This is a genomic window from Clostridium sartagoforme, assembly GCF_039521405.1.
In the GTDB taxonomy this organism is placed as follows: domain Bacteria; phylum Bacillota; class Clostridia; order Clostridiales; family Clostridiaceae; genus Clostridium; species Clostridium sartagoforme.
Map to the genome: position 1 here is coordinate 230,686 of NZ_BAAACH010000016.1, position 57,671 is coordinate 288,356.

Genomic DNA, 57,671 nt, shown 5'->3' on the forward strand with positions numbered 1-57,671 from the left:
CGTCACTTAATGGCTTTTTAGGTGCATTATAATCTATGCTTTCTTCAAACTCTTCAACTTTTACATTTCCTATCCATACAGATGGGTTAGAAGTTCCAACATTAAACTCTAGTCTTGCTTTTACATCTGAGTTTTGTGCCATTGTAAATACATGTTCAAAATGACTTACATCATTTGTTAATGAATCTGAATAAACATTAGAATATGTTGTCCACCCTCTTTCTTCTCCTCCCGATGCTTTAACAGAAATATTTCTGTTAGAAGAAGCTTTAGCATCATACGATAGTTTATAAGTCCTTCCTTTTGCTAAAGTTATATATTGAATTAACTGAATCGAATGAACTTCTGATCCTGGTTTACTAATATCTACTTTAGCAAAGGTAGTATTATCTAATTTATCTGTAGATATAGATGCTTCTCCACCAAATTGCTTTAGAGTTAATAAGTTCCATGTATTGGAAAAAGCTTCATCTCCATTTATTATTTTATTAAATCCATTCTCATAATTTGTATCGTATATATAATTACCATCTATAGCTTCCTTTGAGCCTTCCGGCAATTCACCTTTTTCTATGTTTGGTTCTTTAGGGTCTTTGTATTCATATCCATCAGCTTTATCATATACTCTTACATAATCAACTAGCATTTCAGCTGAACTAAAATCATTTTCTGGAAGTATGCCTCCATCATAATTCCCACCAATTGCTAAATTTAAAATAATATAAAAGTCTTGATCAAATGGCGCTGGAAAAGAATATTTAAGATCTTCATTTTTGCCGTAAGTATTCCAATTATCTTGTACTTGATATAATTCATTATCAACATACCATCTAATTTCTCCTGGCTCCCATTCAATTGCATAATCATGAAAATCTGTTATATCTGTACCTTCTTCAAATCTATAATGAGATCCACTATATCTATTATTTGGCCATATTCCTCCATAATGTATTGTTCCATTAACCTCATTAGGAATTCTTCCTTTTGCCTCCATTATATCTATTTCTCCAGAAGCTGCCCATACACCATACTTATCATCATTAGGCATCATCCAAAAGGCCGGCCATATTCCATTTCCTTTTGGCATTTTAATTCTAGCTTCTATCCTTCCATATTTAGCAGTTACTTTATCTTCTGTTTTAATTCTTGTTGATGTGTAATTACAATTATCGTACTTCTCTTTTTCTTTATCCACCTTTTTTGCAGTAATTACTAAATTTCCATCCTTTATAGAAAGATTTTCTCCTTGAGTATAATATTGAGCTTCATTATTTCCCCACCCTTGTGATACTTTATTCCCATTTTCATCTAATATCCAATTGCCTATCTCATAGGTCCAATTGTCCATATTTAAGCTATCTTCATTAAATTCATCTGACCATTTTAATTTCCACTTTTCACTTTGGTTATTTTCTTCTGAAATAGTTTCTGCAAAAACAATTTTGAAATTACTTAATAATACACTTAGAGCTAAGGCTCCAACTAAGTATCTTCTAATTTTCTTTTTTGATTTCTCCATTATTTTACTACTCCCATCCTCAATTCTCTTTTATTTTTAAAATACTATCATACATATGTTAATTTATTTCTTATAATTACCTCCTTCCAATTTTATCTTAATCTATCTTTTGTATATTAAATATCATCTTCGAAACCAGTTTCGAAAAAATTTAAAAAATATATTAAATCCAAATATATTAAATCCAAATATATTTTCGAAACCGATTTAGTTTTTATCTTTAATTAGGTAACTGTTTACATTTATATTATATATTCTATATTTTTTATTGTAAATGCTTTTTAAAAATTATTTACTTTTTTTGTAAATTAAAAATCCATAGCCAATTTAAATATATTCTATGGATTTTTATGCTATATTACAAAATTAATATTTTATAAACACTCTTATATTAATCTAAATGAACTCTCGATTCTAGTAAATTCATTATTTCTATATCATCTAACTTTTCAAGCTTTAACAATTCATTATATGGATTTCCTTTTAAGTTTAGAATTTTAGCAAATGCAGGTTCTGTCTTTAAACCATTTTCTTTCAAATCAATAATCTTTTTCTTTAATAAATCTCCCCCTAAATTTAATATTCTATCTTCAATTATCATATGTTTATATCCATTTTGTTCTGTAGATTTTATGTTTTGTGCATATAGCTCTATTTCAAAATCATCTATAAGAAAATTAACTGTTAAAACTTCATCATTTACTTTATTTATCTTAAATTTATTAAAACTTGAAAATTTCTTCAGAATTAATTGCTCAAATTCATTTATATTATATACTTCACAAATAATGTCTAAATCACTACCATAAATGTCAATTTCTATTGGTATAGTTCCTACTAAAATTGGATTATACTTTTTTAGTATATTAAATATTTTTATATTAGTTAATAATTTAAAAGCTTTTTGTTGTTTCTTATTTCCAAATTGTAAATAATCAAGGTTCATAAAATTCTTTTTCATATTCTTATGCTGCCTTTTCTATAAATTTAACTTTCAATTGTTTTATCTAAGTATTGTTCTATTTCATTAAGAGGAACACCTAACTCATATAGTGAGTAACTAACCATAGGTATATTACTATATACTCCCCCATTATAATCACTAGCATAATCTTTATACTTATTAAAAAAATCTTTAAACATAACCCATAGTATTGAAAAATATTATCAATTATATTTTGTCATACCAGTAATACTTGTCAATAAATCAGCGTTTATAATTACTCTTTAATGCCAAAAGCTATCCAATATTTGTTAATTTACTGTCAAAAAGAGCTAGCAACAAGCTAACTCTTAAAAATTTTTTATACTATTTTAGTTGTCCAATCCTCACAGTTCCATATTTCTGTAACTACATCTCTATAAAACTCTGGTTCGTGGGATACAAGTAAAATTGAGCCCTTATATTCTTTTAATGCTCTTTTTAATTCATCTTTTGCATCTACATCTAAGTGATTGGTAGGTTCGTCTAGGATTAGTATATTGGTTTCTGTATTTAATATTTTACATAATCTAACTTTTGCAGCTTCTCCACCTGATAATACCATTATCTTTGATTCTAATTGCTTTGTTGTTAATCCACATTTAGCAAGTGCTGCTCTTATTTCGTATTGTGTTTTACTTGGGAACTCTTGCCATACCTCTTCTATGCATGTATTTGTATTTCCACTTCTATCTTCTTGTTCAAAATAACCTATATGCTGATAGTCTCCTCTATGAACTTTTCCTGATAGTGGCTGTTGTATTCCTAGCAAGCTTTTAAGTAATGTTGATTTACCAAGTCCGTTTGCTCCAACTAAAGCTATTTTTTGTCCTCTTTCCATATAAAGGTTTAATGGTTTTGTAAGAGGTGAATCATATCCTATAACTAAATCTTCTGTTTCAAATATTGTTTTTCCAGCTGTTCTTGCTATTTTAAAGCTGAATTCTGGTTTTGGTTTTTCTTTTGAAAGCTCTATTACTTCCATTTTATCAAGCTTCTTTTGTCTTGATTTAGCCATATTAGCTGTTGCAACATTTGCTTTATTTCTTGCAACGAAATCTTCTAATCTTGCTATTTCTTTTTGTTGCTTTTCATATGCCGCTTCTAATCTTTTCTTACTTTCTTCATATAATCTTTTAAATTCATAATAATCTCCAACGTATCTTGTTAACTTCCTTTCCTCAACATGATATATTAAATTAACTACTGAATTTAAAAATGGTATATCATGAGATATTAATATAAATGCATTTTCATAATTATTTAAATATCTCTTAAGCCATTCTATATGTTCTTCGTCTAAGTAGTTGGTAGGCTCATCTAGAAGTAATATATCTGGATTTTGAAGCAATAACTTTCCAAGTAGTATTTTTGTTCTTTGTCCACCTGATAAATCATCAACATCTTTATCTAAGCCTAAATCTAATAATCCAAGTCCCTTTGCTACTTCTTCTACCTTTGCATCTATTATGTAAAATCCATTATGGTCTAATAAATCTTGAATTACTGCTGTTCTTTCAAGCATCTTCTCTAATTCTTCTGGAGTACAATCCCCCATTTTTTCATATAAAGAATTCATTTCTGTTTCTAAATCAAATAAGTATCTAAATGCATCTCTTAAAGCATCTCTTATGCTTTGGCCTTTTAGTAAAGCTGCATGTTGATCCATATATCCAACTCTAACATTGTTTGACCAAATAACTTTTCCTTCATCAGGCATAAGCTTATTTGTAACTATATTCATAAAAGTTGATTTTCCTTCACCATTAGCTCCAATTAAACCAACGTGTTCTCCCTTTAATAATCTAAATGATACATCTTCAAAAATAGCTCTATCTCCAAAGCCATGACTAATATTTTTAACTGTTAAAACGCTCATTTCATCCTCCTGAGTATTCTATATTAAAATTATAATAAATCTTAATTTCATTTTTACGCACTTAAATATTATAAACTATAATATTATAAAACTCCATAAGAAAAAGGACATATGTAAGTTTTATTAAAGAATAAAAAAAAATAGACAATTGAAAGTTTCAGTTAACAAAGTTTATTACTTAGCTTTGTTAACTGCCCATTCTCAATTGTCAACTAATCTTTAATAATCATATTCTTTTACATTTTCGCAAATAGATATTTTTAGTGTAGTATTATCAATAACTTTTTTATAAGAACATAAAAAATCATTTAATTCTAAATCATTTAAATCAACTTTACCAAAGCTTTTTAAAATAACATTTTCTTCTTCTGTTAATATTTTTACATCATTTTTATCATTTTTTATATAGTAATTATTAACAGTTGTTACTTTTATTCTATCTTTATATTTTTCTTGAAAGCTCATAGTCTTTCTTACTTTTTCAACATCTCCTGTACCAGGAATAATATTATTTAATCCTAATGATTTTATTTGTTCTTCAATAGATGAAGCATCAAATCCATATCTCTCCATTAACTTAGTTTGCATTTTTAAAAACTTATCTTGTGATATGTTGTTTTCACTCATGTATTCTGTCATCTTTTTCGTGAAGTCTGCCATATTTAACTTTCCAGAAGACATATCATAATATAATGAATATATATAGGATTCAAATTTGTCTACATCTTTATCATTCACTTTGTTTTTTAATTCATTGAAATCTATTATCTTATCCATAACATGATCAACTCCTATATTCTTAATGGATGTTACTAATATTATACTATTACTATAAATTTTATTCTATTGACTTAATACAATATTAATATTTTTTTAAGAACACTTTATTTTAAAATATATAGTTATCACTATATATTTCCTACCCATAAGCTAGTTTGCAGCCTTAACTGCATTCCAAACATCTTCGTATAATCTTAATTTTTCTTGTGGCAGATATTTATATACTTCACATCTTTCCATAACTTCCTTAGGCATATATGCACCAGTATTATTTTTAACTTCTTCTGATTGTTCTTCCTTAGCTAACTTATTTGGAGTTGTATAACCTATTTCTTCTGCTATTTTATATGCGTTATCTTTACTACTTACAAAGTTTATAAATTCTTCTGCCATTTCTTTATTTTTTGCATTAGTTGGAATTGCCCATGAGTCTAACCAATAGTTTGCTCCTTCCTTTGGAATCACATACTCTAGATTTTCATTTTCATCAGCTAAAGTTAAACCTTCTCCTGACCATATCATAGCAATTGCAGATTCCCCAGAAGTCATTAAATCCTTAACTTCATCAGCACCATATTTTAATACTAATGGCTTTTGTTTTATTAATAAATTTTTAGCTTCTTCAAGTTCTTTTTCATTTGTAGTATTTAATGAATATCCAAGTTTTTTAAGTGCCATTCCTATAGCATCCCTTTGAGCATCTAAAACAAAAATTTGTTTTTTATACTTTTCATTCCACATTATATCCCAACTATCTACCTTATCACTAACTAAATCTTTATTATATATTATTCCTATTGTTCCATTCATATATGGAACAGTATAATCATTACTAAGATCATATGGTTGTCCCATATCATCTTCATTCATTTCTTTTAAATTTAGTATTTTATCTTTATTTATTTTTTGAAGTAATTCTTCTTGTATCATTCTATCTGCCATATAATCTGCTACTAAAACAGCATCCCAATTAGTTTTCCCTGAAGATACTTCTATATACATTGTTTCCATATCATCAAAAGTTTTATAATTAACTTTTACATCATATTTATCTTCAAACTCTTCTATTATGCCTTCCGCTATGTTTTCCCCATAATTTAAGACATTAATACTTTTCTTATTACTTTTTTGACATCCTGCAAATAAAGTAAATGTAAAAATCATGCTACATATCATAGCAAATATTTTAATTGATCTTTTCATTTATTTATCGTCCTTTCACTATATAATAACTATTCTTCAATAAAAATAATTATAAAGATAAATTTAACAATTGCAAGTTAAAAATACCTAATTAGTAATATATATTCTATCAAATACATATTTATTTATATAAGTTACAATAAATAAAATAAATCTAATTATCTTTTAAATTAGATTTATTTTATTTAAATCAATGTTTTAGCTACTTATATAAAAAAGGTATCGACTACTAAATATAGTTAATACCTTAAAATTTGTTATACTTCTATTAACTTTGCTGTTACCCCTTCTAAGTCATTTAATTCTTTTTTAAGATTATTAATTTCATCTTTTTCATCATGTATTAAATTTAATATAACAAGTCCTGAATTAGAGCAAGAGGTTTTACTTGCTTCATGTAATCCGAGTCTTGTTTGAATAATACATCCATACTTTGTTAAAATAGCTTGAACTGTTGGGGCAATTTCTACCCTTGGTTCTATTTTTATAGCCATTATAGTAAACATATTTATACCTCCGTTAACTTTATCACCTTCTATACTACCCATTTTAAATTTACTTATTCAATAAAATTATTTATTTTTACAAAATTTATATGATCTATTGCAATGAGAACATTTGTTCTGTATAATGATTTTAAATACTTTTAAGAAGGGTGATAATTTTGAATATAGATGAAAAGCTTAATATTCTTTCAGCGGCTGCTAAATATGACGTATCTTGTTCTTCTTCTGGATCTAAAAGAAAAAATTCAAATAATGGTTTAGGAAATGCTTCAAGTAGCGGTATTTGTCATAGCTTTACTGCAGATGGTCGTTGTATTTCTCTTTTAAAAATACTTTTAACTAATCATTGTATATATAATTGCAAGTATTGTGTTAATGCTTGCAGTAAAGATGTCCCAAGAGCAATGTTTACACCTGATGAAATAGTATCTCTTACAATTAATTTTTATAAAAGAAACTACATTGAAGGTTTATTTTTAAGCTCTGCTATTTTTAAAACCCCCAATTATACAATGGAGCTACTACTTAATGTAGTAAAAAAGCTTAGAATTCAAGAAAAATTTAATGGATATATTCACTTAAAAGCTATTCCTGGAGCTGATGAAAAATTAATTAATGAGGCTGGAAAATATGTAGATAGAATGAGTGTAAATATAGAACTTCCTTCTTCTTCTAGCTTAAAGTTACTTGCTCCACAAAAAACCAAAGAAAATATATTAGCTCCAATGAGCATAATTAAAAATTCCATTATAGAACATAAAGATTTAAAGAAAAGTATAAAATCCACTCCATTATTTGTTCCTGGAGGACAAAGTACTCAGCTAATAGTTGGTGCAACTCCTGAAAGCGATTATAAAATCTTAAATTTATCCGAGAAGTTATATAATCATTTTGATTTAAAAAGAGTTTATTATTCTGCTTATGTTCCTGTAATAAGGAATGATAAATTACTTCCTGACATTACTCATCCACCATTAGTTCGTGAGCATAGATTATATCAAGCAGATTGGTTATTAAGATTTTATGGTTTTAAAGCTAATGAATTATTAAAAGATGAAAGTGATAACTTTGATTTAAACTTTGATCCTAAAACCTCTTGGGCTTTAAGTAATATCGATCTTTTTCCAATTGAAGTTAATAAAGCATCTTATGATACCCTTCTTAGAATTCCTGGAATTGGAGTAAAATCTGCTAGAAGAATATTAATTACAAGAAGAGTTCATTCATTAAATTTTGAAGATTTAAGAAAACTTGGAATAGTACTAAAAAGAGCTAAATATTTTATAACTTGTAAAGGAAAGTATTATGGAGATGTATCCTTTGATGAAGAAAAGATAAGAACTAGATTACTTTATATGGATAAACCAAAACTTGAAAATGAAAATTCAGAACAAATTTCTTTTTTTGATGACATTTATCCTAAAGTTTCTAATAGTATTTTATTACCAGAACCAAAGAAAATACTTCTTCCAAATGATACTATCACTTCGCTTACTGGAGAATTTTAAGGAAGGTGATTTATTTTGTTAAAATTAGTGTATGAAGATTCATTTGAAGGCTTTTTAACTGCAATTTATTATGCTTTTTATTCTAAAACCTCAATAGAATCAATTTCAACTGAAGAAGAATTAGAAATAAATCTTTTATCTGAAATTAAGTATATTGATACAGATTTAAATAAATATAATAAGGTTAAAGATTCTATTGTTATAAAAATTGATCCCTTAGCTCTAAATAAAATTTATAAATTATATTTATCTAATTATAAAAACAAAGGAACCTTATGTTATAAATATCTGAAAATTGCATTTAAATTAGGTAGTGATGTTCATAAATACTTACATTTAGATGAGGTAAAAGAAATTGATAATATTGAAAGGCGTGTTTCTTTAGAAGCTCATAGATTCAATGGTTTTGTAAGATTTATTTCTGTTAACAACAACTTTTTGTATTCTTCAATAGAGCCTGATAATAATATATTAGAAATTATTTCTCCACATTTTCAAAATCGTTTTAGTAACGAATATTGGATAATACATGATGTAAAAAGAGGTATTGCTTCAATATACGACAAAATTTCCTGGGAAATTAGAGAAATGGATTTAGAAGTATATAATAACTTAAAAGATTATAATGATGATTTTCAAAGTTTATGGAAAGGCTATTTTAAATCAACAACAATTGAAGAGAGAATTAATCCAAAACTTCAAAAAAGAATGATGCCAAAGAGATATTGGAACAATCTTACCGAAATAAATTATAATAAATAGTGAAAAGTAAAAGGAATGAAAAATTTAAAAATCCCTTAAAGATTTTTATTAATAATTTTCCACTCCTTAATTCTTTCACTTTTTCACTCTTAACTTGTTACTTATAAATTATTTTGCAATTTATACTATAGTAGCTATTGCTTCTATTTCTATAGGTGCATCTTTAGGTAATCTTGCAACTTCAACGCAACTTCTTGCTGGAGGGTTTTCTTTGAAATATTCTGCATAAACTTCATTCATTGGTCCAAAATCATTCATATCTTTTATGAAAACTACTACCTTAACCACTTTATCTAAGCCACTTCCAGCTTGTTCTAAAACAGCCTTTACATTTTCTAATGATTGTTTAGTAGCCTCTTTTATTTCAGTTACTAATTCTCCTGTTGATGAATTTACTGGAAGTTGTCCTGATGTAAACACCATATCTCCTACTTTTATTCCTTGTGAGTATGGGCCTATTGCTGCTGGTGCCTTACTTGTTGAAATAATTTCTTTTTGCATTTACTACACGTCCTCTCTTACATTTAAATATCTTACCTTTAATATTAAACCTAAATTTACTAACATTATTAAAAATATGTAAAGTATATTTAGTAATATTTAACTTTTACCATCCTAATAATTTAAATATACCCTTTTTTTTCTAATAATTCAATATGAAATCCTTTTTATGTATCTATTAAATAATTAAAAGTTTATTAATATATTCAATAGTGATACAATTAGAATAATATAAAACACAAGGAGGTAATGAAATATGAATAAAGATGTTAAGATCAATTGGGGTAATCTTGGTTTTAACTATATTAAAACTGATTATAGATATATTTCAGTTTGGAAAGATGGGCAATGGGATGAAGGTAGGCTAACAGAAGATAATATGTTAAACATAAGTGAAGCATCTACCGCTTTACACTATGGTCAACAATGTTTTGAAGGTTTAAAAGCATATCGAAGAAAAGATGGAAAAATTCAATTGTTCAGGGTTGATAGAAATGCACATAGAATGAATGAAAGTACTGCAAAGTTACTTATGCCTGAAGTGCCAGTAGATAAATTTATAGATGCTTGCATGCAAGTTGTTAAGGCTAATGAGCATTATGTACCACCTTATGGAACTGGTGCTACATTATATTTAAGACCTTTTATTATAGGGGTGGGAGATAATATAGGGGTAAAACCTGCACCAGAATATATTTTCTCAGTTTTTGCTGTACCTGTAGGGCCTTACTTTAAAGACGGTCTAACACCATGTAACTTTATGATAGCAGATTATGATAGAGCAGCTCCTTATGGTACTGGTGGACAAAAGGTTGGTGGAAATTATGCCGCTTCACTACATCCACACAGAATAGCTGTTGATAGAGGTTTTGCGGACTGTATATATTTAGATCCTTCAACTCATAAAAAAATTGAAGAAGTTGGTGCTGCTAATTTCTTTGGAATAACAAAGAATAATGAATTTATCACACCAAAATCTCCATCAATTTTGCCTAGTATAACTAAGTATTCTCTTATGGATATAGCTAGGGATTATTTAAAAATGCCTGTTTATGAAAGAGATGTTTATATAGATAATATAGATGAATTTAAAGAAGCCGGTGCCTGTGGTACTGCTGCTGTTATAACTCCAATAGGAGGAATAGAATATAAAGATAAACTTCATGTTTTTCATAGTGAAACTGAAGTTGGCCCTGTTACAAAAGAACTTTACAGAATCCTTTGTGGTATCCAATTTGGTGATATTGAAGGACCAGAAGGTTGGACTTATTTAGTTTAATATAATCTTGTCATTATCAAATTAGTGATTAAAAATGAATTAATAATTATTTATGTACATTACTTAACAGTACTATAAATAGTTTAAATAAAAAACTCCCACGGGAGTTTTTTTGTTGTCTTTTAAATTTACTATAATAAATTTATTATTTAATTAAATTGATACATTTACAATAAACTTTTTATCTCTTATTTCTATTTTAAACTCTCCATTTTGTGCTTCTGTCAAACTTTTTGCTATATCCAAGCCTAGTCCTGTACCCTCTGTATTTCTAGATTCATCTCCTCTTTTAAATCTTTCAATAAGCTCACTCTCGTTAAATATTATTTTTTCTTTTGTTTCGTTTATAAATGTCATGTTACTTATTTTGTTTATTTTTCTATTATCATATTCTAGTATTATAAATACTTCTGAATCCATTAAAGAATATTTAAGTATATTTGATATTATATTTTGATATATTCTAAGAGTTTTATTATAATCCGCATATATGAAAGCTTTAAAAGCCTCAGTATTTTCCACTTCTTTTCCTTCTGAAAATATTTTAAAAGTAAACTTTAGCTTTGATTCATTAATTTTATCATTTACTTCAATTAATGCTTGATTTAGTACTTCTTTTATATCAATTTCTTTAATATCCAAAATAATACCATTGGAATTAGCCATTATTGATTCTTTTAAATCATTTATTAAAATTTTTATTCTTTTTGCTTTTCTTTCTAATATATCTATATAATCATTTTTATTACTTTCAGTGAACTTTCCTTTACTTAAAAAGTCAACATAATTTATTATAGATGTTAAGGGTGTTCTTAGATCATGAGATACATTAGTTATTAGTTCAACCTTCTTTATATTTGATATAGCTTCATAATTTTCAACCACTTGGGAGGTTGAAATAAGCTCATTTATAGCTCTATTCATAATGTTGAATTCTATCCCATTAAGCAAAGCATAGCGATTTTTATTTTCGTTTAATATTTTATAGACATCATCAAAATTGCCACTTTCTAAACTTTCAATTGTTTTATCTAATGTTAAGTTTAATGTTTCCATTATCAAATAATTTTTAAACACGCTTATTCCAAGATAGATAAATACTAATATATTTAATATAACTATCCACCAAAGTATAGTTTCTTTTATATCAACTCCAAACATAGTAAATTGAAAAAAGCCTTGATATAAAGTTATATAAAATATTGCTATTATTAAAAGCTTCATGAATTTATCAAATAATTTTACTCTATAAAAATTTCTTTCATATGTTTTAATATCATCATCTTTATAAATTCTGCTTTTTAATACTATCTGAAATACTGATATTGCTACAATTATAGCAAATACTATCCACGTAAGTAATACAATATACTTTGGACCTTCGCTATTATAATTAGGCAAAAATTCTTCTCCAGTAGTGTTAACTAATTTTCTTATAACAAAATAATTCATAAGCACTAATATTTTTCCAATTATAGTTTCCATAAATACTTTTTCATTTATATCTTTTAACTTTCTTATTTCTTCATCTTTAATCCATCTAATTTTATAATTTTTATATAAAACTTTATCTAATATCATTGGATTACTCCTCTTCTAAACATGATTCTTGAACACAGTTAATATTAAAAGATATTTCTACTTTAAATAAGTCTCCATCTATACTTATATTAAAACTTCCTTTTTGAAGAAGAACTAAATTCTTAGCAATTTCCAAGCCTAGTCCTGATACATTTTCTTCTTTATTATTATTTATTATATATATCAAATCCTTAGGCTCTATATTTAACTCTTTTTTCGAAGTATTTTTTATACATATATGTATCTTATTATCACTGCATCTTACATCTATATAAACTCTACTATTTTCTAAAGAATGTTTTAGTGCATTTTCAAATAATATATCAAATACTCTCCATAGTTTTTCTCCACTACAATAAATTACTATATCTTTCTTTGGGAAACTTGGTCTGAAAGATATTGTGCTTTTATTTATTTTATCTTCAAATTCAATTATGGCTTGCTTTAAAAATTCAACTATTTCAATTTCATTTATTTCTAAAGTCATATCTCCTGTGGCTGTCTTTGATGCTTCAAATAATTCTTCAATTAACTTTTTTAAGTTATTAGATTTATTTTTCAACAACTCTATTATTTCTTTATCATTATTTTCACTTTTTAACTTTTCTATATTAATCAATATATCTTCTAAAGGCTTATTTAATTTTTTAGTTAAATTATCTATAAGTTGAAGATTTACGTTCTCATTTCTTTTTGTGTTAATTGCAGATTTCTTTAGACTTTTAGCTATTTTATTAACCTTTAATAATAAATCTAAATACCTTTTTCTTATATTCATATTTAAGTCTTCTTTGTTAAATATCTCTTTATTACTAAAAGAATTCAAATCATTTTCTTTTTCAAATTCTTCTAGCCAACTTTCTATCCCTTTCCAAATCATTGTTGTTTCGAAATTGTTACTTATAAGTTTTAATAGCATTGATATGTTTAAAAATATTAGTGTTAAAATTATTAAGGTTAAAAATTTATAGTTAGGAATTAAATACACAATAATTAAAATTACTATTGTTATAAAAAAAATACTTAAGTGTTTTATAAGACCTTTATTACTTATTAATAAATATCTATTTTTCAAACTTATATCCAACTCCCCATACTACTTTTAAATATCTTGGATTCTTAGGATCTATTTCTATCTTTTCTCTTATTCTCCTAACATGAACCATAACTGTATCCGTACTAAAGCAGGGTTCCTCCCATACACGTTCATATATTTCTGCTGAAGAAAAAACTCTTCCTGGATTACTTAAAAGAAGTTCTAAGATCTTATACTCTGTTCTAGTTATTTTAATTTCTTTTCCGTCTACCTCAAAATATTTTCTATTTTTATCCAATTTAATTATTCCATAAGTTAATACATCTTCATTTTGTTCTTTTATATAATTTCCAAGATCTACATACCTTCTAAGTTGTGATTTTACTCTTGCTATAAGTTCTAATGGATTAAATGGTTTTGTTATATAATCATCAGCCCCTATGTTTAATCCCAATATTTTATCAATATCCTGTGATTTTGCTGATAAAATTATTATAGGAATATTTTTTTCTTTCCTTATATTCATAGTTGCTCGCATTCCATCCATTTTAGGCATCATTAAATCCATTATTACAAGATGTATATCTTCTTTTTCTATTATGTTAAGAGCTTCTACTCCATCATATGCTTTTATAACATTTATATCTTCATTTTTTAAATATATCTCTATTGCATCAGTTATTTCTTTTTCGTCATCCACAACCAAAACATTGTATTTACTCATAAATCCATCCTTGATATTTTATATAAAATACCCCTTCTTCTATTTTTTTATATTTAAATTATAACATTTATTCATATATATTTATAATAATATAAATATATAAAATTAACCTATCAGATTTCTAACAAATTCCTAAAATTTATATAAGATCTAATTTATATAAACTTATATTCATAACTTAGGAACTAAAAAAAATTGGACATATGTAAATTTGCTTATGACCTCACTTCGCCCAAGTCAACGCAAACTTACATATGTCCACTAGAAAACTTAAGGATGGATATTTATCCACCCTATATGTAATAAAAATTTTAAACTTCCTCTTTATGTCCGCTGGTAATATAATAATACGGTAAAGCTAAAAATAATATTCCTCCAATAAAGTTTCCGATAGATACTAGAATAATATTATATGCATATCCACCTATGGTTATTGTTGATGGATCTATTAAGTATCCCATAGCGAGAAATCCCATATTTGCTACACTGTGTTCAAATCCTGCTGTTATAAATGTAAATAAGCACCAAAATATCATTAATATTTTAGCAGTTTCTTCTTTTAACTTATAACACATCCAAACTGCTAAACAAACTAATATATTACATAAAATTCCTTTTAATATAAGTTGTCCTGCTGGCGTACTTATTTTAGAATAAGCATTATTTACAATAAATTCTCCAATATATTCACTTTTTCCACTAGTTAAACCAGCTTGTACAAATAATATTGCTCCAAGAATTCCACCTAAAATATTTCCAATCCAACTTGCAAACCATATTTTTATAGCATCAACCCAAGTTACTGTTTTTTCTAAAGCTCCCATAGTCATTATCATAGCATTACTTGTAAATAAATCTCCGCCTGCCATTAATACTAAACTAAGAGCCACACCAAAGGATGCTCCCATTAAAATCTTATAAGTTTCTATTCCATTATGATGCATTATTCCACCTATAGTGTAAATAAGCATAATTCCTAAACTTACAAATAAACTTCCAATCATTGCACTAACTAAGTATCTCCCCGTACTTCTCCTTAGTAAGTTACTTTTAACTTCTGCTGAGTGGGCTAAATTATGAATTTCTTTACTGTACATGATATCCCCCATATTATAGTTACTTTTTTAACAATTATTAATATAAATAAATTTCATTTTTTACTAACACATTTTACAATGAAAAACAAAGTTTTGCAATGAAAACTTTGTTTTATCCTTGTTTATGTTTAATTTTTATTTAAATTCTTTTTTTATCTTATTTATATAATATTTTCTTATTTCCTCATATTCTAAAAGTGATTTTCTAGTAACTTTAACTTTTATACCATGATCTTTTATAAAAGTTTTCCATGAATTATTTTCTCCAAAAATATCTTTTTCTATATGATTTCCAGGAAGCATTAGTATCGGAGCTAATGTTATTTCATCAATTTTATCTTCTAATAAATATCTTGTAACATCTTCTTTTCTTATGTCTCCTTCTAATGTTCCAATATAAGTATTTTTGTATTGATTTTCTATAAATACCGTTTTTAATTTATTATAAGCTTCTGTACTTATTGTTTTAGATCCATGACCAACTAATACTATGTTATCCTCTTTTGGTAAATCACTTTCCATCGATTTAGCAATTAAGTTACAGGACTCTATTAATTCTTCTTCTTTATCACTCATAAGAACTTTTCCTAAAATTATTTTTGAAAAAGAATAATCGTATTCTTTTACGGTTTTTTCTATACTAGAGTACTCACTTCCTTCAATTACATGAAGTGGTTGTATATATACTTCTTTATACCTATCATTACTTAAATTAAATAAAACTTGCTCTAATCTAGGCACTACTTTTCCATATTTATTAAATAACATATTGGATAATACACTTGAAGTAAAAGCCTTACAAACATGATACTTTTCTTTTACACTTTCTCTTATTTCTTTTTCAAAGTTTTCTAACTCATTAATACCTTCTAAATTGGCTGTTCCAAAAGAAACAATAATTATTGCTTTAGACATATGCACCTCTCTATTCTATATTAAAATTTTTAAATACCTTTAAAAACTTATTTATATGTTCTTCAGTATGAGCAACACTTAAAAATAAAGATTCATATTGTGATGGTGGTATATTAATCCCATTTAACAACATGTGCTTAAAGTATTTTTTAAAAATTTCTTCATCACAAGTTTTAACATCACTATATTTTTTAACTTCCTTTGATTCTGTAAAAAATAAGGTAAACATTCCTCCACACCTATTAACTATTAATGGAATATTTTTTTCTTTTGCAATATCTAATACACCATCTTCTAACATCTTTCCAAGCTGATTTATTTTATCATAATATTCTTCTTTATTTCTTTTTAATTTATTTAAAGTTGCGATTCCTGCTGCCATTACAATTGGATTTCCTGACATAGTTCCAGCCTGATAAACCTCTCCAACTGGAGATAAACATTCCATTATTTCTTTTCTTCCACCATATGCACCACAAGGAAGTCCTCCCCCTATTATTTTTGCATAAGTCACTAAATCTGGCTTCGCATTAAATAATTTTTGTGCTCCTTCGAAAGCTACTCTAAATCCACTCATAACTTCATCAAAAATCAATAAAGATCCATATTGGTCACAAAGTTCTCTAATAAAGTTCATAAAGTCTTCTTCCGCTTTTACAACTCCCATATTCCCTGCAACTGGCTCTATTATAACACCTGCAATATCTTCTCCATATTTTTCGAATAAATCTTTAATACTTTCCTTATCATTATATGTTGCTATAAGTGTGTTTTTTATACTATCTTCTGGCACTCCTAATGATCCAGGGATTCCATTTGTTAACACTCCTGAACCTGCCTCAATTAAAAATCCATCAAAGTGCCCGTGATAACACCCTGCAAATTTTATTATTTTATTTTTCTTTGTATATCCCCTTGCAAGCTTTATAGCACTCATAGTTGCTTCTGTACCTGAGTTCACCATTCTTATCATATCTATATTTTTTAAATTTTTACATAAAAATTTAGACATTATAAGTTCTAACTCTGTCGGTGCACCAAAAGCTATTGAGCTTTCAGAAACTTCTTTAATACATTTTACTACCTCGTTATCACAATGGCCTAAAATCATTGGTCCCCAAGCTAATACAAAATCTATGTACTCATTACCTTCTTCATCTACTATTATTGCCCCTTTTCCGTTTTTTATAATGGGCGGAGTTAATCCTGTACTTTTATATGATCTTACTGGAGAATTTACTCCTCCTGGCATATATTTTTTAGACTCATGAAATATAACTTGATTTTTCATAATTTAATTCTCCTTTAGCCATTTAGCTGCTTCTAATGCATGATATGTTATTATAAAATCTGCTCCTGCTCTTTTCATAGAAAGAAGCATTTCTAGAACTATTCCTTTTTCATCTATAAGGCCCATTTTAGCCCCAGCCTTTACCATTGCATATTCACCACTAACATTATAAGCACAAATAGGCACATTAATTTTATCTTTTGCTCTTCTTATAATATCTAAATATGATAGTGCCGGTTTTACCATTATTATATCTGCACCTTCATTTATATCCCATTCAATTTCTCTTAAAGCTTCTTCTGAATTGGCAGGATCCATTTGATAAGTTTTTCTATCTCCAAATTGAGGTGCAGAATGAGCAGCTTCTCTAAATGGTCCATAAAAATATGATGAATATTTTGCTGAATAACTCATTATTGCAACATTTTCATATTTATTTTCATCTAATATATTTCTTATATATGCAACTCTTCCATCCATCATATCTGAAGGTGCAACCATATGAGCTCCAGCCTTTGCATGAGATAGTGCTATTTTACCTAGTATTTCTAATGTTTTGTCATTATCAATATTTGATTCGTTTAATATTCCACAGTGTCCATGACTTGTGTATTGACACATGCAAACATCTGTAATTATATATAAATTATTTGAGAGTTCTCTTATTTTCTTTACAGCCTTTTGTACTATTCCATCATTATTAAAACTCTCTGATCCACATTCATCTTTATGCTTTGGTAATCCAAACAAAATTACACCCTTTATATTAAGACTTTCAACTTCTTCTATTACTTCGTGTAATCTATCTATTGACCAATGATAATTGCCTTCCATAGAAGTTATTTCTTCTTTTATATTTTCTCCTTCAACAACAAAGATAGGGAATATGAAATCATTAGTATTTAATTGATTTTCTCTAACTAAATCTCTTATTGCTGAATTTACTCTTAATCTTCTTCCTCTTTTAATCATATTATTCACCTTTGCTTTCCTTAAACCTATTATATATCTCTATTATTTCATCTAAGAATCCATCTTCTGAATGTTTTTTACACATATGTGCTTCCTGTATTGAATTTTCTTTTAAAGCTTTATATGTTTGAGGACCAATTGCAATATTAAACTTTGATTTTATATCATCTATACTAAAGATATTTATCATATTATTTACAGTACTTGGACTTGTGTATAATATAAAATCTACCTCTTCAAATACCTTTTTATTTTTTACTTCACCACAAATTGTATTATATGTATGAACTTTATCTACATGTAAACCTAGTTTTTCAATTTCTTCCTTTAAATATTCCCTACTTAAAGAAGAGCATGGTATTAATACTTTTTCTCCTTTAACTAAATAGGGGGCTAATTCTTTAAAAAGTCCCTCTCCAACAAATTCTCTTCCCATTATAAAGCTTTGAATTCCTCTTTCTTCTAAGGCTCTTTTAGTAGCCTTACCAACAACAGAAAACTTAGCTTTTATAGTTCTTATATCAATTTTATTTTCTATTATGTAATCAAAGAATATATTAACTCCATTTACTGAAGTAAGTATTATGTGATTATATTCACCTAATTTATCCTTAACAAAATTTAAGTTTTCTTTAGTTTGTTGTATTTTTATAGAATTTATTTCCGTTACTTCTGCTCCTAAATCCCTAAGTTTCTTCTTTAAATTAGAAGACTGTTCTCTTGATCTTGTTACACATATATTAAGTCCAAAAAGCGGCTTTTTCTCATACCAATTTAACTTATCGCTTAATTCAACAACATCTCCCATAACAATTATACATGGAGATTTAAGCTTAGCCTTTAAAACTTTTTCTTCTATATCTTCTAAAGTTCCAATTACTTTTTTTTGCTTTGATGACGTTCCTCTCATTATTACTGCGACTTTAGTATTTTTGTCTTTTCCATTCATTATTAAGTTTTCTTTTATTATGCTAAGATTACTTAATCCCATCATAAAAACTAATGTGCCTTTTTCTTTAGATATTGCTTCCCAATTTATATTTAATGTTCCTGCAGTCATACCTGTTATTATATGAAAACTTTGAGCCATTCCTCTTTGTGTTATTGGAATACCTGCATAGTTCAATACTGATATTGGAGAAGTTATGCCTGGAACTACTTCAAAATCTATTCCCTCTTCAATTATAGAAAGTACTTCTTCTCCTCCTCGGCCAAAAACATAAGGATCTCCCCCCTTAATTCTCCCAACAGTATGCCCTTCCCTAGCAAGTTTTATTAAAATTTCATTTATTTCTTCTTGAGTTCTATAATGACATCCTGGTTCTTTTCCACAATAATATATTTTACAATCTTCTTTTAAATAATTTAATATATTATTTGAAACTAATCTATCATATAAAACAGCAGTACATCTTTTTAATGCTTCTACTGCCTTTAATGTTAATAACTCTTCATCTCCTGGTCCAGTACCTATTATATAAACTTTACTCATTTTTATTATCCTTTCAAAATCTTTTCAGCCAATTTAAATCCTAGTTCTATATTTTCATTTTTATTTCCAAGTATATCTTTCTTTATCATCTTTCCATTTACATTAAAGGTTCCTATCATATATAAATCATTATCTGTTATTTCTGAATAAACACCAATAACACTATGACAATCACCATTTAATCTTCTCATAAAACTTCGTTCTGCTTCTACTGCAGTCCTAACCTCTTTATTATCTAGATTGCGTAAGTACTCGTTATACTCACCATTTTTCAATACCTCTATTCCTAATGCACCTTGCCCTATTGCTGGTAAAAATATCTTCGGATCAAAATAATCTGTTATTATATTTTCTAAATTTAATCTTTTTAATCCAGCAGCTGCTAAAATTATTCCATCCATTCTTTCATTTTTCATCTTTTCTAATCTAGTTTGAACATTCCCTCTAATTGGAACTATCTTTAAATCTTTTCTAATTTCCTTTATCATAGCTGCTCTTCTTATACTACTTGTTCCTATAACTGCACCTTCTTTTAAATCCTTAAAAGAAATATTATTGCTTGACACAAACACATCTCTTATATCTTCTCTTTCAGGAATTGCTGCTAATTCGAAATCCTGTGGTAATTCAAATGGTACATCTTTCATACTATGCACAGCTCCATGTGCTTCTTTATTTAAAAGTGCATATTCTATTTCCTTAACAAATAGTCCTTTACCACCTATTTTGTCAAGAGTTACATCTAGCCTTTTATCTCCTTCTGTAACTATTAATAATTTTTTAGAATCTATATTATATTTATCCTTTATAAGCTTAATTATTTTATCTGCTTGAATTTGGGCTAACTTACTTTTTCTAGTTGCAATAATTAACTCCATAAAACTTCTCCTATAAATCTTTATATATTTTTTTTACAATCTCTTTTCCAAAAAATAGTTCTAATACTAATTTATCTTTTCTCTTTATATATATATATTTAAAATCTTCACTACATACGAAGTTTATAATTTCTTTTTTATTTTTTTCAATGAACTTAGCCTTGTCTCTAATCTTTGATGAATATTCAATAAAATCATCATAATTATTTAGTATATCAAAAACTTTATTGGATAACATTATTGCTCCTTTTGGATTTCCATTCTTAGTGTTCAATGCAAAAGTTATATTTTTTAATTGCCTCTGCATTGGTGCCACAGCCATTCCTTTTATATAATCAGAAGCAAATATGTATATTTTAAACTCATCCTCACAGTCCTTTTTTATCTCAAGATTTATATTTTCATCATTTGTAGATATTATTACTAAATGTTTATTTTTTATAAATTTCTTATTATAAGTTCCCTTTATAAGTTTAATATTTTTTAAATCATAAAATTCACTTATAAAATTCAAAGATAAAACTTCAACTTGACATCCATTCTCTAGAAATTTCTTGCATTTTAAATAGCTAGCTTTTCCTCCACCAACTATACCAACACTTAACTTATTTGACATTATAGACAGATAAGTGTAGTTTAAATCTTCTTTAGAAATATCTTCTCTAATATCCTCATACATTCTTCTTCCTGCCCCTTTAATTTTTCTTCTTTTAAAACTTCAATAGCTTTATTAACGTAATAGTCTGATGTACTTTTTATAAGCTTTTGTGCAATTTCTATATCTTTTTTATCTATGCATTTATTTTTTAATGTAACTTCTCTTTCTTCTATAACTTTAATACTATCAGTTTTCATATTCCTTATAATATTTGATATGTCTCTTGTATCTTTCCAATTAGAGAAGCGCTCTATATATTCACTTATTACATACTTAAATTTTATCATTTTATCTTTTCTTAGTTTTTTATTTTCATCATCAATTAAACTAATGTCATCAATATCATAAAGTTCCACCCTTTTAAAATCCTTAATACTACTATCTACATCTCTTGGAAGAGCTAAATCAAAAATTACTAGCTTATTTCCATTACTTTCAATATGCTTTTTTTCTATAATTAAGTGTGGGGCTGAAGTACAAGAAATCACACAATCCATATTATTAATTATATTTCTTCCATCTTCATAATTCATTATTTTAACTCTGTCATCATCTATATAGTCAACTTTTTCAACTTGCCTAACTACTAAATTAATTTCCTCTATATGACTAGAAATAGCATACTTCACTACTAACTTTCCAACTTCACCATATCCTATTACCATAATTCTTTTTGAACCTTTTTGAATTGCTTCATTTATTGAAATAGATGCAGAAGATATTGGTATTTCATAAAATCTTCCTTCTGTTCTAAATCTTTTACCACATGTAATTGCTTCTTGAAATAGTCTTTGAAGATCATGTTTAACTGCCTTAATTTCAAGAGCTAATTGATATGAATCTTTTATTTGTCCAAGTATTTGATCTTCTCCTAATATTTTAGAGTGAAATCCACAGACTACTTCCATTAAATGCCTTACAGTTTCTTTTTCTTTTAAATAAAAACAATATTCTTTTAAGTTTATATCCCATTTTAATATTTCAAAAATCTTTTTTAATCCTTCTTCATCACTTAAAGAACCATTAAAATAAATTTCTGTTCTATTACAAGTACTTAATATAACAACTTCATCAAAATATTGTATTAATTTTTTTGTATATTCCTCTCTCCTTTTAGGAGACAAAGCTAACTTTTCTCTTATTTCCACCTTTGTATTTTTCTTAATCCCTAAAAGCTGAATCATAATACTACTCCTAATTTATTTTAATATCTATTTATCTCTAGTTTTTTATCATACCTTTATTATACTCTTATTACAAACTTTTTTCACACTTGTAATAAAATGCGAAGCATTTTTCAGTTCATAGTTCACAAGGCACAGTTCACAGTTGTTTTGATTTTATATGTAACAGAGAACAAGGTATCAGGTAACAAGTACTAAATGTAAACTATAATTAAAAATTAAGAAACATCTAGTTCAAGGTAAGCTTAGGGACAGTAGTTAGTTTTGTGCAGCAAAACAACCTCAATTTTTTCATTCTTGTATTTATAAATTGCTTTGAAGTTTGTATCATAACCTGTTACCTTTTACTTTATTCCAAAAACTATGAATTATAGTGAGAAACTAGAAGTGCTTGGTGAAGAAAAAATTGCTATGCCTTAGAGTTGTTGGTTTGTCTGAACGTAGTCGAGTTAACCAAAACTCTTGGCATAGCAATTTTTTGAAGCCTAGTACTTCTTTCGTAGCTATTAGCTTATGGAGCATCTTCTATTTATTTTTGACTCTTGTTCACAGCTTAAAATTATTAATATTTTACTCCGCTCCAATAAATGTTTTCTTTAAGAATTGCTTTATCTGAAAGTTGAACTCCCTCAAGAGCCCACTTTTTAAATTCCATAAAACCTGTTCTATCAACGATATATCCTATGTGTTCTTTTCCTTCTGGAGCATCCTTTGCAATATATTCTTTAACGTATTTATAAGTATTTAATATTATTTTTATTATACTTTCTTCATCTACCCATATTATAAAATCTTCTGCTAATCTTGGATTTTTCTTTCCTGTTCTACCCATTATAGCTAATCTATAATATTTTTCTTTACTTCTGCTCCAAGCTCCTGTTGGACAACTAATAACACATTGTCCACATCCTATACATTTGCTATGATCCCTAACAGGTCTATAATTTTCTCCATGTAAAGCTCCTGTTGATTTTTTACTGCAAGCTTTAATACACGCTCCACAAGATACGCATCTACTGCTATCGAATTGTGGCTCTGTCATTCCTATTATTCCAAAATCATGCATTCTAGCTTTTATACAATCATTAGGACATCCTGTTAAAGCTATTTTAAAATGTAGATCATTTGGGAATATTGCTTTTTCTATTTTCTTAGCAAAGTTTGTTGTATTATAATTACCAAATGGACATACCTTGTTTCCTATGCATGCTGATACATTTCTTGTTCCTGCTGCTGTATATCCCTTTCCTGGAACTTCTTGATTTATTTCTAATCCTTCTATTATAGGTTGTAACATGATATTAACTTCTGATATATCTTCCATATCTATTCCCGGAATTTCAAAGCCTTGTCTTGTTGTTAAGTGAACTGTTCCATTACCGTATTTATCTGCAATTTCTTGAATTAATCCTAAATATTCAGCCTTTAATAATCCACCAGGAACTCTTACTCTTGAAGCTGTCATTCCTCTTTCCTTTGTAACTCTAAAGGCATTTTTTTTAAGCTTTTTAGTATTGATATCCGTAGTACTTGTATTCATAGCAATTCCCCCTAGTCTATTAAATCTTTTCCTTTTGAATAATTAAACACAGGTCCTTCTAAGCAAATATATGTATCATCTATTTTACAATGTCCGCATTTTCCTATTCCACAACACATTTTTCTTTCTTGTGATATCCATATATTTTCTTCTTTAATTCCTAGCTTTAAAAATTCTAATACAGTAAATTTCATCATCATAGGAGGTCCAACCACAACAACTTGTACGCTTTTTATATCTTTTATATCAAGTTCTGGAACATATTTGGTTACGAGCCCAACTTTACCTTGATATCCTTCTTGCGCTCCATCTACTGTTAATATTACATTTATATTCTTTTCCCAGGTTTTTATATCTTCTCTAAATAATATATCTTTAGGAGATTTAAAACCTGAAATTAAAGTGAAACTTTTACAATCATTTGTATTATTTGAAAAATAATCTACAATTCCTTTAACAGGTGAAAGTCCAGTTCCTCCAGCTACTACTATTACTTCCTTATCTTTGTAATTATTTATATCAAATCCATTCCCATAGGGTCCTCTTAAAAATAGCTTATCTCCAACATAATTATTGAAAACTTCATCTGTAACTTTACCAACTCTTCTTATTGTTAAATCAACATAATTTTCACCTATTCCGCTTACTGATATAGGTGCTTCACCAAATTTCGGAATTGAAACTTCAAAAAATTGTCCTGGCTTCACATCTCCTTTAAAAGCCATTCTAAAAGTATATTCTATTTCTGTATGTTTAATAACATCTAATATTTCTGATATAAAAGGTAAATATTCATTTTTAGTCATTCTTAGTCACCTCATCCATAGCTTTTTCTAATTTATTTATACAATTTGAGAAGGATATATATTGAGGACAGATATCATCACATCTTCCACATCCTACACACATATGATGTCCCCATCTTTTTTTGTAATCATGAACTTTATGAAGAACTTTAAATCTCATTCTTTGCCCTTTATCTTTTCTAAAGCTATGTCCTCCTGCCATATCAGTATATCCATCTACATGACATGAAGCCCATACTCTTCTTCTTTCTCCAACTTTCCCATTGTCTTTGTAGAATATGTCTTGCATAGTAAAGCATGTACACGTTGGACAGACAAAGTTACATCTACCACAAGCTATACATCTTTCTGAATATTCATTCCACATAGTTGATTTCATAACTTTCAGGTCTAAGTTATCTGGTATGCTAACTTCAATTTCATTATCTTCTACAAAGTCTGGAGTTACATTTAAAGTTTCATTACTTAATGCTTTAAATATATTTTCAAATTCTTCATCTTTTATATCTAAATATACTTCTTCTCCATTTTGCTTAATATAAGCATTATATTCATGTGTTTTATTTGTTTCCATACTTACACAAAAACAACTCTTAAAGCTTTTTTCACAACCTATTAAAACAAACTTAGCTTTTTCTCTTAATTTTTTATAATATGGATCTTCAAATTTATTGTTTAAATAGATATTATCTATTCTTTTTAAAGAATGTATATCACAACTTCTTAAAAAAATTAATATTGATTTTTCATCAATTTCTGACTCCTTCACTTCATTTTCTGTAAAGAAAAATAATGTTTGAGTTATTGGAAGCAATACTTCTTTGTATGAAAACTGTGACTTTTTATCAAATTCTATTTCTTCAACTTTTGATATTTCACCATATCTAATTATATCAGTATCTGAAAAGGTTCCTTTTCCTTCAAAAACCTTTGGTGCATATATCTTATACTTTTTTGATAATTCTTGTAATCCCTTATTAAATTCTTCTACTTTAAGCTTATATCCCATCTTAAACACCTCTTAGTTTATTTAATTAGTTGACTTTTTTCTTTCTAGATATTATGTAATAAGGTATTGCCATAAATACAATTCCTCCTACCATATTACCTAATGTTACTATTATAATGTTATATGCATATCCGCCTATGCTTACAGCTGTGCCTGCTGGTGAAAGCAATCCTATTGTTAGTAAAGTCATATTTGCTACACTATGCTCAAATCCTGCTGTTATAAAAACAAATAAACACCAAAATATCATTATAAGCTTGGACACTTCTTCTTTACATTTAAAGCTGCACCATACTGCTAAACAAACTAACATATTACATAGTATTCCTCTGAAGAATAAATCACTTGCTGGTAAAGACATTTTAGCTGCACTAGCTTTTGCTATAAAATCTCCAACTGGACCATTGGCTAATCCAGCCATAAAAAATAATGTTCCTGCAAGTATTGAACCTGTTAAATTTCCAATAAAACTTACTATCCAAACTTTAATTGTTTCTAACCAAGAGACTTCTTTATTTAATGATCCTACAGCCATGATAAAATTGTTCCCTGTAAATAATTCAGAACCTGCAAATATTACTAAACTCAAGGCTACTCCAAATGACAATCCCATAACAATTTTAGTTGCTGGTGAATTAGCTGAATTAAGTAATCCTCCAATTGTAAAAATCAACATAATTCCAAGTCCAACATAGATTCCAGCAAGCATTGAGCTTATAAAATAGCCAATTCTGTTTTCTTCTAATAATTCTACTTTTGCTTTTGCTGCTGTTGATACTTTATTAAATTCTTCATTAAACATAATTTCCCCCTTATTATTGTGATTATAATCACAATCTCTATAACAAGATTATAAAGCTTAATAAAAATAAAAACTGTGATAATTATCACAGTTTCTATATTTTTTATATTTTATTTAGTCTCTATTCCCTTAAAGAATTTCACAATTTTATCTTTATCTTTTACTACTATTCTTCTCTTTTCGTATGTTATTAAATTATTTTCTTGAAGAATTTTTAATGCTCTTGATATAGTTTCTCTTGGAGCACCAAACATATCTGCCAAATAAGTTATACTTATATTTAAATCTATTAAAGTACCTTCTTCAATTTCTTTTCCATAATCCTTGCATAATTTCCATAGCTTTGCTGCTACTTTTTTTTCAACCTTTAAAGGCGTAGAGTTCTTTAACTGCCTGTACAATCTTCTCACCTTTATGCTTAAAGAAGATATTACTATTTTCGTTAATTCAAAATCCTTTGCCATGATTTCTTGAAATCTCATTCTATCAAAAGATAATATTTCTGACTTTTCAAATACTTCACAGTTTATAGATGCTGGTAAGTCATCTAAAACTACTGCATTAATAATAGTTTCTTTTCCTAATATAAATATTACTTTCTTTTGAGCAGACTCATTTAATTTATATAATGAAACTTTTCCACTACATACTATGTAAATTTTATTAATTTCTTCTTTATCTCTAAATATATGACTTCCCTTTAAGTAACATTTACTCTCGCCTATTTCGGCTAGTTCATATATTGTATTTGTGTCAATATTTTTAAATAAATCCATGTTGCTTAATTGACTTTTTACTAGTTCTTTCATTTTGTTTACCTATTCCTATTGAAATTACTTATCTTTCAAGTATTTACTTAAAAGATATCACATATATTAGCAATAAGTAAAGTGAGTATTGTCATAAAAATAAAAGGAAGTTTCCCTTCCTTTTAATAATTCATCAATGATTCTAAATCTAACCCCATATCTCCAGTTTTATATTTTATTAAAACTTCAATATTGTATTTATTTTTATAATATTCAATTATACTTTCTAGTGATTTTTCAATAGCTGAATATAAGTCCAATGAAATTTTATTTTCATCTTCTAAAGTCTTATTTATAAAATTTATAAATTTAGTACTTCTTGAATCTGTAAGAGCTTCTAAAATTAAAATAACCTCTGAATAGTCTCTATCAATGACTTCTTTAATTTCTGGTTTCTCACTTAAATCTATATTACACAAATTATATATTACCTTCGGTTCTATAGATTTAAGAAACAACTTTAAATGTTCTACGTTCCCATCAAGCCTTATTATAGTAACATCCTTTTCTATTTCCTTTAATATATCACTGTCTTCATTTTTCCTAATAATCAAATATGTTTCAATATTATTTAAAATAAGATATTTAGTAAAATATATTATAAACTTATCCGAACATCCAACTATAACCGCTCTATCTTTCATAATTTCCTCCAAATATTAAGCTTTCATAAAATTATTATATTATTTAATATAATAAAAGGTGAACATCTATAGGTTTACTCACTTGATTACTGCAATTTATTCAATATTTTCAAGTTTAAATGGAGTATTTTGATAAATACAATAATTTAGCCAATTTCCAAAGACTATATTTGCACTTCCTCTCCATCTAACCATTGGAGTTTCTTTTATATCATCCTTAGGAAAATAGTTTTTTGGTATATCAATATCTTTTCCATTATTAATATCTCTTAAATACTCACTTTTCAATGTGTCTCTATCATATTCTAAATGACCGGTTATAAAGATTTGTCTTTTATCTTTTGTAGCAATTATAAACAATCCAGCTTCTTCTGATTCCGATAATATCTCTAGATTCTCATTTTTCTCAATATCTTCTTTTGACGTTGTAGTATGTCTAGAATGTGGTGCATAGAAAATATCATCTAATCCTCTAGTTAAATCCTCATTAATTTTATTTACCCTATGTTGAAATACTCCAAATATTTTCTTTTTTAAAGCTTTTTTACTTATATTGTGATGATAATATAGTGCTGCTTGAGCACCCCAGCATATATGAAGTGTTGAGAAAACATTTTTCTTACTCCATTCCATTATTTCTTCAAGTTCATTCCAATATGCTACATCCTCAAACTCTATAGTTTCAACAGGTGCCCCAGTAATTATTAACCCATCAAACTTTTTATTTTTAACTTCATCAAAATACTTATAAAACTTTTTTAAATGCTCTATTGGTGTATTTTGAGATGTATAAGTTTTAGTTTGTAACAATGTTATTTCTACTTGAAGTGGAGTATTGGATAGATATCTTAGTAATTGATTTTCTGATTGAATTTTTATCGGCATAAGATTTAAAACTGCTATTTGCAAAGGTCTTATATCTTGAGTTTGTGCCCTTTCAATATTCATTACAAAAATGTTTTCATCAGACAAGACAGTATATGCTGGAAGATCTATTGGAATTTTTATTGGCAAGAATACCCCCTCCTTATAAATTATATTAAATCACAAAATATGGTAATTTAAAAGTTCTTTATTTTATTTATATTAGTACTATATATTATAAAATAAATTTCTTTGACAGCTTGGCTATTATTTCATATAATAGATAAAAATAACATTATTATAAGCCTAATAATATGGTTTAGGCGTATCTACTATACTACCTTAAATAGTATAACTATGAAGTTTTAATCTAAATCAGGTTGTTTATTATTATATTTAAATATACTCTGAGGTGAATTTATGAATAAAAAAGATTTTATATCTCAAATTAAGGCTTCAAGTAAAAATGAAATATGCGACTTAGTTATTAATAATATAACTATTGTTGACGTATTCCAAAACAGTTCCTTTGTTGACAACGTAGCTATTAAAAATGGTATTATTGTTGGATTTGGTAATTATAAAGGCATAGTTGAAATTGATGGTACTGGTAAATTTATTTGCCCTGGTCTTATAGATGCTCATGCCCATATTGAATCATCCCTTGTAACTCCAAAAGAATACTATAAAGCGGCTTTGTTACATGGAATCACATCTATAGTTATTGACCCTCATGAAATTGCTAATGTACTAGGAGATAAAGGTATAAGGCTTATTATGGACCTTGCTAAAGATACTCCTTTTGATTATTACTTTATGCTTCCTTCATGCGTTCCAGCCACTTCTTTTGAAACTTCTGGAGCAATATTAGAAAGTAGTGACTTAGTTCCATTGTACAATGAAACTAATGTATTAGGTCTTGCTGAAGTTATGAATTTTCCTGCTGTTATAAATTGCTCTAATAATATGATTAATAAACTTTGGGACGCAAAATCAAATAAGTTTATTATAGATGGGCATTGTGCAGGATTCACAAATGATATGCTTAATGTATATGCTACTGCAAATGTACTTACAGATCATGAATGTTGCTCTGCAGAAGAAGTTACTCATAGGCTTAGACGTGGTATGTATGTTCATATTAGAGAAGGTTCCGTTGCAAAAAACTTAAATGAATTAATAAAATCTGTTTCTCTTTCTAATAGTAGAAGGATATGTTTTTGTACAGACGATAAACATATAGATGACTTAATAAAAAATGGAAGTATAGATAGCTCTATAAGAATGGCTATTTCTTATGGTTTATCACCTGAAACTGCTATACAAATGTGTACATTAAACACGTCAGAATGTTATTCACTAAAATACAAAGGAGCTATTGCCCCTGGATATATAGCTGATTTCCTAATATTAGATGATTTATCTAATTTTAAAATTAACTCAGTTTATAAGAAAGGTTCTTTAGTTGTAAAAAACAGCAAATTAGTAGCTACTGCTTCTAATAAAATCTATAAATTCCCTAAATTAAATAATATTAATATAAATAAATTTACAGAGAAAGACTTAGAAATAAATTTACATGAAAAAACAAAGCTTAATGTAATTGGAATTAATCCAAATAAACTCGAAAGCACTCATATAACAATTAATATAAATACTTTAAAAAATACAAAATTATTTCAATGTGATATAGATTTAGATTTATTAAAAATAGCTGTAATTGAAAGACATAGAAATACTGGTAACATTGGTCTTGGAATAATAAAAGGCTTAAATTTAAAATATGGGGCAATTGCTACAACTGTTGCTCATGATTCCCACAACTTAATAACTTGTGGAACATCTGATGAAGATATTATATTTGCAGTTGAAGAGCTAAAAAAACTAAATGGTGGAATTATAGTTGTTAAAAACAAAAAAGTATTAGCATCAATTCAACTAGAAATTGCTGGATTGATAACTTCAAGAAAATCTCAAGAAGTTGTTGATGATTTAGAAAAACTACATTTAGCTATAAATGAAGTTGCTCCTGATATTAATTTTAATCCATTCCTGACTCTATCATTCTTATCACTGCCAGTTATTCCTGATTTAAAAATAACTGATAAAGGATTATTTGATGTAAGAAAATTTGAATTTATAGAAAATGCTTATTAATATTTTCTAGGACTTTAAGTAATAAATTATAAAAATAGTCTATAGACTTTTTTGAAGGACAAGTCTATAGACTATTTTTTATTATATTTATTAATTCCTTGAAACTATTAGTTTGTACTTTTCCTTTATAAAAAACAATATGATTTATATTAGATAAATTAAGCTCATTAACTTTAATTTCAACAAGATTTCCTAAATTAATTTCATTTTCAACTAATACCCTAGGTAATACTGTTATCCCTAAATTTTCTTTTGCAGCTTCTATCAAAACTTGAGAATTAACACTTGTCCAACTGGGATTTACTCTTATATCATGTAATAGCATGGCACTATCAAAAATATCTCTAATAGAACTTCCCTTTTCTCTTAATAGTAACTTTTCTTTTACTAACTCACTTAACGTTATAGGTTTTTCTTTTGCAAATTTATGTTCATTAGAACAAGCTACTACTAGATCATAATAAGAAAAAGGTATTCTTTCAAGTTCTTCATTATAAACAACTCCCTCTATTAACCCTAAATCAATTTCATTCTTACATAACATATTTTCAATACTTCTAGCATTATCTACTATAATTTTTGTTGGAGTAGATTTACAAACGCCTTGAAATTTCCCTATTATAGTAGGCAAAATAAAGTTTGCAATAGTTATACAAGATCCTATCTTAATAACAGCATTATCTTCTAATTCTTTAATATTTTTATCTAAATCATCGTATAAGTCTAATAGCTTTGTAACCTTTGTAAGAAATAATTTACCTGTCTCATTTAAATAAACTTTTCTTGAAATTCTATCAAATAAAGATACTCCTAAATAATCCTCTAACTCACTTATAGCATGGGAAACTGCTGGCTGCGTCATAAATAACTTTTCAGATGCTTTAGTGACACTTTCCTCTTCGCATACTGTTTTAAAAATACGTAAATGCCTAATCTTCATTTTCCCCTCCTAATTCATTACTAAATGTTTATATATTATATAAAATTATACTATTATACTTATCCTATGTCCATGCTATATACTTATAAGCATAAGAGTAAATCATAAGGAGTGCATGGCATGAAAATTAAAAGTTTTAAGCTATATTTTTCACTTTTTAAGGTGACATTTTTAGTCAGTTGCTTCAGCTTTGGTGGAGGCTACGTAATTATTCCATTATTAAGAAAGTATTTAGTTGAAGATATGAAACTGATAAATAATGAAGAGCTACTAGATATGGCAGCAATAGCTCAATCGAATCCAGGAGCCATTGCTGTTAATTTATCCTCACTAATAGGATATAACCTTTTAGGTGTAAAAGGAGCTATTATCACATGTATAGGTACGGTTTTACCTCCTTTATTAATATTATCTATTATATCTTTCTTCTACGAAGCATTCAGAAGTAATATGATTATTTCTTCAGTTCTTAAAGGAATGGAAGCCGGTGTTGCAGCTACAATTGTAGATCTAGTTATTGATATGAGCCAAGATGTATTTAAGAAAAAAAATTTATTACTATCACTTTTAGTTCCTCTATCATTTATAGCTAGCTTCTTCTTTAATGTAAATGTACTAGCTATTATTATTTTTGGAGTAATAGTCAGCCTTACTCAAGTATATGTTAAGAAGAAAAAATTAGGAGGACTCAGAAATGATTAATATCCTTATTACCTTATTTTTAAGCTTTTGGCAAATAGGTTCTTTTAGTATTGGTGGTGGCTATGCTATAATGCCTCTAATTCAAGACCAAATGGTAAATAAATATGGTTGGCTTACTATTCAAGAATTTACTGATATTATTACTATATCTCAAATGACTCCTGGACCATTATCAATTAATGCTTCAACTTTTGTTGGCCTAAGAATAGCTGGAATCCTTGGTGCAATATTAGCTACCTTCGCTTGCGTAATTACTGGTGTAATTATTTCTATTTTCTTATTTAATTTTTTTAAAAAGCATAATGATATCGAAGAAATTGCAAATATTTTAAAAGGTCTTCGTTCAACTTCAATTGGTCTTATTGCATCATCTGCTTCCTCTATAATTTTAATTGCATTTTTAGGTAGAACTACACTAAGTGGAAATTTGAATAACCTTAACATATTTGCTATTATAATTTTTTCTATTTCACTATTTTTACTTAGGAGATATAAGTTTAATCCATTAACAATTATAGCATTAACAGGCTTTTTAGGTTTGTTTATTTATATATAACTATTATAGATATCAATATACATGATTATAAAAATAACCATAATAAGAAATCCTAATACTTATTATGGTTATTTTTTAATTTTACTTATTTTATTAATTTTTCATTTAATTAATTTCTTTTGCTGTTCATATATAAAATATAAAGGAAAGTAGCTTCCTTAAAATTACGTATATCAAATCCAGTTTCCTTTTTAATTTTTTCAATTCTATACATTAATGTATTTCTATGTACATATAGATTTTTAGATGCTTTAGTTAAAGATAAGTCACATTTTAATATTTCTTCAATTGTTTGTATTAATTCATGACTTAAGTTTTTAAATATATCCTTATATTCTTCCTTTAACTCTTGTACATATTTATCTGATAAATTAAAAATAGCCTTTTCTAAATACATTTCTTCAATACAATATATTTCAGGCTTTATTTTGAATTTTCTTCCTATTTCTAAGGTTTGTACAGATTTATTATATGCTTTTTTAAATCCTTCGAATGTATAGTCTAAATTACTTATACATATTTTTATATTTATTCCTAAAGTTTGAATAATTGTTTCCTTTAATGAAAGAGCATATTCTTTTTCATCTTCTAAATTCCCAATTACAATTATTCTATCGTAGATTTCTCCAATATAAACATTATTATCGGAATATGTATCCTTTACTATTTCTAAAACTTCATTTTCTTTAATAGCTTCAATAAGTAACATTTTATTTGCTTTAGTTATTGATGGATCTAACAATACATCCCATTGCTTTTTCCCTTCAAGCAATTCTTCTATTATATTTTCTTCTGTTATACATTTATTTAATATATACTCAATTGCTGGTATTATTCTAATATCATCTTGTTCTAAAATCAATTTATAAATTTTATCTTTTACAGATATTTTTCTCATAACCTTTGATTCCGTTGTTGGTAAATTATCAAAAATTTCATTGTTACTAGAATCTAATAATCTAACCCTAATATTAGTTTTTTCACATACTTCATTTAATAGTTTTACAATTGCTACCATATATTCCTCCTCTTTGAGTTTAAATCCTTCTCATACTTATATTATATATATGTTTCAATTAATAATCTATATGATTAACATAATAAATTAGGTAGTACTTTCTTAATTATACTTAATTTTTAAACAAAAAAGTTATAGGTAGCCCTATAACTTTTTTTCTTCTACAATCTTTTTATTTCCTCTATAACTTTATTAATATTTATTTTTTTGTATGTATTTTTCTATTTCTTCTGCAACTATTTTGGCATGGGATGCTGCTCTAACCACAGTTTTAGCTCCGGTAACTACATCTCCTGATGCAAAAACTCCGTCTCTTGTTGTATGACCATATTCATCTGTTAATAGAAGCCCCCACTTATTTGTTTCAAGTCCTGTTGTATTTGAAACAATATTATTCTTTGGAGATTGACTTACAGCAATTATTATTGAATCACATTCAAATAGTCCTTCTTTTCCTTCAATAACTATAGTGCTGATTTTTCCATCTTCATCTACAACATTTTCTGTTTCTATATATTTAACTCCTTCTTCTGTTAACTCTACAGGAGACTTAAACAACTCAAACTTAATTTCATCTGAAATTGCTCCTTCTAACTCAGCTTTTGTTGCAGGTATATTTTCCATTCCTTTTCTATATAAAATATATACTTCTTTAGCACCATTTCTTTTTGCTGTTCTTGCTGCATCCATCGCAACATCTCCAGCTCCTATTACACATACTTTATTTCCCAAGTTATAAACACTAGGTGATTTTAAATAATCTATTGCATAATGTACATGCCCTAAACTTTCACCTTTTATATCTAATGTCTTAGGATTCCATACTCCTGTACCTATAAATATAGCTTTATATCCATCAAAGAAAAGTTTATCTAGGGTTAAAACAGGCCCAACTAATGTATTTGGTCTTATTTTAACTCCTAATTCAATTAATCTTTCTTCATAATGATCTATAATACTATTGGGAAGTCTGAATTCTGGTATTCCATATCTTAATACTCCCCCTATTTTATCATGTGAATCAAATATAGTAACTTTATATCCTTTTTGTGCTAATATAAAAGCTATAGTTATTCCAGCTGGTCCTCCACCTATTATTGCAATTCTTTCTTCTAATTCTTTTTCTTTTTCAAGCTTTATGTTTTCTAAATAATATTTTGATACATGCTTCTCTATATCACAAAAGCTTACAGGCTCATCTTTAATCCCTCTAATACAATTTCCCCTACATTGATCTTCATGAGGACATACTATAGCACACACTAATGATAATGGATTATTTTGAAATAATATTTCCCCAGCTTTTGCTATTTGCCCTTCTTTAAATAATTCTATAACTTCTGGAATAGAAGTATTTATAGGACAGTGCGCTTGGCATCTTGGTTTCTTACACATATAACATCTATTTGCTTCTATTACTAATTCTTTCATAATTAACACTCCCCTTTTCTTTAGTTAAATTCAGTCTTTATATTATATCATCATACTTAATATTAAATAAAGATAAACTTCTTTCCAAAATTCCATTTAAATATGCTAGTACAATTCCATAATTAGTTATTGGGACATTTTTTTCTCTACATTGATTTACTCTATTAACTACAGTTTTTCTATTAATCATACAGGCTCCACAATGAATTATCAAATCATATTTGTCTATATCCTCAGGAAAATCATGGAATATGCTATAATCATACGTTAATTCTGCTCCAACATAGTTATTTAATAACTTTGGAATTTTTACTCTTCCAATATCTTCATGAGAAACATTGTGAGTACAACTTTCTGCCATTAATATTTTTGAATCTTTATTTAAATTTTTTATTTGTAATGCTCCTTTTATAAATTCTTCAAAGTCTCCTTTTTGCCTTGCAAATAGCATTGAAAAACTTGTTAAATTTATGTTTTTAGGAACAATCTTATCTACTTCTTTAAATGCTTGAGAATCTGTTATTACTAAATCTACATCTTTTATATCTTCAAGTGCACTTTTAAGTTCTGTATCTCTAACAACATAACTTTTTATTCCATGATCTAAACAATCCCTTATACATTGTACCTGTGGTAGTATTATTCTTCCCTTTGGAGCTTCTGAGTCTATTGGGACAACTAAAATTACTTTACTATTATATTCAAGCAGATCCCCTACTATTGGAAGTTCTTCTTCCTCCTGCTGTAATATATTTATAAGTTTATCTCTTAATAAATCTATACCTTCACCTGTTTGTGATGATAAAAATATTGAATCATTGAATTTACTTTTTAATTCTTCTAATATATTTTCTTTTACACTATCGCATTTATTTATAACAATTATATAAGGTATGTTATACTTTTTAAAACTTCTCTTAATTTCTTTAAATTTTTCTAAATCAATATCATTGATATCAAAAATATAAATCGCTACATCTGTTCTTTTAATAATATCCAATGTTTTTTTTATTCTTATTTCTCCAAGTTCACTTTTATCTTCAAAACCTGCTGTATCTATCATCAAAATTGGTCCAACTGGTATAAGTTCCATAGCTTTTTGAACTGGATCTGTTGTTGTTCCTTCCGTTTCTGAAACAATTGAGATTTCTTGGCCTAAGAATTTATTTATTAGTGATGATTTCCCCGCATTAGTTTTCCCAAACACTGCAATATGCTTCCTATTTGCATTTGGTGTTGAATTCATGGTAAGCTCCCCCTATATATATAAATCTCTTTGTCCTTTTCTTAGTTTTTCTAAGTTACTTTTTAGTACATTTTTTATATCTTCTCTTTTTATATTCTCTATTTCTTTACTTATAACTTTTTCTGATTTTTCTAATATTTCCTTATCACCATAATCTAGAGCAAATTCTAATAATGTAGCCATTGCGTTAGGTTCACACATATTTTGAATTTCTCCACTTTTAGCAAGAGTCATAAATCTTTCTCCAGTTCTTCCTTTTCTATAGCATGCTGTGCAATAACTTGGAATATATCCATCATCTAAAACTCCCTTTAATACTTCAAGAGGAGTTCTTTCATCTGATGTTTTAAATTGAGAAACTTCTTTTCCTTCTTCTCTATCCTTATAGCCTCCAACACCTGTACTTGAACCTGCACTTAATTGTGATACTCCACATTTTAATAATTCTCTTCTCATCTCTGCAGTTTCTCTTGTTGACATTATTATGCCTGTAAATGGTACAGCAATTCTTACTATTGCAACTAATTTTTTGAACATATCATCATCAACTATATGAGGAAATTGCTCTAAAGTCATTCCTTTAGCTGGCTTTAGTCTTGGCATTGAAATGGTATGGAATCCTACTCCAAACTTTTCTTCCAAATGTTTATTATGCATCATAAGACCTATAACTTCAAATTTAGGATCAGATAAACCAAATAAAACTCCTGCGCCAACATCATCTACTCCAGCTTCCATTGCTCTATCAAAAGCTGTTAAATGATAATTGTAGTCTCCTTTAATTGATTTGGGATGCATTTTTTCATAAGTTGGTTTGTGATATGTTTCTTGGAATAAAATATAAGTTCCTATCTTAGCTTCATTTAATTTTTTATAATTCTCAACAGTTGTTGCTGCTATATTAACATTTACTCTCCTTATTTCTCCATTTTCATTTTGAGTTTTATAAATTGTATCTAAACATTCTAATACATACTCTATTGGAGCATTTACAGGGTCTTCTCCAAGTTCTAAAGCAAGTCTTTTGTGTCCCATTTTTTCAAGAATTTTAACTTCTTCTCTTACTTCTTCCATAGTTAATTTTCTTCTTCCAAATTCATTACATCTTTGATATCCACAGTAAACACAATTATTTACACAATAGTCACTTACATATAAAGGAGCAAACATTACAACTCTTTTCCCATAAATTGAGTCTTTAATTTCTCCTGCTAATTTATATATTTCTTTCAAATCTACCTCATCTTCTACTTGAAGTAATACTGCTATATCTTCATATGATAATCCCTCTCTCTTCTTAGCTCTCTCTAAAACAGCATTTATTTCTTCTTTTGTTGCATTCTTAGCTTCTTCTAAAATTTTTTCAATATACTCATGATCAATAAACATATAAAACACTCCTATAACTTATAATTTATTTATTTTAATTTATTATCCTTATATTTTCAGCTCTGATTTTTTCTTGCACAAATTTATATCCATGCTCTTTTTCCCAGGCTACATTATCACCTCTTGTTACTTCAACCTTAAATCCAGCCCTTCTTATCCTTCCTTCGATACACTGCCTACATTCTGCAGCCTCATCTCCAGTGCATATTTTCCCATCATAAAGTGAATATTTTTCCCTTACACTAGTTGGTGATAAATTTGGCATAACTACATTTCCTCCTGCTTTTATGCCTTTTTCTCTACCTGTTGAATCTATACTTCCAAGAGCAGTTGTAGATGGCAATAAAACATTAGGCAATAGCAATCTTACTAATGCTAACATTGTAGTTGTTTTTTCTAGTGTTCCAGCTTTATTATTTTTAAGAGGAGTATCCTTATGGGGAATAAACGGACCAATTCCACACATATGAGGCTCCAACTCTTTTACAAATAGTAAGTCATTAACTAAATCTTTATTAGTTTGTTTTGGAAGCCCAACCATAAAGCCTGCTCCCACTTGATATCCTATTTCCTTTAGATTTTTTAAACACTGCCTTCTTTCTTCAAAACTAGCTCCTGGATGAAGTTCATCATAAAGTTCCTTTGTAGCTGTTTCATGCCTCAATAAATATCTGTCAGCACCGGCCTCAAACATCTTCTTATAAGATTCATAACTTCTTTCTCCTAAAGATAATGTTATTGCATTATTGGGGTATTTTTCCTTAATCATTCTTATTATTTCTATCATTACTTCATCTGTAAAATAATCATCTTCTCCACCTTGAAGAACATATGTCTTATAGCCCAGCCTGTCCCCAATATCAACACATTCCATAATATCTTCTTTTGTTAATCTATATCTATCTGCTTCTGTATTACTTCTTCTTATTCCACAATAAACACAGTTTCTTTTGCAGAAGTTTGTAAACTCAATAAGACCTCTCATATAAACCTTATCCCCATAAGTTTTCATTCTAGTTTCATGAGATTTCTGTATTAAATAAGTTTTATCTTCTTGATTTAGATTATCTAATAAAAAAATAAGTTCATCCCTACTAGCATTATTAAACTTATATAGCTTATCTATAATATTTTTAACTACCATATACACTCCTCCAAAAATCCATTGATAGATACTTTATTATGTTTATTTTTATTATGTACTTATACTTTTTTACTACAGCTCTTTCTTACTAATAGCTGTTTTAACTGTTACTCCTTTAATATTTCCGAGTTTTCCTGTTAAACTATTAATTTCATTTAAGTCACCTGTAACAACTATAGATATAATTGATATTTCATTTTCTAGTGGTATCCCCATCCTACCTTTAATACTTCCTCTAAAGCTTGCAACAACTTCATTAAATTCAGAATTACATTTATTTGGATCTTCTAAAATAGCACTTATAACCCCTATTTTCATAGTTACCTCCTTAATTTTGTGAAGCAAAATAAAAGTCTACTTTCTTAATTCAAAGAAAATAGACTTTTTATATTAACAATAAAATTTATAACATTATAAAATAAACTAAGCGTATGCTTAATTTATAAACTTTTATTCTTAATAAATTATTTTCTACTATCTTTCAAATTAGATTTCTCTTTTTTGTTAGATGTTATATTTTTATTTAAGTATATAGATAAATATTAAAACAAATGAATAAAGACTTTTTCTCTAAACAAATGAATTTATATTAATCTTATTAATTATATGATAATTATTCCAGTTTATGATGTCAATAGAACTTCATCTTTCATTAATAAATAGATGTTCTCTAAAGACATCACTTCTTGCTATTTATTATAATACATTAAAATTTTATCTTTTTCTCCTGGAGCTAAATTAAAATTATCTAATTCTTCTAAACTTACCCAAGCTCCTTCAACTATATCATTTCCATATGTAACTTGTGTCTTTAGTTCTCCTTGATAAACTGCATATATTTCTTTATTTTCTTCATTTACTATATTATCTATTTTCTCTACATTAAAGACTATAGATTTTAAATCTTCCTTTATAGCACGTGAAATACATTTTTCTTCGGATTCTCTTCCTTTTAATTTTTTCCCTACATTGTACCAAAATTCCTGTTCATTTTTCTTTACTTTCTTTTTTACAATAAATACATTTTTAAAATCATCCTTAATCACTATTGAACAGGAAGTAACCTTAGACATATTATTTCCCCCTTATACCTCGTCTATATTCTTAATTACTTATATTATTTCTTACCTAATCTAATATTCTACAATAATTTTCTTTTACCTTTATATAATTTTATAAATTATTTTTTATATCTATTAGATAAGATTTAATTACTGCTAGTAACTCTCTAGAATACATAACTGGAACTAATAAAGGTAATGTGTTGTTTGTATAAAAGCTAACTGTATTATAATTTAGTTTCTTTGCTATCATATTACTTCTAAATGCATGAAAATCTGAAGTTATTATTTTTATATCTAAATCTGATACACTCTTAGATGTCTCATTTTCTAATATATCTTTTGAAAATAATAAATTTTCATTTGTATTTGTAGACTTTTTTTCCATTATTATCAGTTCTTCTTTTATTCCATTATCTACTAAATATTTTTTCATTGCTTGCGCCTCTGATATATCTTCACCTGGACCTTGTCCCCCTGATACTATTATCTTAGGTTTCTTGTCTTGATTATTAATATATTTAATTGTTGTATCTAATCTTTGTTTTAATGTAAGGCTCGGCCTTTTTCCTTTAACTCCTGCACCAAGAACTATAACATAATTAGAATAACTATTATCTTTTTTAGGAAATATAACTATTGCACATTCTATAATCATAAAAAACAAAATAATAGCTATTATACAGTATTTACCTATATTAATTATTTTTTTGCTTTTGAATTTCTTATTAAAATATTTTCTCAATTTATTTTTTATATAATGATAAATAATTAAAATAACTCCTAATGCAAAGAAAACTTCACTAAAAGTTATTTTCCCAAATAATAGGTTTATGCTTATAGAATATATAATTATAATTGTTCCTATTATCAAGTCTAATTTCTTACTCATAACCAAGCCCCTTTATATTTATTCTCATTATATATTATCATAATTATACATTTTTATAACAATTTAATATTAACCTTAACTTAATATTAAGAATTAAAAAATAGCTAAAATTATAAAAATATAATCTTAGCTATTTTAAGTTTAAATTATTTTATTGGTTCTCCATCAAAATCTGTATATTCATTTTTATTTTTATCATTTCCAATATTATTTTGATTTTCATGTAACTTTTGTCTTCTTAATCCCTTTTGCATAGGATTTTTACTTTTTGTATTCCTTGACATATAAAACACATCCTTTCAAAAGTATTTTATACCCCAAAAATTTTTTAATACATCATTTATTTACTTTATAAATTACAGTTCAAATTCTTCTACTTCTATAGAATACATACCACAATTTTTACAAACTATTACTGTAACTAAGTAACTCTTATCTACTATACCTTCTCTATTTAGCCTAGTGAAAGATTTTTTATCGTATTGATTATCTATACTGCTTGTAATAAATTTATTATTTTTTCCATAAGCATAAAAATAGAACTCTAAGAAGTCAAAAACTTTCTTTTTTTCTTCTTTTCCTGCCCTACAATTGCTACAACAACTTTCATAATATGCATTTTGAAATTCTGCTTCATTGCTATTTGAAAGTAATTCTAATACCTTTTCAGTATCAAATTCTTGAAGTTCTTCATTTTCATCATTTGCAAAATATTCTAAGTTTTCCTCTTCTAAAGTATATTCCTTGTCTTCAAATTTAAATTTATATATCATTTTATCTTCCTTTCAAGATTAGTTATTTTACTTTTATTATTTTAACTAAAGCCTAACTAATATTTCGTTTATCTCTTCACTTACTTTAAGCCTTTCTTCATGTATCCATTTAAAATCAAATTCCAAATTGAATATTTTACAAAATGAATAGTAAATATTTATCCTTTGATAATAGCATTCAAGCTCATCTAAATTTCCCTTAAAACATTGTGGTCTAGTTATTGCTTTATTTTTTATAACAAATAACTCTTCAACATAATCTAAAAATGTATTCATAAGCTCTTCTTTTGATATATCAAATGGTATTTTTAATAGATCCCACTGAACTTCTTCCTTCAACTTATATCTCTTAATACTATCTAGTATAACTAAATATTCGTTTATATCCATTTTTCTATAATAATCTATAGATTCTTCCCTCGTTGCCCATAAAGCTAATTTTTCATTAAGAGGTAAGCTTTTAATATTTAATATAGCTTCTGAAGGTCCTATCACAGCTGAATTTATGATTTTATCTCTTTCTTCTAGCTTCTCTTTTATAAATTTCTGATTATCTCTTACAGTAGCTACATAGCCAATCTCATATATACCTTTTCTACCGGCTCTACCTGCAACTTGCTTTATTTCTTGTGATGTAAGATACCTTATTTCTTCTCCATCAAATTTTTGTATATCTAAAAATACTATTCTCTTTATTGGAAGGTTAACACCCATACCTATAGCATCAGTAGTTATAAGAACTTTATTTTCTTTGCTTATAAACATATCATATTGTTTTCTTCTAACCTCTGGAGGTAAATCCCCATAAATTATACTAGTTTTTATACCTAAATCCGAATATTGCTGCGCTATTTGTAAAACCTTTTTCTTAGAGAATACAACTATAGCATCTCCCTCTTCTGCATTATTATAGTTGAAATTATTTTCTTGAACTTCTAATGGAATACTTCGTTTATATTCTTTAAATTCATAATCATCATTACAATCAGTTACTATTTTCTCTACTACAGCCTTAGCATTTAAAGCTCCACAAATATGGATTTCATTGCACCTAAGTCCAAGCAAGGCTCTACTCCAAGCTGCTCCCCGTTGAGAGTCATCTATCATTTGAATTTCATCTATAATTGCTATATCATATTCTTTTTTTAAATCTACCTTTTCTATTGTACAAGATGTATGTGTTGCTCCCTCTTTTAATATTTCTTCTTCTCCTGTTAAAAGATTACAAGGAATATTATTATTATTTAATTTTTCATAGTTTTCTAATGCTAGAATTCTTAAAGGTGATAAATAAACACCTTTTTTAGCCACTTTTAATCTTTCCATAGCTGTATAGGTTTTACCTGTATTAGTTTCACCTAGATGTATATAAATCTTTCTCTTTATATTTCTTGCTAATTTGTATTCATCTTTAGGATTACTTGGGAAATTTTCTTCAAACTCTTTAGAAATAAGCTTTGGTATATGTTGCTTTGTTAATACAGACATAAATCCTGAGTTTATAAAACTATTATAATTTCCTCTTATTACTTGATAGAAATCGAAATTTGTATTGTTCTTTTTATTATAATCATCCAGTAATCTTTTAGAGACATATTCCAAAAGTTCTTCATATCTTTCATTTATATCTGAAAACTCTTTAAATCCTTCGCTTTCCATTTCTTTTAATTGTCTTATCTTTTTCCTTAATGAAGATTCTTGTTCAATTAAAGCACCTACTTTTGAATTATGTGCTATTTCTTCTATTTGACCAATCTGTGATTTTAGCTTTTTAAATTCCCTTTGCATTGCATTCTTTTTCAAATAACCACCTCTTGCATTAAATTCCTATTGTAAAAGATCCATTTATAAATTATAATATCTTATTGCTAAGCATATTTCTAGTTTATATTAATTAATCAAATATTATTTATTTTTTATAATTATTATTTATTTAATTATAAAGCTTCATTAATATATCATTGACATAATATATATATATTAACTATTAAATATTTTTAATAAAATTTGTATTTTTTCAGATTTTCTTAAGGATTATTTAAGATTTATAATATATAATCATATCTATAGAATGCTTTTATATTATTATTTATTATTTGGGGGATGATTTTACAATATGAAAAATAAACATATTTACTTAGTGTTTTCAAATACTGGTACGCTACTTTCAAAATGTATTAATTACTACACAAAAGACGAATATGTACATGTTTCCTTGAGTTTTGATGACTCCTTCAAAAAAATGTATTCATTTGGAAGAGTCTTTCCACAAATTCCTTTTATAGGTGGACTTGTAGAAGAAAACTTACAAGATGGTGTATATAAAAGATTTCAAAATAGCAGATGTGTCATTTATAAAATTAGTGTCGATAATAACCAATATAAATTATTAAAAGAAGAACTTAAAAGCTTCCTAAAAGAGCAAAAAAAATATAAATATAGTCTATTAGGATTAATTGGAGTTGCTATAAATAGACCAATGAAAAGGGACAACCATTATTTTTGTTCAGAATTTATTTCACACCTTTTAATTAAAAGTAACATATATGACTCTGATAAAATTCCAGGCCTAACAAAGCCTAGTGATTTATTAAATATTAGTCATAAAGAATTTATATATGAAGGCCTAACTTATGAATATAATAATGTTTATTCAAATTTAATATATTAAAAAACTGAGAGTATCATCTCAGTTTTTTAATTTATAAACCTATGCTGATATCATCTTTTTTATAATGTCTTACTATACTTTTTATAAAGTTATATATTTTAAATAACCTGGGAAACTTTTCTTCTTCTTCTACTTTATTTTTAAATTCTGTCATTTGCATAATTGGCTCTAAAAGAGATATTGTATCTTCGTATCCTTCTCTTATTCTATTTTTTTTAGCTTCTTCATCTAAATTTAATGTTCCATTAATTACACTTTCATTTAAATTTCTTGGATATATCTCTATTATTTTAGTATTGGGATATAACGCTTTATCAACTTTTGCTTCTTTAGATAATAATACTACTATTATAATATCACACCCTTCTCCATAAACGGGTTGTATAGGTGTATTATCACAAATACCTCCATCTATATACTTACATCCAAAAAGCTCTGTAGGCTCATATATTAATGGGAGTGATGCGGATGCTATTATAATTTCTTTTCCCAATTCTTCATTAAAATCATTTACTTTAAAATATTTTACTTTAAAATCAGGCAATTCAGTACAAGCTGCATAACAAACCTTATTGTTTTCCTTCATCATATTAATATTTAAATACTTGTCTACTATATTTCTTGCACCTTCTTTAGATACTGCACCTTCTTCTATTTTTTGATTCATATACTTTTTAGCTATATTTAAATTTCTTCCTCCTAATATAAGACCTACTCCCTTTTTGAATAACTCAAATTTACTAATAGGAATTAATTTATCTATTGTTACTTCTTCCCATAAGGATTCAGCATCTTTTATATTATCTTGAGCAAATAATACAGCATTAAAAGCTCCAATTGATGTTCCTGAAAATACAGTTATGTATTTATGAATATTTAAATATACTAATGCCTTCCAAACTCCAAGTTCATAAGCTCCTTTTCCTCCGCCGCCTGATAATACTAATCCTATTTTCACTTTAATCCCCTCTTTTTTTAATCTTTGTAAGTCTTATATATATTATATAACTACCATATAAATTTTGTTAATCAATATATTCATTAACTCTACTAAAATATCATTTTTTAAATTTTAAATTTTTTTATAAAATAAAAACACCTTAAAATATTAACTTTAAGGTGTTTTATAAATAGTATAAACTACTTAATTGAGCTCTTTGCTAATTCTACTAAATCTGCAAATGCTTTTGGATCGTTTATAGCTATTTCTGATAACATTTTTCTATTCATATCTATTCCAGCTAATTTAATTCCATTCATAAATTTTGAGTATGAAAGACCATTCATTCTTGTTGCAGCATTGATTCTTGCTATCCAAAGTCTTCTAAAATCTCTTTTCTTTAATCTTCTTCCAACATAAGCATTTCTTAAAGCTCTTATTACTGATTCGTTAGCAGTTTTAAATAGTCTGCTTTTTCCACCATAATATCCTTTTGCAAGCTTTAATACTTTTTTATGATTCTTACGAGCATTTACCGCTCTTTTAACTCTAGCCATGTTTAATCCTCCTAAAAACCTCTATATTATAGGTATGGTAATAATTTCTTCATTGCTTTTTCTTGAGTAGTTGAAACATAAGCAGCTTTTCTTAAGTTTCTCTTTCTCTTAGCACTTTTCTTTGTTAATATATGACTCTTAAAAGCTTTCGCTCTTTTTAACTTTCCAGTTCCAGTTTTCTTAAATCTCTTTGCTGCACCTCTGTGGGTTTTCATTTTTGGCATGATACTTATCTCCTCTCAAGTTACGCTTTTTTAGGGCCTAAAACCATTGTCATGTTTCTACCTTCATGCTTAGCAGGCTTTTCAACAACACAAACGTCTTCTAATTTAGAAACAAAGTTATCTAATATTTTTTGTCCAATATGTCCTAATTGTGCTTCTCTTCCTTTAAATCTAACAGTGATTTTAACTTTATCCCCGTCTAATAAAAACTTTCTAGCATTTTTTGCTTTTATTGCAATATCATTTTCTTCAATAGTAAGACTGCATCTTATTTCCTTAAGAACAGTTACCTTTTGCTTTTTCTTAGCTTCTTTTTCTTTCTTTGATTGCTCATAAATATACTTACCTAAATCCATAATCCTACACACTGGTGGATTAGCATTTGGAGAAATCATAACTAAATCTAATTCTTTCTCTTCCGCAATTTTTTGAGCTTCCTTTGTTTGAAGTACACCTAATTGATTACCTTCTGAATCAATCACTCTAACTTCTTTAACTCTTATAGCTTCATTACAAGTAAAATCCTTACTTATACCAAGTCACCTCCAAAATTTTAAATAAAAACACAACAAAAATAGAGGACATATTATGCCGCCCTCTAGTATCTTATAAAAACCTAACTAAACTTATAGCTAGAAATTAATACAAAATTACATACCCTACTAAGCATTGCCGTAAGGTGAGAAACGGCTGTTTCTTCTTAAATACATCATTCATTGTATCATTGTTTTTTTGTTGTGTCAATCTTTTTACATAATTATTATTTACAAATATAGCATATATTATACCAATATATTTTATTCTATAGCTCCTGTATAATCTAAGATTCCGCCTCTTAAATTATATAATTTTTTAAAACCTTCTTCTTCCAACATAGCGCATGCTACACTACTTTTGGCTCCTACTTTACAATATACTAAAATAGGCTTATCTTTAAAATCTTCTAGTTCCTCTAGTTCCCATTCTAATTCATCTACAGGTATATTTTTAGAGTTAACTATTCTTGACTTTTTGAATTCACTAAATTTTCTTACATCTATTATTAATAATTCTTTACTATCTTTAATTAACTTCTGAGCTTGTTCATTATTAATTAATTTTATGATACTCATTTTTTCACCTCTTGATTTATTATTATAATACTTTAAATTTATATATACAACTTTCAATATAAAAATAAGAGGCACTATCGCATAGACAGTCCTCTCTTAATTTATAACTTATACTAATTAAATTCTTCCATTCTTATTATATTGTTAATTTTATAAACTGAATTTAACTTGCAAACACTATCTATTGAATTTAAAATATTGCCCTCTTTTGTGTAGTGTGTTACTAAAACTAACGTCACTTTATTTTCATTTTCTATATCTCTACCTCTTTGAATTACAGAAAGCAATCCAACATTCATTGAACCGAAAACTGATGTTATTTCACCTAAGACCCCTGGTCTATCTTCTACTGTTAACCTTATATAATATTTGCTTATGACCTCTTCTATATTATATAACTCTTTATCCCATAAATTGTTTTTTACCACTGTATTAATATTATCTATATCAATATTACTTCTTAATATTGATACTATATCTGATATAACTGCACTACCTGTTGGTAAATCGCCAGCACCTCTTCCATAAAACATCAAATCTCCAACTGCATTCCCTTTTATGAATACAGCGTTAAATGAATCATAAACATTGGCTAATGGATGATTTTCAGGTATCATAGTTGGATGAACTCTAAGCTCTAATTTTCCAGCATTATCTTTAACTATTGCTAATAGCTTTATAACTTTTTTAAATTCTCTTGCATACTGTATATCTATTGATTCAATTTTACTTATACCTTCTCTATATACATTTTCAACTTTAATTTTAGTTCCAAATGCTAATGAAGAAAGGATAGCTAACTTATATTGAGCGTCAAACCCTTCAATATCTGATGTTGGGTCTGTTTCGGCATATCCCATTTCTTGAGCTTGCTTCAAAGCTTCATTAAAACTTAAGTTTTCAAATTCCATTTTAGTTAATATATAATTAGTTGTTCCATTAACTATTCCATATAACTTTTCTATTTTATTAGCTGTTAAACTTTCGTTTATACCATTAATTATTGGAATTCCGCCTGCTACACTAGCTTCATAATTAAACATAACTCCTTGACTATCAGCTTTTTGAAATAATTCATCTCCACCTGTTGCTAGAAGCATTTTATTTGCAGTAACTATATGTTTTCTTTTATTCATAGATTCTAGCATATATTCTCTAGCAGGTTCAATCCCTCCCATTACTTCTACTACAATTTTAATAGAATCATCATTGATGATATCATTAAAATCTGTTGTTAAAAGCTCGCTAGGAACTTCTACCCCTCTTTCTTTTTTTAGATCTCTAACTAGAATTTTACTTACTTCAACTTCGTAGCCTGATCTTTTCATAATTTCTTCTTTGTTCGAATTTAGTATCATCCAAACTCCACGCCCAACATTGCCTAGCCCCAATAAAGCAATTTTAACTTTTTTCATCTTTACTCCCCCTTATACTACTTATTGCTATTATTGATATTATACTAATTAATATATTTTTTTACCATATATAAATATTTTTTCATCAATATTTTTATAAGTTATTATTTTAATTGCACCTTTTTGATGAAATCTGAATTATATAAGATTTATAATTATCAACTTTCAACTACAAATATACGCTCTTCCATAATTAAAAGCTGAAAGTTAATTCTCTTTTAACTTTCAGCTTTTAAAAATTTCTTTATCATTATTCCTTATTCAAAATTAACGAATTTAAATCAACTTTATCTTCATCATTTTTTGAAATTTCATATTTGTCTTTATTACTCATGACATCCTGAAGTTCTACATAAGAATTTGTAATTTTTGATGAGTATTCATCAAAAATTATATCTTCATTCGAAGTATCATCATTTATTTTTAATTTATCAACATCTTTGTTTATTCTCAAAGATGAATTTGTTTGAAAATTATGTTGTGATAAATTTTCTGAGTTTTTAAGTATCAATTCATCTAATATTCCTTTAATCATCAATAACACCTCCATATTTCTATAAAAGTATTATTAGTAACTTCTCATTAATTTATTAAACTATTTGTAAATCATCCTTGTATAGTTTTTTTAATAAACAGTAGTTATAAATTAAAACCCTCAACACTTTTATTTGTTGAGGGTTTTATTATTTCATTTATATAATTATGCTGCTTCTACATCACTTTCATCTATAACTTCTATTTCTGGCTTGTCCTCTTTTAAAACTACATTTAGTATTAATGCTACTATAGTTCCAGTTGATATTCCTGATGAAAAAATCATTTTTAATCCTTCTGGTAATTGTGAAATAAATTCTGGTCTAAAAGTTACACCAAGTCCTAATCCAATAGATGTAGCTATTATTAATAAATTACGTTCATTTATTTTTACTTTACTTAATGTTTTTATTCCTGCTGCTGCAACTGTTCCAAACATTACTATGCCAACACCACCTAAAACAGGTTGTGGAATACTATTAACTATTGCTGCAAGTTTAGGTAAAAACCCTAAAATAACTAATATAATTCCTGCCATAACTGCTACGTATCTACTAGCAACTTTAGTTAACGGTATTAAACCAACATTTTGACTAAAGGTTGTATTTGGAAATGCACCTACAAATCCAGCTATCATACTTCCAATTCCATCTGCTAAAACTCCTGCTCCAACTCTTTTTTCCTTAAGATCTACTTGTGAAACTTCTCCAATGGCTTTTAAGCATCCTACAGTTCCAATTGATGCTACAAAATATGCTGGAACAAATGCAATGACTGCTTTTAAATCAAAAGCAACTCCATATTCCAGTATTTTAGGAAGTGAAATCCAGCTTGCTTCCTTAACTGCAGTAAAATCTACTAATCCAAGTGGAATACACGCAATATATCCAATTAACATTCCTATAAGTATTGATGCACCACTAAGCATCCCTTTTCCATAATGATTTAATAATAATGTACCAGTAAGTACAAGCATTGAAATAACTATATTTTTTATACTTCCATAATCTATTGCACCACTTCCACCTGCGGCCCAATCTATTGATACTGGTAATAATGTTAGTCCAATTAAACATACAACCGTTCCAGTAACCAAAGGTGGAAATAACTTCATTAGGGGTTTTATAAAATAGCTAAGAATCACTTCGAAAAAAGATCCCAAAATTGTTGCTCCTATTATTCCAGGAAGTCCTAAAACAGATCCAACTGTAATAGATGGAGCTACAAATGTAAAGTCAGTCCCCATTATGCAAGCTACCTTAGAACCTACTGGTCCTACTCCCCTAGCTTGTATTATAGTTGCAATTCCTGCTGAAAGTATTGATGCACTTATTAATGCTGTTGATGTTTTAGAATCAAACCCTAAGGCACTAGATATAACTAGTGGAACAACTATTATGCCACCAAATGCAGCAAATATATGCTGAATTCCAAATAATATTTTTTCTAGTTTTGTTGGATTATCATCAACCCCATACAATAAGTTAATTTTATCTGTTGTTTTTGAATTATTCATTCCTTCATCTCCTATCGTTTTAAATAAAAAAACACCTCGTAATCGAGGTGCTGTATTTAAAATTAAAAAGGTATCTATAAATTCATTCAAAATCTACGATAATTTTATCTATTTCAAATCCAATACCTCGTAGTCTGCAAATTTACGGTTAGCAGGTAGAAACTTTCGATCCATATTATCGATGATATACGAGTTTTTTTCTAATTTATATTGTATTATACACAAGCATTAAAATTATTTCAACATTTAATTATTTATTAAATCAACAGTACTACTCTTTTCTTTAACTTGATTCTCTCTTATATTAAATAAAATTTTTGCAATTATTAATATTAAAGAGCAAGCCCATATTGATTTAACACCTATTACTACAGTTAAGATTCCTCCTAATGATGCTCCAATTAAAAATGAAAATATTATTATTGAATATCTAATTGATTTTATATAAGCATCTTTATTTTTTTCTACTATTGCCAAATAAGCTGACTGACAGGCTATTCTTAAATTACCTGTACACATTGTTGTGCTATATGGAGAATCTACCAATTTTCTAAAGGATGATATTTGTACTGATGAAACAAAAGATATAGTAACCGTTACAAATATATGTGGAACATCCTTTGGTACAAATCCAACTATGAATAATACCATTGCTTCAACAATTAAAATAACTTTTTCGCCCTTAGATGATTCTAAATAATTTTCTGTAGCCTTCTTCTTTATTGCTTCTGCAACAAAAACACCTATTATAAATGATAAAATAGGAAGTGCTGCCATAAATACATCGTTATAATTTCTATTAGTAATACCTAAAGCTACTAATACCATATTGCCAGTTTCAGCATTAGCAAATACGCCTCCCCTACATATAAATGTATAGGCATCTAAAAACCCTCCTACTATTGCAAGAAATATTCCTAAGGTCACTGATTCAACTGTATTTTTATTACTTGGTAAATTTTTTCTTATGTCTATAATTATTTCTTTTGCTCTAAGTTCTTTTATGTCCACCTAATGCCCCCTTAACTCCTATAATAATTATTGTAATTAAGTTACATTTAATTTTATCTTTATTATACTCCAACTATATTTTTAAGCCATTTCTTTTGTTTATATCTTCTAAATCCTAATATAAATTTATATACTTCTTCTAGTGTTATCATTGCATAAACATAATAAATAGGTAGTCCTAGAACTATTCCTCCTAAGAAGGCAAATGGAATGCCAACACACCATACTCCAGTCATATCTAAAAGAAGAGATGCCTTTGTATCTCCTCCACTTCTAAGAACTCCTACAATATTAACTAAATTAAAAGTTCTAAATGGTAGATAACATACGAATACAGTTAAACATTTAGTTATATCGCTTGCTACATTATTTGGAACAGAAAATAACCTAATTAATGGAGTTCTTATTAAAATACATATTATTCCCATTACTAAGGCTAACATTAATTGTAATGTAAAAAAACTCTTTGCATGCTTTTCTGCATTATTTAATTTATTTGCACCAAGCTCATTTCCTAATATAACTGCTGTAGCTGAACTTAGCCCTTGAAATAAAACCACACAAATTTGTTCAACATTTTGTGTTATTGTTATTGATGCAACTGCCTCATCACCCATTCTTCCATAAACTAATGAATACATAGTGACTCCAAGTCCCCATATAAATTCATTTGCTATAACAGGTGATACTGTAACAAAGTATCTTTTTATAAATTCTTTATCAAAATCTATAAGTTCTTTTATTTTAGCTGCTGCTGCACCTTTATCAATATAAACAACAGATAAAATAGAAATAGCTTCTACTAATCTTGCAATAACAGTTGCAATTGCAGCTCCTCTAACCCCTAGCTCTGGTGCACCAAAATTTCCAAATATAAATGTATAATTTAATATTACATTAACTCCAATAGATACTATACTTATGAAAACTGGAGCTTTAACTTTATTCGTTGCTCTTAAAAGTGCTATATAGCAGTTTGTAACCGCAGTAAGTGGATAACTTAAAGCTACTATAAATAAATAAGATGACCCAACTGCTATTGTGCTTTCACTTGGTGTAAAAATTCTCATAACTATATTTGGTATAAACAATCCTGCAGCCATAAAAATTACTGATGCAGTAACTCCAATTATAAGCGAGACTCCAAGAACTCTTCTTATATTTTTCACATCTCTTTTTCCCCAGTATTGAGCGGTTAATATGGACGATCCGCTAACAACTCCAAATAATAATAATGTAAAAACAAAAAATACTTTATTAGCAAGTCCAACAGCAGCTATAGCACTTTCTCCTAAACTGCCAATCATCATTGTATCTACAAGATTTAAGGTTGTGTTAAGAAGTGCTTGCATAGCTATTGGAATACCAATAGTTATAGTTTTTCTTAAAAATTTTTTATCCTCGAATAAGTCATTTAAATATGACAATATCATTTATCCTAATCCCCCTATCTCTATATTTTATATTATTTTCTTATTTCATTAATTTTTCAATTATAAAAAGCGTATCTTTCGATACACCTTCTATAAGAATTGCTAATATTTATATATAAAATATATTTAAATTCTAGTTTAAGTATTATCTTTATTTTTCTTAAAATGTTTTTCTTTTATTTCATGCAATTTTTCTCTTTTATTATACTAATTATATCATGATATATATGTTACTATCAGTTATGTTATTATTTCTACTACGGTTTCATTATAAGTAACCTGTCCACCTATATCTGATATTCCTGAATTAGTTAAATAATTTGGATTTCCATGTTTAGTCCACCATCCAGCATACATTAATACTACAAAATCAGCAACAGAATTGTCTATCTTTAGCTTTGCTTTTATTTCACCATTTTTATTTTTCAATGATATGATTTCATTTGCCTTTATAAATAATTCATTTGCCATTTTTTCATTCATATGTACAAATGAAATTTCATCATTATCCATTATATGTTGACTTGATAAAGTATCTCTACTATGGTTAGTTAACAACCTAAATTTTCTTATATCTTCATTTTCTTTTTTGTAATTTTTATATAATTTATTATTAAAAAAGATCTCAAATTTGCCTGATTTAGTATCAAATTTTTTATCTTCCCACGCTATAGGATTATGAATAGTAAAATGATTATCTTTTAAAAACTCTATATCAACTTCACTATTAAAAGCTTTTAATGGCTCTAAAACCTTGGATAAGTATTCCTTTTTACTTACATAAGGATAGTTTCTTAAGTTAATTCTTTTTGCAAGTTCTTTAAAGAATTCATATTCATCCATCAATAGTTCCTTTGGTTCAACAGCTTTCTCATTATAAACTATATATGGATTATTCATTGAACTATAAATTAAGTCTTCACTTTCTAAAGTACTAGTTGTTGGAATAAATAAATCACATTCCTTAGCTGTATCTGTCATAAACATATCAAAACAAACTTTAAATTCTATATTTGAAAAAGCTTCTTTCAAATTATTTAGATCCGCCAATTGGTTTATCATATTACTTTTTGTTATTACAGCCATTTTTATTGGTTCATTAAATATATTAGCATCTATTCTTAAGTTATCATCTTTTATGTATATTTTTTCTTCATCATAATAATCTTTTCCAACTAATGAGTCATTTATAAAATCTGCTATATGACTTACATAAAAAAATCTATTTTCACAATTTTCTTCACTGTTATATGGATCAGAGTTAATTACATTAGGATAAACCTTATTCGCATAGTTAATTCCTCCACCGCTAAAGCCAATTTGCCCTGTTATTGCTCCTAAAATATCTACTAAGCTTATAGTATTTCCTCCGTTCTTATATTTTTGCATACCATACCCAAGTAGTATAGTAGAATACTTCTTAGTATATAATGTAACTAACTCTTCTATATCTTCCTTACTTACACCACAAATTTCTATTAAAATTTCAAGACTTAAGCTTTCTAAATAATTTTTGTAGTCATTAAAATTATTTACATAAGCTTCTATATAATTTTCATCATGTAAATTCTTATCAAGTATTATTTTTCCCATTGCTAGAGCTAATGCTCCATCTCCACCAGGTTTAATTCTTACATACTTATCAGCCAGTTCAGCTGTCTTTGTATAAATTGGGTCAATAACTACTATTTTACTTCCATTATTCTTTGCCTTTTTTATACTTTGCATTGTATGTATACTAGTAAATGCCGGATTTTTTCCCCATACAAATATTGTTTTACTATTCAGCATATCATCTAATGAATGACTTTTCACATCTCCAAAATTAATTGTTTGTGCTTTAATCCCTGCACTCCAACAAGGACCTCCCTTGGATTTACTAACACCTCCATAAAAGTTAAAAAATAAATCTCCTACACTTTTAAGTAATGCACCATTTCCATATTGCTCATAATATAATATTGCCCTTGAAGAATAATTGTTTTTATAATATTCAAGTTTTTCAGTCATAATATTTAGAGCTTCATCAAAAGAAATACTCTGCCATTCATTATTAACTTTTATCATTGGAGAATATATTCTGTTTTTATGATTTAATCGATCTAAATGTGCCAACCCTTTTTTACATATAAAGCCTTTTGTATACGGGTGACTTTTATCACCCTCTATCTTCACAATTTTGTTTTCTTCAGTATATATATTGAATTTACAACAATCAAAGCAATCAAGTGTACATCCATGACTAAATTTCTTCATAAAGCACCTCTATCTAAATTTATATATTTTTATAATTTTATCATACTTTTGAATTTTTTTCTTAACTTTCTATTTTAGAATCATAACTTTTTTATTTCTTACTATAATAGTATTTTAATTTATAAAACAATAAAAATTGATTGACTTCACATATATTACTTTAATTTCATTACCTTTTTTTGTAAATTATTACCTTTTACTACTACAATTTACTATATTATTAAAACTTCTGGATTTTCAGGACCAAATTTCTGTATATAATTATCTTGAAAATTTAAATCTATAGTGTTATTATATATTCACACTATAGATTTTAAATCTTAAATAGTAAATTTAATAAATTCTGAAATATGCGTTAAGCTCCTATTTTGAACCTACATTTATTTTACGGGAGTTCAATATTTAGATATAGAAATGTACTTTCTTATGAGTCCCTTAGACGGCATTGAAGGCGATTGAAATATCTGTGCGGACACCCACCTATCTGAGGATAGGGATCAAAATTGGAGTACCGGTATTTTGGATTTTATATGTAATTTAAAAAGCCAATATTTTTCTATATGAAAACTATTGGCTTTTTTATTGATTTTGATTTTAATAAATCTTTAAATTATATTAAGTATGTACTATACTTTAAATTTATTTATTCTACTCATTAAATGTTTTGTCATATTATTTATCCTTTGAGCTGTAGATGCAACTTCTTCAGTAGAAGCGTACATTTCTTCTGATGAAGCCATAATTTCCTCTGACGAAGCTGAAATTTCTTCTGCTGATGCAGATGTCTGTTCAATCTTCATTAATATAGAATTTTTATCAGAGTCAATACTGTTTACAGATTTATTTACCATTTTAATTTTAGGTACTATACTATTTATCCCATCAATAATTTTATCAAAAGAATTTATTGCATAATTAACTATATCTGTCTGATTATTTAACTCTTTGCTCATAATTTCAGTTGTTTTAAGCATAGAATCTTTATCTCTTTTTGTATCACTAACCAAATTATCTATGTTAATAGAGGATATTCTACATTGCTCTGCCAGATTTCTTATTTCTTCTGCAACTACGGCAAATCCACGCCCTTGCTCTCCTGCTCTTGCTGCTTCAATAGATGCGTTTAATGCTAATAGATTCGTTTGTTCTGCAATGTCATTTATTAAATTTGTCATATCACTTATTTTACTAATATTTTCACCTAAATTGCTGAATTTAATTAATACATTATTAAATGATTCTCTTATTTCATTTATTGATTTTACTAAGTTTTGCATACCACTATTACTATTAACAGCCATAGTGCCAATGCCTTCTGAGAATAACTTAACATCTTCTATTAGGTGTACAATACTATCAATTTGTTCTCCAAAGTTAGTTATTATAATATTCATATCTACTAAATCTTCACTTTGAGAAGTAGTTCCCTTAGTTACTTCTTCTATTGCAGCCGTAACATTTCCTGAAGCTAC

Annotated in this window: 57 protein-coding genes, 1 other RNA gene and 2 riboswitches (2 of these 60 only partly in view); of the genes, 8 read left to right on the plus strand and 50 right to left on the minus strand. The window is 27.2% G+C overall.

Annotation, left to right across the window (positions count from 1 at the left end; translation table 11 throughout):
- The 7 genes from ABDZ60_RS08585 to ABDZ60_RS08615 form a co-directional block, all read right to left on the minus strand.
- Nucleotides 1-1,519: the 5' portion of a carbohydrate binding domain-containing protein gene (locus tag ABDZ60_RS08585; protein ID WP_343777504.1), read on the minus strand. Its footprint begins 1,679 nt before the window's first position; the window shows 1,519 of its 3,198 coding nt (coding positions 1-1,519); the start codon lies at nucleotides 1,517-1,519; its stop codon lies beyond the left edge, outside the window.
- A gap of 391 nt (nucleotides 1,520-1,910) precedes the next feature.
- Complete coding sequence (locus ABDZ60_RS08590) at nucleotides 1,911-2,480, minus strand: DUF4269 domain-containing protein (protein WP_343777506.1); 570 nt, start codon at nucleotides 2,478-2,480, stop codon at nucleotides 1,911-1,913.
- 26 nt (nucleotides 2,481-2,506) lie between these two features.
- A complete protein-coding gene (locus ABDZ60_RS08595; protein ID WP_157453671.1) occupies nucleotides 2,507-2,662 on the minus strand; it encodes a hypothetical protein in 156 nt (51 codons plus the stop codon).
- 161 nt (nucleotides 2,663-2,823) lie between these two features.
- On the minus strand, nucleotides 2,824-4,380 hold the full coding sequence (locus ABDZ60_RS08600; protein ID WP_343777508.1) for an ABC-F family ATP-binding cassette domain-containing protein: 1,557 nt from the start codon (nucleotides 4,378-4,380) through the stop codon (nucleotides 2,824-2,826).
- A 219-nt stretch (nucleotides 4,381-4,599) separates the two neighbouring features.
- Nucleotides 4,600-5,157 carry a DUF3867 domain-containing protein gene (locus ABDZ60_RS08605; protein ID WP_016208293.1) on the minus strand — a complete coding sequence of 186 codons (558 nt, stop codon included), beginning with the start codon at nucleotides 5,155-5,157 and terminating at the stop codon, nucleotides 4,600-4,602.
- A 153-nt stretch (nucleotides 5,158-5,310) separates the two neighbouring features.
- Nucleotides 5,311-6,363, minus strand: coding sequence for an ABC transporter substrate-binding protein (locus ABDZ60_RS08610; protein WP_016208294.1), 1,053 nt, complete (start codon nucleotides 6,361-6,363; stop codon nucleotides 5,311-5,313).
- A gap of 257 nt (nucleotides 6,364-6,620) precedes the next feature.
- On the minus strand, nucleotides 6,621-6,869 hold the full coding sequence (locus ABDZ60_RS08615; protein WP_016208295.1) for a CPF_0552 family protein: 249 nt from the start codon (nucleotides 6,867-6,869) through the stop codon (nucleotides 6,621-6,623).
- Nucleotides 6,870-7,027: 158 nt separating this feature from the next.
- Here ABDZ60_RS08615 and ABDZ60_RS08620 point away from each other — a divergent pair, with 158 nt between their 5' ends.
- Nucleotides 7,028-8,377, plus strand: a complete 1,350-nt coding sequence (locus ABDZ60_RS08620) for a putative DNA modification/repair radical SAM protein (RefSeq protein ID WP_016208296.1) — start codon at nucleotides 7,028-7,030, stop codon at nucleotides 8,375-8,377.
- A 15-nt stretch (nucleotides 8,378-8,392) separates the two neighbouring features.
- The gene (locus tag ABDZ60_RS08625; RefSeq protein ID WP_016208297.1) at nucleotides 8,393-9,139 is read left to right on the plus strand and encodes a TIGR03915 family putative DNA repair protein; all 747 of its coding nucleotides are present in this window, start codon (nucleotides 8,393-8,395) and stop codon (nucleotides 9,137-9,139) included.
- Nucleotides 9,140-9,259: 120 nt separating this feature from the next.
- On the opposite strand, the gene ABDZ60_RS08630 is transcribed toward ABDZ60_RS08625, so the two are convergent.
- Nucleotides 9,260-9,640: a RidA family protein gene (locus tag ABDZ60_RS08630; protein ID WP_016208298.1), complete on the minus strand. Its 381-nt coding sequence runs from the start codon at nucleotides 9,638-9,640 to the stop codon at nucleotides 9,260-9,262.
- 256 nt (nucleotides 9,641-9,896) lie between these two features.
- Here ABDZ60_RS08630 and ABDZ60_RS08635 point away from each other — a divergent pair, with 256 nt between their 5' ends.
- Nucleotides 9,897-10,919 (plus strand): branched-chain amino acid aminotransferase, encoded by a 1,023-nt coding sequence (locus tag ABDZ60_RS08635; protein WP_016208299.1) that lies wholly within the window; start codon nucleotides 9,897-9,899, stop codon nucleotides 10,917-10,919.
- A 153-nt stretch (nucleotides 10,920-11,072) separates the two neighbouring features.
- On the opposite strand, the gene ABDZ60_RS08640 is transcribed toward ABDZ60_RS08635, so the two are convergent.
- The 18 genes from ABDZ60_RS08640 to metA form a co-directional block, all read right to left on the minus strand.
- Entirely contained in the window at nucleotides 11,073-12,500 is a 1,428-nt protein-coding gene (locus ABDZ60_RS08640; protein WP_047000559.1) for a sensor histidine kinase, read from the minus strand.
- Between the two features lie 4 nt (nucleotides 12,501-12,504).
- Complete coding sequence (locus ABDZ60_RS08645; protein ID WP_052953917.1) at nucleotides 12,505-13,575, minus strand: histidine kinase; 1,071 nt, start codon at nucleotides 13,573-13,575, stop codon at nucleotides 12,505-12,507.
- The gene (locus ABDZ60_RS08650) at nucleotides 13,565-14,260 is read right to left on the minus strand and encodes a response regulator transcription factor (RefSeq protein ID WP_047000558.1); all 696 of its coding nucleotides are present in this window, start codon (nucleotides 14,258-14,260) and stop codon (nucleotides 13,565-13,567) included. Before ABDZ60_RS08650 ends, ABDZ60_RS08645 begins: the two co-directional genes overlap by 11 nt.
- A 311-nt stretch (nucleotides 14,261-14,571) precedes the next feature.
- Complete coding sequence (locus ABDZ60_RS08655; protein ID WP_016208304.1) at nucleotides 14,572-15,357, minus strand: formate/nitrite transporter family protein; 786 nt, start codon at nucleotides 15,355-15,357, stop codon at nucleotides 14,572-14,574.
- A 135-nt stretch (nucleotides 15,358-15,492) separates the two neighbouring features.
- Nucleotides 15,493-16,272, minus strand: a complete 780-nt coding sequence (locus ABDZ60_RS08660; protein WP_047000557.1) for a sirohydrochlorin cobaltochelatase — start codon at nucleotides 16,270-16,272, stop codon at nucleotides 15,493-15,495.
- Nucleotides 16,273-16,282: 10 nt separating this feature from the next.
- Nucleotides 16,283-17,563 carry a glutamate-1-semialdehyde 2,1-aminomutase gene (hemL, locus tag ABDZ60_RS08665; protein ID WP_343777517.1) on the minus strand — a complete coding sequence of 427 codons (1,281 nt, stop codon included), beginning with the start codon at nucleotides 17,561-17,563 and terminating at the stop codon, nucleotides 16,283-16,285.
- A 3-nt stretch (nucleotides 17,564-17,566) separates the two neighbouring features.
- Nucleotides 17,567-18,535: a porphobilinogen synthase gene (gene hemB / locus ABDZ60_RS08670; RefSeq protein ID WP_343777519.1), complete on the minus strand. Its 969-nt coding sequence runs from the start codon at nucleotides 18,533-18,535 to the stop codon at nucleotides 17,567-17,569.
- Nucleotide 18,536: 1 nt separating this feature from the next.
- A complete protein-coding gene (gene cobA / locus ABDZ60_RS08675) occupies nucleotides 18,537-20,027 on the minus strand; it encodes a uroporphyrinogen-III C-methyltransferase (RefSeq protein ID WP_343777521.1) in 1,491 nt (496 codons plus the stop codon).
- 5 nt (nucleotides 20,028-20,032) lie between these two features.
- Complete coding sequence (hemC, locus tag ABDZ60_RS08680; protein WP_016208308.1) at nucleotides 20,033-20,905, minus strand: hydroxymethylbilane synthase; 873 nt, start codon at nucleotides 20,903-20,905, stop codon at nucleotides 20,033-20,035.
- A 10-nt stretch (nucleotides 20,906-20,915) separates the two neighbouring features.
- Nucleotides 20,916-21,584, minus strand: a complete 669-nt coding sequence (locus ABDZ60_RS08685; protein WP_047000554.1) for an NAD(P)-dependent oxidoreductase — start codon at nucleotides 21,582-21,584, stop codon at nucleotides 20,916-20,918.
- Nucleotides 21,542-22,747 (minus strand): glutamyl-tRNA reductase, encoded by a 1,206-nt coding sequence (gene hemA, locus ABDZ60_RS08690; protein ID WP_047000553.1) that lies wholly within the window; start codon nucleotides 22,745-22,747, stop codon nucleotides 21,542-21,544. The genes ABDZ60_RS08685 and hemA overlap by 43 nt, the downstream gene beginning before the upstream one ends.
- 562 nt (nucleotides 22,748-23,309) lie before the next feature.
- On the minus strand, nucleotides 23,310-24,287 hold the full coding sequence (asrC, locus tag ABDZ60_RS08695; RefSeq protein WP_343777525.1) for a sulfite reductase subunit C: 978 nt from the start codon (nucleotides 24,285-24,287) through the stop codon (nucleotides 23,310-23,312).
- An 11-nt stretch (nucleotides 24,288-24,298) separates the two neighbouring features.
- Nucleotides 24,299-25,093, minus strand: a complete 795-nt coding sequence (gene asrB / locus ABDZ60_RS08700) for an anaerobic sulfite reductase subunit AsrB (protein ID WP_016208551.1) — start codon at nucleotides 25,091-25,093, stop codon at nucleotides 24,299-24,301.
- Nucleotides 25,086-26,102, minus strand: coding sequence for an anaerobic sulfite reductase subunit AsrA (gene asrA / locus ABDZ60_RS08705; protein ID WP_343777528.1), 1,017 nt, complete (start codon nucleotides 26,100-26,102; stop codon nucleotides 25,086-25,088). Before asrA ends, asrB begins: the two co-directional genes overlap by 8 nt.
- Before the next feature lie 25 nt (nucleotides 26,103-26,127).
- Nucleotides 26,128-26,904, minus strand: coding sequence for a formate/nitrite transporter family protein (locus tag ABDZ60_RS08710; RefSeq protein ID WP_343777530.1), 777 nt, complete (start codon nucleotides 26,902-26,904; stop codon nucleotides 26,128-26,130).
- Between the two features lie 110 nt (nucleotides 26,905-27,014).
- Nucleotides 27,015-27,713, minus strand: coding sequence for a Crp/Fnr family transcriptional regulator (locus ABDZ60_RS08715; RefSeq protein WP_047000549.1), 699 nt, complete (start codon nucleotides 27,711-27,713; stop codon nucleotides 27,015-27,017).
- A 122-nt stretch (nucleotides 27,714-27,835) separates the two neighbouring features.
- Nucleotides 27,836-28,357 carry a hypothetical protein gene (locus tag ABDZ60_RS08720; RefSeq protein WP_016208555.1) on the minus strand — a complete coding sequence of 174 codons (522 nt, stop codon included), beginning with the start codon at nucleotides 28,355-28,357 and terminating at the stop codon, nucleotides 27,836-27,838.
- Between the two features lie 96 nt (nucleotides 28,358-28,453).
- Entirely contained in the window at nucleotides 28,454-29,371 is a 918-nt protein-coding gene (gene metA / locus ABDZ60_RS08725) for a homoserine O-acetyltransferase MetA (RefSeq protein ID WP_016208556.1), read from the minus strand.
- 125 nt (nucleotides 29,372-29,496) lie between these two features.
- Nucleotides 29,497-29,599: riboswitch (purine riboswitch) on the plus strand.
- Nucleotides 29,600-29,641: 42 nt separating this feature from the next.
- On the opposite strand from metA, the gene ade reads away from it, so the two are divergent.
- Nucleotides 29,642-31,378, plus strand: a complete 1,737-nt coding sequence (gene ade, locus ABDZ60_RS08730; RefSeq protein ID WP_343777533.1) for an adenine deaminase — start codon at nucleotides 29,642-29,644, stop codon at nucleotides 31,376-31,378.
- A gap of 64 nt (nucleotides 31,379-31,442) precedes the next feature.
- Here the strand turns inward: ade and ABDZ60_RS08735 are convergent, their stop codons facing one another.
- The gene (locus ABDZ60_RS08735) at nucleotides 31,443-32,318 is read right to left on the minus strand and encodes a LysR family transcriptional regulator (RefSeq protein WP_343777535.1); all 876 of its coding nucleotides are present in this window, start codon (nucleotides 32,316-32,318) and stop codon (nucleotides 31,443-31,445) included.
- Nucleotides 32,319-32,438: 120 nt separating this feature from the next.
- On the opposite strand from ABDZ60_RS08735, the gene ABDZ60_RS08740 reads away from it, so the two are divergent.
- Both ABDZ60_RS08740 and ABDZ60_RS08745 read left to right on the plus strand, forming a co-directional pair.
- Nucleotides 32,439-33,020 (plus strand): chromate transporter, encoded by a 582-nt coding sequence (locus tag ABDZ60_RS08740; RefSeq protein ID WP_047000544.1) that lies wholly within the window; start codon nucleotides 32,439-32,441, stop codon nucleotides 33,018-33,020.
- Nucleotides 33,013-33,576 carry a chromate transporter gene (locus ABDZ60_RS08745; RefSeq protein WP_016208560.1) on the plus strand — a complete coding sequence of 188 codons (564 nt, stop codon included), beginning with the start codon at nucleotides 33,013-33,015 and terminating at the stop codon, nucleotides 33,574-33,576. The genes ABDZ60_RS08740 and ABDZ60_RS08745 overlap by 8 nt, the downstream gene beginning before the upstream one ends.
- 109 nt (nucleotides 33,577-33,685) lie before the next feature.
- On the opposite strand, the gene ABDZ60_RS08750 is transcribed toward ABDZ60_RS08745, so the two are convergent.
- The 11 genes from ABDZ60_RS08750 to ABDZ60_RS08800 all read right to left on the minus strand — a co-directional run bounded on the left by ABDZ60_RS08750 (nucleotide 33,686) and on the right by ABDZ60_RS08800 (nucleotide 44,333).
- The gene (locus ABDZ60_RS08750; protein WP_016208561.1) at nucleotides 33,686-34,594 is read right to left on the minus strand and encodes a PucR family transcriptional regulator; all 909 of its coding nucleotides are present in this window, start codon (nucleotides 34,592-34,594) and stop codon (nucleotides 33,686-33,688) included.
- Nucleotides 34,595-34,786: 192 nt separating this feature from the next.
- Complete coding sequence (locus tag ABDZ60_RS08755; protein ID WP_343777540.1) at nucleotides 34,787-36,025, minus strand: NAD(P)-dependent oxidoreductase; 1,239 nt, start codon at nucleotides 36,023-36,025, stop codon at nucleotides 34,787-34,789.
- 37 nt (nucleotides 36,026-36,062) lie between these two features.
- The gene (gene hydF, locus ABDZ60_RS08760; protein ID WP_343777542.1) at nucleotides 36,063-37,271 is read right to left on the minus strand and encodes a [FeFe] hydrogenase H-cluster maturation GTPase HydF; all 1,209 of its coding nucleotides are present in this window, start codon (nucleotides 37,269-37,271) and stop codon (nucleotides 36,063-36,065) included.
- Nucleotides 37,272-37,283: 12 nt separating this feature from the next.
- Entirely contained in the window at nucleotides 37,284-38,660 is a 1,377-nt protein-coding gene (gene hydG / locus ABDZ60_RS08765; RefSeq protein ID WP_047000541.1) for a [FeFe] hydrogenase H-cluster radical SAM maturase HydG, read from the minus strand.
- A 34-nt stretch (nucleotides 38,661-38,694) separates the two neighbouring features.
- Complete coding sequence (gene hydE, locus ABDZ60_RS08770) at nucleotides 38,695-39,804, minus strand: [FeFe] hydrogenase H-cluster radical SAM maturase HydE (RefSeq protein ID WP_343777544.1); 1,110 nt, start codon at nucleotides 39,802-39,804, stop codon at nucleotides 38,695-38,697.
- Between the two features lie 72 nt (nucleotides 39,805-39,876).
- Nucleotides 39,877-40,122, minus strand: coding sequence for a TM1266 family iron-only hydrogenase system putative regulator (locus tag ABDZ60_RS08775; RefSeq protein ID WP_343777546.1), 246 nt, complete (start codon nucleotides 40,120-40,122; stop codon nucleotides 39,877-39,879).
- 371 nt (nucleotides 40,123-40,493) lie between these two features.
- The gene (locus ABDZ60_RS08780) at nucleotides 40,494-40,877 is read right to left on the minus strand and encodes an NUDIX hydrolase (protein WP_047000539.1); all 384 of its coding nucleotides are present in this window, start codon (nucleotides 40,875-40,877) and stop codon (nucleotides 40,494-40,496) included.
- Nucleotides 40,878-40,977: 100 nt separating this feature from the next.
- Nucleotides 40,978-41,757: a YdcF family protein gene (locus tag ABDZ60_RS08785; protein ID WP_343777549.1), complete on the minus strand. Its 780-nt coding sequence runs from the start codon at nucleotides 41,755-41,757 to the stop codon at nucleotides 40,978-40,980.
- A gap of 146 nt (nucleotides 41,758-41,903) precedes the next feature.
- Nucleotides 41,904-42,041: a clostri-philic family protein gene (locus ABDZ60_RS08790; protein WP_016208569.1), complete on the minus strand. Its 138-nt coding sequence runs from the start codon at nucleotides 42,039-42,041 to the stop codon at nucleotides 41,904-41,906.
- Between the two features lie 72 nt (nucleotides 42,042-42,113).
- Nucleotides 42,114-42,530, minus strand: a complete 417-nt coding sequence (locus ABDZ60_RS08795) for a DUF3785 family protein (RefSeq protein ID WP_016208570.1) — start codon at nucleotides 42,528-42,530, stop codon at nucleotides 42,114-42,116.
- A gap of 45 nt (nucleotides 42,531-42,575) precedes the next feature.
- Nucleotides 42,576-44,333, minus strand: coding sequence for a helicase-related protein (locus tag ABDZ60_RS08800; RefSeq protein WP_016208571.1), 1,758 nt, complete (start codon nucleotides 44,331-44,333; stop codon nucleotides 42,576-42,578).
- 313 nt (nucleotides 44,334-44,646) lie between these two features.
- Between ABDZ60_RS08800 and ABDZ60_RS08805 the strand changes: the two genes are divergently transcribed.
- Nucleotides 44,647-45,201, plus strand: a complete 555-nt coding sequence (locus ABDZ60_RS08805) for a hypothetical protein (RefSeq protein WP_016208572.1) — start codon at nucleotides 44,647-44,649, stop codon at nucleotides 45,199-45,201.
- 31 nt (nucleotides 45,202-45,232) lie between these two features.
- Here ABDZ60_RS08805 and ABDZ60_RS08810 read toward each other — a convergent pair whose 3' ends face one another.
- The 11 genes from ABDZ60_RS08810 to ABDZ60_RS08860 all read right to left on the minus strand — a co-directional run bounded on the left by ABDZ60_RS08810 (nucleotide 45,233) and on the right by ABDZ60_RS08860 (nucleotide 56,199).
- Entirely contained in the window at nucleotides 45,233-46,159 is a 927-nt protein-coding gene (locus ABDZ60_RS08810) for a patatin-like phospholipase family protein (protein WP_016208573.1), read from the minus strand.
- Nucleotides 46,160-46,341: 182 nt separating this feature from the next.
- Nucleotides 46,342-46,698, minus strand: a complete 357-nt coding sequence (rplT, locus tag ABDZ60_RS08815) for a 50S ribosomal protein L20 (protein ID WP_016208574.1) — start codon at nucleotides 46,696-46,698, stop codon at nucleotides 46,342-46,344.
- Between the two features lie 26 nt (nucleotides 46,699-46,724).
- On the minus strand, nucleotides 46,725-46,922 hold the full coding sequence (rpmI, locus tag ABDZ60_RS08820) for a 50S ribosomal protein L35 (RefSeq protein ID WP_005211352.1): 198 nt from the start codon (nucleotides 46,920-46,922) through the stop codon (nucleotides 46,725-46,727).
- A 20-nt stretch (nucleotides 46,923-46,942) separates the two neighbouring features.
- Nucleotides 46,943-47,455, minus strand: coding sequence for a translation initiation factor IF-3 (gene infC / locus ABDZ60_RS08825; protein WP_040437019.1), 513 nt, complete (start codon nucleotides 47,453-47,455; stop codon nucleotides 46,943-46,945).
- Nucleotides 47,456-47,719: 264 nt separating this feature from the next.
- Entirely contained in the window at nucleotides 47,720-48,034 is a 315-nt protein-coding gene (locus ABDZ60_RS08830) for a rhodanese-like domain-containing protein (RefSeq protein WP_051993180.1), read from the minus strand.
- 113 nt (nucleotides 48,035-48,147) lie between these two features.
- Nucleotides 48,148-49,449, minus strand: coding sequence for a homoserine dehydrogenase (locus ABDZ60_RS08835; protein WP_016208577.1), 1,302 nt, complete (start codon nucleotides 49,447-49,449; stop codon nucleotides 48,148-48,150).
- Between the two features lie 250 nt (nucleotides 49,450-49,699).
- Nucleotides 49,700-49,984 (minus strand): hypothetical protein, encoded by a 285-nt coding sequence (locus ABDZ60_RS08840; protein ID WP_343777562.1) that lies wholly within the window; start codon nucleotides 49,982-49,984, stop codon nucleotides 49,700-49,702.
- A gap of 165 nt (nucleotides 49,985-50,149) precedes the next feature.
- A complete protein-coding gene (locus ABDZ60_RS08845; RefSeq protein ID WP_343777564.1) occupies nucleotides 50,150-51,499 on the minus strand; it encodes a uracil-xanthine permease family protein in 1,350 nt (449 codons plus the stop codon).
- Between the two features lie 110 nt (nucleotides 51,500-51,609).
- Nucleotides 51,610-51,711, minus strand: a riboswitch (purine riboswitch).
- Nucleotides 51,712-51,745: 34 nt separating this feature from the next.
- Nucleotides 51,746-52,510, minus strand: coding sequence for a YoaK family protein (locus ABDZ60_RS08850; RefSeq protein WP_052953914.1), 765 nt, complete (start codon nucleotides 52,508-52,510; stop codon nucleotides 51,746-51,748).
- 62 nt (nucleotides 52,511-52,572) lie between these two features.
- Complete coding sequence (locus ABDZ60_RS08855; protein WP_343777567.1) at nucleotides 52,573-53,943, minus strand: MATE family efflux transporter; 1,371 nt, start codon at nucleotides 53,941-53,943, stop codon at nucleotides 52,573-52,575.
- Nucleotides 53,944-54,183: 240 nt separating this feature from the next.
- Entirely contained in the window at nucleotides 54,184-56,199 is a 2,016-nt protein-coding gene (locus tag ABDZ60_RS08860) for a molybdopterin-dependent oxidoreductase (RefSeq protein ID WP_343777569.1), read from the minus strand.
- Nucleotides 56,200-56,536: 337 nt separating this feature from the next.
- Here ABDZ60_RS08860 and ssrS point away from each other — a divergent pair.
- Nucleotides 56,537-56,729, plus strand: a non-coding RNA gene (ssrS, locus tag ABDZ60_RS08865) — 6S RNA.
- 96 nt (nucleotides 56,730-56,825) lie between these two features.
- Here the strand turns inward: ssrS and ABDZ60_RS08870 are convergent.
- Nucleotides 56,826-57,671, minus strand: partial view of a methyl-accepting chemotaxis protein gene (locus ABDZ60_RS08870; RefSeq protein WP_343777571.1) — the 3' portion only. 852 nt of this gene lie beyond the right edge of the window; only the last 846 of its 1,698 coding nucleotides appear in the window; its start codon lies beyond the right edge, outside the window; it ends in the stop codon at nucleotides 56,826-56,828.

Bases quoted from the DNA above. Each gene is read 5' to 3' on its own strand.
- ABDZ60_RS08590 (WP_343777506.1), bottom strand. From the start codon at position 2,480: ATGAAAAAGAATTTTATGAACCTTGATTATTTACAATTTGGAAATAAG.
- ABDZ60_RS08595 (WP_157453671.1), bottom strand. From the start codon at position 2,662: ATGTTTAAAGATTTTTTTAATAAGTATAAAGATTATGCTAGTGATTAT.
- ABDZ60_RS08600 (WP_343777508.1), bottom strand. From the start codon at position 4,380: ATGAGCGTTTTAACAGTTAAAAATATTAGTCATGGCTTTGGAGATAGA.
- ABDZ60_RS08605 (WP_016208293.1), bottom strand. From the start codon at position 5,157: ATGGATAAGATAATAGATTTCAATGAATTAAAAAACAAAGTGAATGAT.
- ABDZ60_RS08610 (WP_016208294.1), bottom strand. From the start codon at position 6,363: ATGAAAAGATCAATTAAAATATTTGCTATGATATGTAGCATGATTTTT.
- ABDZ60_RS08615 (WP_016208295.1), bottom strand. From the start codon at position 6,869: ATGTTTACTATAATGGCTATAAAAATAGAACCAAGGGTAGAAATTGCC.
- ABDZ60_RS08630 (WP_016208298.1), bottom strand. From the start codon at position 9,640: ATGCAAAAAGAAATTATTTCAACAAGTAAGGCACCAGCAGCAATAGGC.
- ABDZ60_RS08635 (WP_016208299.1), top strand. From the start codon at position 9,897: ATGAATAAAGATGTTAAGATCAATTGGGGTAATCTTGGTTTTAACTAT.
- ABDZ60_RS08640 (WP_047000559.1), bottom strand. From the start codon at position 12,500: ATGATATTAGATAAAGTTTTATATAAAAATTATAAAATTAGATGGATT.
- ABDZ60_RS08650 (WP_047000558.1), bottom strand. From the start codon at position 14,260: ATGAGTAAATACAATGTTTTGGTTGTGGATGACGAAAAAGAAATAACT.
- ABDZ60_RS08655 (WP_016208304.1), bottom strand. From the start codon at position 15,357: ATGTACAGTAAAGAAATTCATAATTTAGCCCACTCAGCAGAAGTTAAA.
- ABDZ60_RS08660 (WP_047000557.1), bottom strand. From the start codon at position 16,272: ATGTCTAAAGCAATAATTATTGTTTCTTTTGGAACAGCCAATTTAGAA.
- hemL (WP_343777517.1), bottom strand. From the start codon at position 17,563: ATGAAAAATCAAGTTATATTTCATGAGTCTAAAAAATATATGCCAGGA.
- hemB (WP_343777519.1), bottom strand. From the start codon at position 18,535: ATGATTAAAAGAGGAAGAAGATTAAGAGTAAATTCAGCAATAAGAGAT.
- cobA (WP_343777521.1), bottom strand. From the start codon at position 20,027: ATGAGTAAAGTTTATATAATAGGTACTGGACCAGGAGATGAAGAGTTA.
- hemC (WP_016208308.1), bottom strand. From the start codon at position 20,905: ATGGAGTTAATTATTGCAACTAGAAAAAGTAAGTTAGCCCAAATTCAA.
- ABDZ60_RS08685 (WP_047000554.1), bottom strand. From the start codon at position 21,584: ATGTATGAGGATATTAGAGAAGATATTTCTAAAGAAGATTTAAACTAC.
- hemA (WP_047000553.1), bottom strand. From the start codon at position 22,747: ATGATTCAGCTTTTAGGGATTAAGAAAAATACAAAGGTGGAAATAAGA.
- asrC (WP_343777525.1), bottom strand. From the start codon at position 24,287: ATGAATACAAGTACTACGGATATCAATACTAAAAAGCTTAAAAAAAAT.
- asrB (WP_016208551.1), bottom strand. From the start codon at position 25,093: ATGACTAAAAATGAATATTTACCTTTTATATCAGAAATATTAGATGTT.
- asrA (WP_343777528.1), bottom strand. From the start codon at position 26,102: ATGGGATATAAGCTTAAAGTAGAAGAATTTAATAAGGGATTACAAGAA.
- ABDZ60_RS08710 (WP_343777530.1), bottom strand. From the start codon at position 26,904: ATGTTTAATGAAGAATTTAATAAAGTATCAACAGCAGCAAAAGCAAAA.
- ABDZ60_RS08715 (WP_047000549.1), bottom strand. From the start codon at position 27,713: ATGAAAGAACTAGTAAAAAGTCAATTAAGCAACATGGATTTATTTAAA.
- ABDZ60_RS08720 (WP_016208555.1), bottom strand. From the start codon at position 28,357: ATGAAAGATAGAGCGGTTATAGTTGGATGTTCGGATAAGTTTATAATA.
- ade (WP_343777533.1), top strand. From the start codon at position 29,642: ATGAATAAAAAAGATTTTATATCTCAAATTAAGGCTTCAAGTAAAAAT.
- ABDZ60_RS08735 (WP_343777535.1), bottom strand. From the start codon at position 32,318: ATGAAGATTAGGCATTTACGTATTTTTAAAACAGTATGCGAAGAGGAA.
- ABDZ60_RS08740 (WP_047000544.1), top strand. From the start codon at position 32,439: ATGAAAATTAAAAGTTTTAAGCTATATTTTTCACTTTTTAAGGTGACA.
- ABDZ60_RS08745 (WP_016208560.1), top strand. From the start codon at position 33,013: ATGATTAATATCCTTATTACCTTATTTTTAAGCTTTTGGCAAATAGGT.
- ABDZ60_RS08750 (WP_016208561.1), bottom strand. From the start codon at position 34,594: ATGGTAGCAATTGTAAAACTATTAAATGAAGTATGTGAAAAAACTAAT.
- ABDZ60_RS08755 (WP_343777540.1), bottom strand. From the start codon at position 36,025: ATGAAAGAATTAGTAATAGAAGCAAATAGATGTTATATGTGTAAGAAA.
- hydF (WP_343777542.1), bottom strand. From the start codon at position 37,271: ATGAATTCAACACCAAATGCAAATAGGAAGCATATTGCAGTGTTTGGG.
- hydG (WP_047000541.1), bottom strand. From the start codon at position 38,660: ATGTTTATTGATCATGAGTATATTGAAAAAATTTTAGAAGAAGCTAAG.
- hydE (WP_343777544.1), bottom strand. From the start codon at position 39,804: ATGGTAGTTAAAAATATTATAGATAAGCTATATAAGTTTAATAATGCT.
- ABDZ60_RS08775 (WP_343777546.1), bottom strand. From the start codon at position 40,122: ATGAAAATAGGGGTTATAAGTGCTATTTTAGAAGATCCAAATAAATGT.
- ABDZ60_RS08780 (WP_047000539.1), bottom strand. From the start codon at position 40,877: ATGTCTAAGGTTACTTCCTGTTCAATAGTGATTAAGGATGATTTTAAA.
- ABDZ60_RS08785 (WP_343777549.1), bottom strand. From the start codon at position 41,757: ATGAGTAAGAAATTAGACTTGATAATAGGAACAATTATAATTATATAT.
- ABDZ60_RS08790 (WP_016208569.1), bottom strand. From the start codon at position 42,041: ATGTCAAGGAATACAAAAAGTAAAAATCCTATGCAAAAGGGATTAAGA.
- ABDZ60_RS08795 (WP_016208570.1), bottom strand. From the start codon at position 42,530: ATGATATATAAATTTAAATTTGAAGACAAGGAATATACTTTAGAAGAG.
- ABDZ60_RS08805 (WP_016208572.1), top strand. From the start codon at position 44,647: ATGAAAAATAAACATATTTACTTAGTGTTTTCAAATACTGGTACGCTA.
- rplT (WP_016208574.1), bottom strand. From the start codon at position 46,698: ATGGCTAGAGTTAAAAGAGCGGTAAATGCTCGTAAGAATCATAAAAAA.
- rpmI (WP_005211352.1), bottom strand. From the start codon at position 46,922: ATGCCAAAAATGAAAACCCACAGAGGTGCAGCAAAGAGATTTAAGAAA.
- ABDZ60_RS08830 (WP_051993180.1), bottom strand. From the start codon at position 48,034: ATGAGTATCATAAAATTAATTAATAATGAACAAGCTCAGAAGTTAATT.
- ABDZ60_RS08835 (WP_016208577.1), bottom strand. From the start codon at position 49,449: ATGAAAAAAGTTAAAATTGCTTTATTGGGGCTAGGCAATGTTGGGCGT.
- ABDZ60_RS08840 (WP_343777562.1), bottom strand. From the start codon at position 49,984: ATGATTAAAGGAATATTAGATGAATTGATACTTAAAAACTCAGAAAAT.
- ABDZ60_RS08845 (WP_343777564.1), bottom strand. From the start codon at position 51,499: ATGAATAATTCAAAAACAACAGATAAAATTAACTTATTGTATGGGGTT.
- ABDZ60_RS08855 (WP_343777567.1), bottom strand. From the start codon at position 53,943: ATGATATTGTCATATTTAAATGACTTATTCGAGGATAAAAAATTTTTA.
- ABDZ60_RS08860 (WP_343777569.1), bottom strand. From the start codon at position 56,199: ATGAAGAAATTTAGTCATGGATGTACACTTGATTGCTTTGATTGTTGT.